Annotated in this window: 55 protein-coding genes (2 of these 55 cut by a window edge); 31 read left to right on the top strand and 24 right to left on the bottom strand. The window is 51.8% G+C overall.

The window, feature by feature from the left end:
- A protein-coding gene (locus ACP15Y_RS05740; RefSeq protein WP_424982039.1) for a carbohydrate kinase family protein crosses the window boundary here: on the top strand, positions 1–657 show its 3' portion. It extends 258 nt beyond the left edge of the window; the window shows 657 of its 915 coding nt (coding positions 259–915); its start codon lies off the left edge, out of view; it ends in the stop codon at positions 655–657.
- 59 nt (positions 658–716) lie between these two features.
- Here the strand turns inward: ACP15Y_RS05740 and ACP15Y_RS05735 are convergent, their stop codons facing one another.
- The gene (locus ACP15Y_RS05735) at positions 717–3,008 is read right to left on the bottom strand and encodes a S8 family peptidase (protein ID WP_424982038.1); all 2,292 of its coding nucleotides are present in this window, start codon (positions 3,006–3,008) and stop codon (positions 717–719) included.
- 475 nt (positions 3,009–3,483) lie between these two features.
- Here ACP15Y_RS05735 and nagA point away from each other — a divergent pair, with 475 nt between their 5' ends.
- The 8 genes from nagA (at position 3,484) to ACP15Y_RS05695 (ending at position 11,864) form a co-directional block, all read left to right on the top strand.
- Positions 3,484–4,635: an N-acetylglucosamine-6-phosphate deacetylase gene (nagA, locus tag ACP15Y_RS05730; protein ID WP_424982037.1), complete on the top strand. Its 1,152-nt coding sequence runs from the start codon at positions 3,484–3,486 to the stop codon at positions 4,633–4,635.
- A complete protein-coding gene (locus tag ACP15Y_RS05725) occupies positions 4,635–5,555 on the top strand; it encodes an ROK family protein (protein ID WP_424982036.1) in 921 nt (306 codons plus the stop codon). The genes nagA and ACP15Y_RS05725 overlap by 1 nt, the downstream gene beginning before the upstream one ends.
- Positions 5,555–6,298: a copper homeostasis protein CutC gene (locus ACP15Y_RS05720; RefSeq protein WP_424982035.1), complete on the top strand. Its 744-nt coding sequence runs from the start codon at positions 5,555–5,557 to the stop codon at positions 6,296–6,298. Before ACP15Y_RS05725 ends, ACP15Y_RS05720 begins: the two co-directional genes overlap by 1 nt.
- Before the next feature lie 177 nt (positions 6,299–6,475).
- Positions 6,476–7,675 carry a Gfo/Idh/MocA family protein gene (locus ACP15Y_RS05715; RefSeq protein WP_424982034.1) on the top strand — a complete coding sequence of 400 codons (1,200 nt, stop codon included), beginning with the start codon at positions 6,476–6,478 and terminating at the stop codon, positions 7,673–7,675.
- A gap of 9 nt (positions 7,676–7,684) precedes the next feature.
- Entirely contained in the window at positions 7,685–8,572 is an 888-nt protein-coding gene (locus ACP15Y_RS05710; RefSeq protein WP_424982469.1) for a carbohydrate ABC transporter permease, read from the top strand.
- Positions 8,562–9,404: a carbohydrate ABC transporter permease gene (locus ACP15Y_RS05705; protein ID WP_424982033.1), complete on the top strand. Its 843-nt coding sequence runs from the start codon at positions 8,562–8,564 to the stop codon at positions 9,402–9,404. The genes ACP15Y_RS05710 and ACP15Y_RS05705 overlap by 11 nt, the downstream gene beginning before the upstream one ends.
- A gap of 39 nt (positions 9,405–9,443) precedes the next feature.
- Positions 9,444–10,661, top strand: a complete 1,218-nt coding sequence (locus ACP15Y_RS05700; RefSeq protein WP_424982032.1) for an ABC transporter substrate-binding protein — start codon at positions 9,444–9,446, stop codon at positions 10,659–10,661.
- A 72-nt stretch (positions 10,662–10,733) separates the two neighbouring features.
- Complete coding sequence (locus ACP15Y_RS05695; RefSeq protein ID WP_424982031.1) at positions 10,734–11,864, top strand: ABC transporter ATP-binding protein; 1,131 nt, start codon at positions 10,734–10,736, stop codon at positions 11,862–11,864.
- A 109-nt stretch (positions 11,865–11,973) separates the two neighbouring features.
- Here ACP15Y_RS05695 and ACP15Y_RS05690 read toward each other — a convergent pair whose 3' ends face one another.
- From ACP15Y_RS05690 to ACP15Y_RS05675, 4 genes are all read right to left on the bottom strand, one after another.
- Positions 11,974–12,369: a nuclear transport factor 2 family protein gene (locus ACP15Y_RS05690; RefSeq protein ID WP_424982030.1), complete on the bottom strand. Its 396-nt coding sequence runs from the start codon at positions 12,367–12,369 to the stop codon at positions 11,974–11,976.
- Between the two features lie 122 nt (positions 12,370–12,491).
- Positions 12,492–13,559, bottom strand: a complete 1,068-nt coding sequence (locus tag ACP15Y_RS05685; RefSeq protein ID WP_424982029.1) for a D-TA family PLP-dependent enzyme — start codon at positions 13,557–13,559, stop codon at positions 12,492–12,494.
- Between the two features lie 31 nt (positions 13,560–13,590).
- Positions 13,591–15,072, bottom strand: coding sequence for a M81 family metallopeptidase (locus ACP15Y_RS05680; protein ID WP_424982028.1), 1,482 nt, complete (start codon positions 15,070–15,072; stop codon positions 13,591–13,593).
- A gap of 5 nt (positions 15,073–15,077) precedes the next feature.
- Positions 15,078–15,587, bottom strand: coding sequence for a hypothetical protein (locus ACP15Y_RS05675; protein ID WP_424982468.1), 510 nt, complete (start codon positions 15,585–15,587; stop codon positions 15,078–15,080).
- Between the two features lie 122 nt (positions 15,588–15,709).
- Between ACP15Y_RS05675 and ACP15Y_RS05670 the strand changes: the two genes are divergently transcribed.
- The 11 genes from ACP15Y_RS05670 (at position 15,710) to ACP15Y_RS05620 (ending at position 24,756) form a co-directional block, all read left to right on the top strand.
- Positions 15,710–16,099 carry a RidA family protein gene (locus ACP15Y_RS05670; RefSeq protein WP_424982027.1) on the top strand — a complete coding sequence of 130 codons (390 nt, stop codon included), beginning with the start codon at positions 15,710–15,712 and terminating at the stop codon, positions 16,097–16,099.
- A gap of 25 nt (positions 16,100–16,124) precedes the next feature.
- Positions 16,125–16,991 carry a MurR/RpiR family transcriptional regulator gene (locus ACP15Y_RS05665; protein WP_424982026.1) on the top strand — a complete coding sequence of 289 codons (867 nt, stop codon included), beginning with the start codon at positions 16,125–16,127 and terminating at the stop codon, positions 16,989–16,991.
- 3 nt (positions 16,992–16,994) lie between these two features.
- On the top strand, positions 16,995–17,786 hold the full coding sequence (locus ACP15Y_RS05660) for an SDR family oxidoreductase (RefSeq protein ID WP_424982025.1): 792 nt from the start codon (positions 16,995–16,997) through the stop codon (positions 17,784–17,786).
- 47 nt (positions 17,787–17,833) lie between these two features.
- Entirely contained in the window at positions 17,834–19,756 is a 1,923-nt protein-coding gene (locus ACP15Y_RS05655; protein WP_424982024.1) for a beta-N-acetylhexosaminidase, read from the top strand.
- A 42-nt stretch (positions 19,757–19,798) separates the two neighbouring features.
- Complete coding sequence (locus ACP15Y_RS05650) at positions 19,799–21,232, top strand: M81 family metallopeptidase (protein ID WP_424982023.1); 1,434 nt, start codon at positions 19,799–19,801, stop codon at positions 21,230–21,232.
- 155 nt (positions 21,233–21,387) lie between these two features.
- Positions 21,388–22,320, top strand: coding sequence for an AEC family transporter (locus tag ACP15Y_RS05645; RefSeq protein ID WP_424982022.1), 933 nt, complete (start codon positions 21,388–21,390; stop codon positions 22,318–22,320).
- Complete coding sequence (locus tag ACP15Y_RS05640) at positions 22,317–23,243, top strand: 2-hydroxyacid dehydrogenase (RefSeq protein ID WP_424982021.1); 927 nt, start codon at positions 22,317–22,319, stop codon at positions 23,241–23,243. Before ACP15Y_RS05645 ends, ACP15Y_RS05640 begins: the two co-directional genes overlap by 4 nt.
- Positions 23,240–23,737, top strand: a complete 498-nt coding sequence (locus ACP15Y_RS05635) for a hypothetical protein (protein ID WP_424982020.1) — start codon at positions 23,240–23,242, stop codon at positions 23,735–23,737. Before ACP15Y_RS05640 ends, ACP15Y_RS05635 begins: the two co-directional genes overlap by 4 nt.
- Before the next feature lie 58 nt (positions 23,738–23,795).
- Positions 23,796–24,128 (top strand): ArsR/SmtB family transcription factor, encoded by a 333-nt coding sequence (locus tag ACP15Y_RS05630; RefSeq protein WP_424982019.1) that lies wholly within the window; start codon positions 23,796–23,798, stop codon positions 24,126–24,128.
- On the top strand, positions 24,125–24,538 hold the full coding sequence (locus ACP15Y_RS05625; RefSeq protein WP_424982018.1) for an SRPBCC family protein: 414 nt from the start codon (positions 24,125–24,127) through the stop codon (positions 24,536–24,538). Before ACP15Y_RS05630 ends, ACP15Y_RS05625 begins: the two co-directional genes overlap by 4 nt.
- Positions 24,535–24,756, top strand: coding sequence for a hypothetical protein (locus tag ACP15Y_RS05620; RefSeq protein ID WP_424982017.1), 222 nt, complete (start codon positions 24,535–24,537; stop codon positions 24,754–24,756). The genes ACP15Y_RS05625 and ACP15Y_RS05620 overlap by 4 nt, the downstream gene beginning before the upstream one ends.
- A 28-nt stretch (positions 24,757–24,784) precedes the next feature.
- On the opposite strand, the gene ACP15Y_RS05615 is transcribed toward ACP15Y_RS05620, so the two are convergent.
- Together ACP15Y_RS05615 and ACP15Y_RS05610 are read right to left on the bottom strand one after the other, a co-directional pair.
- Entirely contained in the window at positions 24,785–25,954 is a 1,170-nt protein-coding gene (locus tag ACP15Y_RS05615) for a M20 aminoacylase family protein (RefSeq protein ID WP_424982016.1), read from the bottom strand.
- 113 nt (positions 25,955–26,067) lie between these two features.
- Complete coding sequence (locus ACP15Y_RS05610; RefSeq protein WP_424982015.1) at positions 26,068–26,895, bottom strand: FG-GAP repeat domain-containing protein; 828 nt, start codon at positions 26,893–26,895, stop codon at positions 26,068–26,070.
- Positions 26,896–27,037: 142 nt separating this feature from the next.
- Here ACP15Y_RS05610 and ACP15Y_RS05605 point away from each other — a divergent pair, with 142 nt between their 5' ends.
- Positions 27,038–28,228, top strand: coding sequence for an aromatic amino acid transaminase (locus ACP15Y_RS05605; RefSeq protein ID WP_424982014.1), 1,191 nt, complete (start codon positions 27,038–27,040; stop codon positions 28,226–28,228).
- A gap of 45 nt (positions 28,229–28,273) precedes the next feature.
- Here the strand turns inward: ACP15Y_RS05605 and ACP15Y_RS05600 are convergent, their stop codons facing one another.
- The 4 genes from ACP15Y_RS05600 to ACP15Y_RS05585 form a co-directional block, all read right to left on the bottom strand.
- Entirely contained in the window at positions 28,274–28,942 is a 669-nt protein-coding gene (locus tag ACP15Y_RS05600) for an MBL fold metallo-hydrolase (protein ID WP_424982013.1), read from the bottom strand.
- An 8-nt stretch (positions 28,943–28,950) separates the two neighbouring features.
- Positions 28,951–29,919, bottom strand: a complete 969-nt coding sequence (locus tag ACP15Y_RS05595) for an MBL fold metallo-hydrolase (RefSeq protein ID WP_424982012.1) — start codon at positions 29,917–29,919, stop codon at positions 28,951–28,953.
- A 10-nt stretch (positions 29,920–29,929) separates the two neighbouring features.
- A complete protein-coding gene (locus ACP15Y_RS05590; protein WP_424982011.1) occupies positions 29,930–30,526 on the bottom strand; it encodes a TetR/AcrR family transcriptional regulator in 597 nt (198 codons plus the stop codon).
- 147 nt (positions 30,527–30,673) lie between these two features.
- The gene (locus ACP15Y_RS05585) at positions 30,674–31,198 is read right to left on the bottom strand and encodes a hypothetical protein (protein ID WP_424982010.1); all 525 of its coding nucleotides are present in this window, start codon (positions 31,196–31,198) and stop codon (positions 30,674–30,676) included.
- A gap of 177 nt (positions 31,199–31,375) precedes the next feature.
- On the opposite strand from ACP15Y_RS05585, the gene fsa reads away from it, so the two are divergent.
- Positions 31,376–32,029 (top strand): fructose-6-phosphate aldolase, encoded by a 654-nt coding sequence (gene fsa / locus ACP15Y_RS05580; RefSeq protein WP_133570792.1) that lies wholly within the window; start codon positions 31,376–31,378, stop codon positions 32,027–32,029.
- 18 nt (positions 32,030–32,047) lie between these two features.
- Positions 32,048–33,097, top strand: a complete 1,050-nt coding sequence (locus tag ACP15Y_RS05575) for a P-loop NTPase (RefSeq protein WP_424982009.1) — start codon at positions 32,048–32,050, stop codon at positions 33,095–33,097.
- Between the two features lie 121 nt (positions 33,098–33,218).
- On the opposite strand, the gene ACP15Y_RS05570 is transcribed toward ACP15Y_RS05575, so the two are convergent.
- Positions 33,219–34,331: an ATP-dependent DNA helicase gene (locus tag ACP15Y_RS05570; RefSeq protein ID WP_424982008.1), complete on the bottom strand. Its 1,113-nt coding sequence runs from the start codon at positions 34,329–34,331 to the stop codon at positions 33,219–33,221.
- A gap of 449 nt (positions 34,332–34,780) precedes the next feature.
- On the opposite strand from ACP15Y_RS05570, the gene ACP15Y_RS05565 reads away from it, so the two are divergent.
- The 3 genes from ACP15Y_RS05565 to ACP15Y_RS05555 all read left to right on the top strand — a co-directional run bounded on the left by ACP15Y_RS05565 (position 34,781) and on the right by ACP15Y_RS05555 (position 38,307).
- Positions 34,781–36,085 (top strand): ABC transporter substrate-binding protein, encoded by a 1,305-nt coding sequence (locus ACP15Y_RS05565; RefSeq protein WP_424982007.1) that lies wholly within the window; start codon positions 34,781–34,783, stop codon positions 36,083–36,085.
- Between the two features lie 81 nt (positions 36,086–36,166).
- Positions 36,167–37,165, top strand: coding sequence for a carbohydrate ABC transporter permease (locus ACP15Y_RS05560; protein ID WP_424982006.1), 999 nt, complete (start codon positions 36,167–36,169; stop codon positions 37,163–37,165).
- The gene (locus tag ACP15Y_RS05555) at positions 37,165–38,307 is read left to right on the top strand and encodes a carbohydrate ABC transporter permease (RefSeq protein ID WP_424982005.1); all 1,143 of its coding nucleotides are present in this window, start codon (positions 37,165–37,167) and stop codon (positions 38,305–38,307) included. The genes ACP15Y_RS05560 and ACP15Y_RS05555 overlap by 1 nt, the downstream gene beginning before the upstream one ends.
- Before the next feature lie 37 nt (positions 38,308–38,344).
- Here the strand turns inward: ACP15Y_RS05555 and ACP15Y_RS05550 are convergent, their stop codons facing one another.
- The 3 genes from ACP15Y_RS05550 to ACP15Y_RS05540 all read right to left on the bottom strand — a co-directional run bounded on the left by ACP15Y_RS05550 (position 38,345) and on the right by ACP15Y_RS05540 (position 41,739).
- Positions 38,345–39,256 (bottom strand): DMT family transporter, encoded by a 912-nt coding sequence (locus tag ACP15Y_RS05550; RefSeq protein WP_424982004.1) that lies wholly within the window; start codon positions 39,254–39,256, stop codon positions 38,345–38,347.
- Between the two features lie 224 nt (positions 39,257–39,480).
- The gene (locus ACP15Y_RS05545; RefSeq protein WP_424982003.1) at positions 39,481–40,530 is read right to left on the bottom strand and encodes an SH3 domain-containing protein; all 1,050 of its coding nucleotides are present in this window, start codon (positions 40,528–40,530) and stop codon (positions 39,481–39,483) included.
- A 135-nt stretch (positions 40,531–40,665) separates the two neighbouring features.
- The gene (locus ACP15Y_RS05540; protein ID WP_424982002.1) at positions 40,666–41,739 is read right to left on the bottom strand and encodes a LacI family DNA-binding transcriptional regulator; all 1,074 of its coding nucleotides are present in this window, start codon (positions 41,737–41,739) and stop codon (positions 40,666–40,668) included.
- A 214-nt stretch (positions 41,740–41,953) separates the two neighbouring features.
- Between ACP15Y_RS05540 and ACP15Y_RS05535 the strand changes: the two genes are divergently transcribed.
- A complete protein-coding gene (locus tag ACP15Y_RS05535; protein WP_424982001.1) occupies positions 41,954–43,609 on the top strand; it encodes an alpha-glucosidase family protein in 1,656 nt (551 codons plus the stop codon).
- A gap of 20 nt (positions 43,610–43,629) precedes the next feature.
- Complete coding sequence (locus tag ACP15Y_RS05530; protein WP_424982000.1) at positions 43,630–44,631, top strand: ABC transporter ATP-binding protein; 1,002 nt, start codon at positions 43,630–43,632, stop codon at positions 44,629–44,631.
- Positions 44,632–44,691: 60 nt separating this feature from the next.
- On the opposite strand, the gene ACP15Y_RS05525 is transcribed toward ACP15Y_RS05530, so the two are convergent.
- Positions 44,692–45,441, bottom strand: coding sequence for a hypothetical protein (locus tag ACP15Y_RS05525; protein ID WP_424981999.1), 750 nt, complete (start codon positions 45,439–45,441; stop codon positions 44,692–44,694).
- Positions 45,442–45,526: 85 nt separating this feature from the next.
- Between ACP15Y_RS05525 and ACP15Y_RS05520 the strand changes: the two genes are divergently transcribed.
- The 3 genes from ACP15Y_RS05520 to arsC all read left to right on the top strand — a co-directional run bounded on the left by ACP15Y_RS05520 (position 45,527) and on the right by arsC (position 47,300).
- Positions 45,527–46,081 (top strand): MarR family winged helix-turn-helix transcriptional regulator, encoded by a 555-nt coding sequence (locus ACP15Y_RS05520; protein WP_424981998.1) that lies wholly within the window; start codon positions 45,527–45,529, stop codon positions 46,079–46,081.
- A 10-nt stretch (positions 46,082–46,091) separates the two neighbouring features.
- On the top strand, positions 46,092–46,814 hold the full coding sequence (locus ACP15Y_RS05515; RefSeq protein WP_424981997.1) for an MOSC domain-containing protein: 723 nt from the start codon (positions 46,092–46,094) through the stop codon (positions 46,812–46,814).
- 81 nt (positions 46,815–46,895) lie between these two features.
- A complete protein-coding gene (arsC, locus tag ACP15Y_RS05510; protein WP_424981996.1) occupies positions 46,896–47,300 on the top strand; it encodes an arsenate reductase (glutaredoxin) in 405 nt (134 codons plus the stop codon).
- Positions 47,301–47,310: 10 nt separating this feature from the next.
- Here the strand turns inward: arsC and ACP15Y_RS05505 are convergent, their stop codons facing one another.
- From ACP15Y_RS05505 to ACP15Y_RS05470, 8 genes are all read right to left on the bottom strand, one after another.
- Entirely contained in the window at positions 47,311–47,871 is a 561-nt protein-coding gene (locus tag ACP15Y_RS05505) for a hemerythrin domain-containing protein (protein ID WP_424981995.1), read from the bottom strand.
- Between the two features lie 80 nt (positions 47,872–47,951).
- On the bottom strand, positions 47,952–49,532 hold the full coding sequence (locus tag ACP15Y_RS05500; RefSeq protein WP_424981994.1) for a dipeptide ABC transporter ATP-binding protein: 1,581 nt from the start codon (positions 49,530–49,532) through the stop codon (positions 47,952–47,954).
- Complete coding sequence (locus tag ACP15Y_RS05495; RefSeq protein WP_424981993.1) at positions 49,519–50,379, bottom strand: ABC transporter permease; 861 nt, start codon at positions 50,377–50,379, stop codon at positions 49,519–49,521. Before ACP15Y_RS05495 ends, ACP15Y_RS05500 begins: the two co-directional genes overlap by 14 nt.
- Entirely contained in the window at positions 50,379–51,332 is a 954-nt protein-coding gene (locus tag ACP15Y_RS05490; protein ID WP_424981992.1) for an ABC transporter permease, read from the bottom strand. The genes ACP15Y_RS05495 and ACP15Y_RS05490 overlap by 1 nt, the downstream gene beginning before the upstream one ends.
- A 56-nt stretch (positions 51,333–51,388) precedes the next feature.
- The gene (locus ACP15Y_RS05485) at positions 51,389–52,831 is read right to left on the bottom strand and encodes an ABC transporter substrate-binding protein (RefSeq protein ID WP_424982467.1); all 1,443 of its coding nucleotides are present in this window, start codon (positions 52,829–52,831) and stop codon (positions 51,389–51,391) included.
- 141 nt (positions 52,832–52,972) lie between these two features.
- Positions 52,973–54,595 (bottom strand): ABC transporter permease, encoded by a 1,623-nt coding sequence (locus tag ACP15Y_RS05480; RefSeq protein ID WP_424981991.1) that lies wholly within the window; start codon positions 54,593–54,595, stop codon positions 52,973–52,975.
- A 45-nt stretch (positions 54,596–54,640) separates the two neighbouring features.
- The gene (locus ACP15Y_RS05475) at positions 54,641–55,672 is read right to left on the bottom strand and encodes an extracellular solute-binding protein (RefSeq protein WP_424982466.1); all 1,032 of its coding nucleotides are present in this window, start codon (positions 55,670–55,672) and stop codon (positions 54,641–54,643) included.
- A 212-nt stretch (positions 55,673–55,884) separates the two neighbouring features.
- Positions 55,885–57,531: the 3' portion of a PAS domain-containing protein gene (locus tag ACP15Y_RS05470; protein WP_424981990.1), read on the bottom strand. Its footprint extends 1,272 nt past the window's final position; only the last 1,647 of its 2,919 coding nucleotides appear in the window; its start codon lies beyond the right edge, outside the window; its stop codon occupies positions 55,885–55,887.

The following is a 57,531-nucleotide window of genomic DNA, read 5'->3' as shown; positions in this document are numbered from 1 at the left end:
ATTCCCACCGCAACCACTGTATCGGTGAATATGCTGCATGATTGCGGTAATGTTGTTGTGTTCAACTCCAAGGGGCATTTGCAGGACGTAACGCTCGATACAATGATCGATGCGATTCCCCCGGCCACATCAAAATCTTCATTTGCACTGGTGACGGGCGCACATTTGATGCCATCTGTCACCGCCGGGCTGTCTCAGCTTTTGATGATGCTATCCACCATGGGGTGGACCACTGCGCTCAGCCACGATCGGCCTTTTGAAGGGTGGACAGAGGATACGCGCGCCGTGTTCTTAAGCTGGGTGCGCGCAACTGATTGTATCTTGATGCGTGAGCATGAGCTTTGCGCCGTGATGGAAGAAGACGATGTGGAAGAAGCCGAAAAGGCGCTGGTGAAAACGCTGGCAGATCACCAAGTGTTGGTGGTGCAGCGTGGACGCACGCGCGCAGATGGCTTTTACCAAGGCCAAATGGTCACGGCTTCAATCGATGAATTTGAAAGCAGTGATCCCGTTGGATATTCGGATATTTTCAATGCCGCATTCATTTCGTCCTATATGGCAGGTGAGGGCCTGCAAATGGCGCTCGAATCTGGGCTAACCGTGGCCTCAATCGCGGTGACCACATCGCCGCGGATTTATGGCGTGTTTGTCGATTAGACCTGCAAACAAAAAAGGGGTCGTTGCCGACCCCTTTATAAAATCAATTTCAATTTGACCTAGTTTAGATCTCGCTGGAAGCTCGCGCCAACGCCATAAGAGCGCTCGCCCGCCACATGACCTGAATCGAGTGCATACATCACATCAAATTGGAGGCTGCTGAACGCGTCTGGCTGCATAAAGTAGCTCGCCGCGATATCAATCTCGCGCCCAGATGGGGAGAGGTTGCCCGATACTTGGTCGTAAATAATGTTGCCGTTCTTGTCGCGACCCACAGGCAAATTCATGGTGATAGTGCCCGCATCGGCGCGAATAGGTTGCGCCAGTGAAAGCGTCACCCGGTCACCCTTTTGCAGCAGGTCGGCCTTGGCCACGCCAACATGGAAGCCAGAAAAGCTCGCGCCATCAAAGTTTGTCACAAAGCCATCGCCGCTGGCTTGACCAACAGCACGCCCCAGTTCAGCGCCGCCAAAAACGCTAAAGCCTTGGGCCAAGTCAGAATCAAAGCTCAAATTCGCGCTTTGGGCATTGGCAAGCGTTGGCGTGTTAAATGTGTCATTCCCCACCATGCCGAGGAAGGCGCCGCTTTCAACCATTTGATTGAAGCCGAGACGCAACGAGGAGTTGCCCAGATTAAACTGAGCGATGGCCCCCGCACCAGAAAGCGAGCCATTCACATTTTCGCTGTGCTGTGCGCTAAAGCCGTAAAAGCCATAATGGCCAAAGGCCGTCTCATGGCTTTGGTAAATCGCTGTCGCTGTATCAGCAAATGACAGCACAGAAACATTCGGTGCTAGATTGTTGGCCAATCCGAGGTCAGTTTGCAATTGAGCAAGGCCATCTTGCGCACCGAAATAGAGCACATTGTTCACATTGCTCGATTCGTCGCCCAAGGAAAGCGAGGTACGCGCCTGGCCTTTGTCCTGCAAACGATCAATTGATGCAGAGCGATAGCTATTTTGATCTTGCTGTACAAAATAGTCGCCCCGGATTTTAAAATCGCCATTGAGCGCATCAAAAACAGCCATTTCCTGATCCCGCAACATGCGGGCCAGTCCGTCGCCAAAACCGGCGCTTGTGGTAACTGTTGTGCTGCCTAGGCTTTCTCGTGTGCCGCTGGCCAAATCTGCACCACGCACCACGCTCACCTCACCAATCGGTTGTAGCGCGGCGGAGATGTTCATCACGCCATGCCCAAACACATCGGAATAGCCATGGGTCACGCCGCCACCGAAATCGGTTGTGCCATCAATGGCGCTGGAGAAGAATGTGTTGTTCGCAGATGCCAACAACCGATCACGCCACTCACCGGGCTGAAGGGTTGGAAAAGCTTCAGCCAATAAGGCTACTGCACCTGAAACCTGCGGTGCTGTATAGGATGTGCCGAGGCCATCCTCATATGCATCATTTGCGTTATCTGAAGCGCCCAAAGTTTGGCCGTCACCCACAAGGCAAAACTCAGCTGCTTGGCCACAAGGTGTAGAAATCAGCGTAGCGCCGGTAATGTTATAATTGGCGTCGACTGAGAAGACGGCTTCTGAAACTGAGATCCACGCTTCAGCCAGCTCCGGCGCGAGTAGCGGGAGTCCGGCAATAACATCTACATCGCCGAGATTAGTATTGGCATTCGCAAATACGATCACACCGCCAGCTTGAAACGTGTCAAATGCATCAATGTAATCCTGCCAATTGGTGGCACCGCCGCCAACAACATTGTGCATTGCCTCAGCTGCGGTCGCGCCACCGGACATTGCGGCTTGCGCATCGGTAATGCTGTAGTCCCAACCCCAGCTGTTGTTTTGCACAACAGCACCTTTTGATGCCGCATCTTCCGTAGCATCAGCTAGGTCGCCAATAGTGCTTCGGCTGTACGCTGTTAAATGCAAATCGGCTTGTGGCGCGACCCCCATAACATCGCCCGTCCCCTGATTGCCTGTAGCAATTGAGGCGACATGCGTTCCATGGTTTGACCCTCCATCGGGGGATACATCGCCAAATTCGTGAATGATTTTGCCATCAAACTCTTCGTGTGTGGTTAGAAAGCCATCATCCACAATGGCAACAAGCTGGCCATGGCCAGAAATTCCTGTTGAAAGAGCATTGTGTGTTTTCGTCAGCAAGTATGGATGGGGGTTTGAACCAGCGCGTGTAACCAAGTCCACATCCACATTTTGAAACTCGGATGAGTTTGCAATTGTTGTTGCGGTTGCGTTGTCCTCAGTGCCGCCACTGCCGAGCGCCCAAGGTGCTGTGATGCTTGAGGATGTCGTGCCGCCAGAAGCGCCGCCACCACCGCTCGCCCCCGGCCCGCAACCTGTAAGAAGAAGAACGCCAATACATGCGGTGCACATAAGTGCTTTTTGATGACTAGTGCTGACCGTATTCATATGTAAACCAACCCCAAGGTGTCCCAAGTCTGAACAAATATTAATAGATAAAGTATCAAGCTTCGTTAACCGCCAATGCAACAAAAAGTCAAATTTTTAAATGAACCTATAGAATACCAATAGATATGAAAGATTCGTATCTGCGTTAAAAAGCGGCCTAGCCAAATGTAGTTTCACTTGTAATTTACATTTGAAGTGTCGTGAATATGCTCAAGATAGATGCAATAATTCATTATAGATCATAATGTTATGTCATATTCCAACGTTGAAATATGGGATATGTACTTTTTGTGATTTTTTGGTTGCAAAATGGTATTAAATTGGATTTAATAACCTGTGGAGCAACAAACAGATGTCTTAAGCTATTAAGTGTGCTGGTTTGTTGAGGTGAGAAGAAAACGATGCGCCAGACTTAAAGTGCGCACGGGAGGCGAGATTCATGGCGATTCTACTCAAAAATGCCACTTTGTTTGATGGTGAGCGTTTTTTGAACGGCCAGTCCGTTGAGGTCGCCAATGGAAAAATTTCTCGCATTTTTGCTGCTGACAACAACCTAGCTTCAGACTATGAGCAGATTGTCGACCTCTCTGGCCAAATTTTGGCCCCCGGTTTTATTGATGTGCAAGTCAATGGCGGTGGCGGGGTTATGTTTAATGATCAGCGCACAGTTGAAGGTTTGACCGAAATTGTTCGTGGTCATCGTCAATATGGTTCGACCACATTGATGCCGACATTGATTACAGACTCATTTGAGGTGATGCGCGAAGCAGCCGATGCCATCAGCGCCGCCATTAAAGCCGACGTGCCGGGCGTTCGCGGCGTGCATTTCGAAGGCCCTTATCTCAGCTTGAAGCGTCGCGGTGTCCATGCGCCTGAATTCTTGCGCGATGTTGATGATGAGGCGCTTGATCTATTTACGCGTGGCGACCTTGGTGAAGTGATCGTTACGGTTGCGCCGGAATGTGTGCCGAAGCCATTTATCGCATCATTAAGCGAAAAAGGAGTGCATGTTTGTGCGGGCCATAGCGCGGCCACCTATGAACAGGTTGGCGAAGCGCTGGATGTTGGCTTGCGCGGCTTTACGCACCTGTTTAACGCCATGCCGCCTTTAGCCAATCGCGAGCCGAGCGTTGTTGGTGCAGGTCTTGATGATCCCAACAGTTGGTGCGGCCTGATCGTTGATGGCTACCATTTGCATTTCGCCAGCGCGCGCATTGTTGTGCGGGCGAAAAAGCAGGGTAAAATAATGCTTGTGTCTGATGCGATGGCGACAGTTGGCGCGAAGGAGAAGCATTTCAACCTATACGGTGAAACTATTCACGCCGTGGATGGGCGTTGCGCATTGGAAGATGGCACATTGGCTGGTTCCGATTTAGATATGATGCGCGCGGTTGAGCTCGCCCACAAAGAGTTGGGCGTGGAGCTTGGTGAAGCCTTGCGCATGGCATCGCTTTATCCTGCACAATTCTTGCGCTTGGATGATCAGATTGGTCGCATCGCCCCAGGCTATGATGCCGATCTCGTGGCCTTTGGCAAAGACGATATGAAAGTCACCCGGACTTGGATTAAAGGCCAAGGGGAGTCGCACTAATGCCCGTCTGCTTTGACATTGGTGGTACCAATATTCGATCTGGCTGGCCAGATCAGGATGGCATTGTGCAGATTGCTGGCAAGCGACCAACGCCGGGCGATTCTCTGGATGGCTTTTTGACCGCGATGGTTGAAATGATGCAAGAAGCGCCTGCGGCGCAGCGGGATTATGTTGCCATTTCAATCGCAGGGTTTGCCGATCCCAAAACGGGCGCGCTCACTATTGCCAACATTCCTTGCCTAAAAGGAGAGAACCTTTCAGGCTTACTTGAAGCACGAGTTGGTGTGCCGGTGATTGTGGCAAATGATGCCGATTGTCTTGCTCTTGCCGAGGCCTATGCGGGCGCGGCGAAGGGCGCGCAAAACGTGTTTGCCATTGTGCTGGGCACCGGCGTTGGCGGTGGCATGGTCATCAATGGCGATATTGTCACCGGCTTTGGCGGCATTTCAGGTGAATGGGGCCATGGCCCTGTCGTTGACCCAACGGCTGGCGGCATGGTCGAGCATATGGGTTATTTCCAATGCGGCTGCGGCCAAAAAGGCTGTTTGGATACAGTCGGCGGCGCGCGCGGCATGGAAAATGTCCATAAGGCGCTGCATCAAGTTGAACTTGGTGCAGAAGATATTCTGAATGCTTGGCGCAACGGCAATGATGCCGCGACGCGCACCATTGAAGTGTGCAGCGAAATGGTGGCGCGGGTGCTCAGCACGTTTGTCAATACGCTCGGCCCTGAATCTGTGCCTGTTGGTGGCGGCTTGGCCCATGCCAATGATCTAATTGCAGAAATTGATCGCCGCGTGCGCACCATGGTGCTGAACACATATGAGCAGCCCTTAGTTGTGCCTGCACACCATGTGAAAAATGCGGGCCTGGTCGGCGCAGCCTATTTGCGCCCCAACCAAATGCGTGGGGTGGCCTAATGTCAAAAATCACCCTTGAAATTTGCATTGATACCCCAGCCGCATTGATAGCAGCTCAAAAGGGTGGTGCTGACCGTGTGGAGCTTTGTTCGGCACTTGTTGCAGGTGGTTTGACGCCAAGCCGCGGCTTTATGCGCTTTGCAGCAGCGCAGAAGATGCGCGCGCATGTGATGATCCGCCCGCGTGAAGGCGATTTCTGCTTTGACCAGCATGAAATGCAATTGATGTTGGACGATATCGCCCTAGCGCAAAATGAAAATATGCAAGGTGTGGTGCTCGGGGCGACCCAGCAAGACGGCCAACTCGATATGGCAATGCTGAACGAGCTGGTGGCGGCGGCCAACGGCATGGATATCACCCTGCACCGTGCATTTGACGTGACACCTGACCCGTTTGAAGCGTTGGAGCAAGCAATTGAACTTGGCTTTAACCGCATCCTCACCAGTGGGCAGAAAACGAACGCCAGCGCGGGCATTGATTTGATCGCGAAATTGGTTGAGCGCGCGGCGGGCCGAATTGAAATTATGCCAGGGTCTGGCGTTGGTGTCGCCAGCGCAAAAGATTTGCTGGCGATCGACGGCATTACGAGCTTGCATTCCTCCTGTTCTGCGCCCTTGGCTCAATCGCCAAATGCGGCGCAGGACCTTGGATTTGCCGCTGAAGATGGGCGGCGTGAAACGGTTCAATACCGTGTCGAAGAGCTGGTCCAAGCTTTGGCAAAATTGGAGGGCGTCGCATCGTGACTACATTTGCTTTCCACATGAATTTGCTGAAATTTGAATTTAAGATTCAAGAACTTACAGCATTCTATGAAATTGATTTTCATAAATTGGGGGCAAAATTACGAATCTCGCTTGAGAATTTGCAAATTTTGGTCCAAAGTACGAAAATTAATTTCATACAAGATCGGGAGGGATCGTATGACCTTTAAAATCGGTGTCGTTGGACTGGGATATCGTATTGGTTATTTGATGCAGGTCATCGGCCAAACTCAAAAGGACATTGAGTTTGTTGGCTATGTTGACCCAAATCCGGCTGGCTTAGGTTTGGTGAATGGGGAAGGAGTGCCTGGCATTTCTGTTGATCCATCAGCGCTTAAGTCCTTCAATCCGGGCAAACCTTTTGACAGCTTGGAAGAGCTGCTTGAGAAAAATGACCTCGATTTGTTGATGGTCGGTTCGCCAAACCATATGCACCTCGAACATTTGCGGATTGCAATCAAAGCTGGCGTTAAAACATTTGCTGAGAAGCCAGTTGTGACCACAGAGGCACAGACATTTGAGTTGCTTGAGCTGTTGCAAGAAGCCGGCAATGTTGATCAAGTGATGATTGGCTTGGTTTTGCGTTACGCGCCGCTTTACCGCGATTTGATTGCGGCACGCGACAACGGCAAATTGGGCAACATCGCATCTATTGAAGCTTCAGAGCATATTGCGCCTTATCACGGCGCATTTTTTATGCGCGATTGGCGTCGTAATTCAGAATTTTCTGGCGGCTTTATGCTGGAAAAATGCTGCCACGATCTAGACCTTTATCAAGGTCTTGTGGGCAAGCGCCCAAAACGTGTCGCCAGCTTTGGTGGTCGTCGTTCTTTCGTGCCGGAAAACAAGCCGGACGAATTGGCCAATGTTTACCAATATAAGCCAAGCGGCTGGAATGGCAGTGATAAGGTTTTTGATAGTGAAGGCGATATCATCGACTATCAAACCGCTCTGATTGAATATCAGGATGGTGAAAACCTCTGCTTCCACACCAATATGAACGTGCCAGATGAGTTCCGCCGCTTTGCGGTGATCGGCTCCAAAGGCATGGCGGAAGGCGATTTTATTCGCAATTTCTTCAAGCTGACTGCGGCTGAGAATTCCGAGACTTTGGTCGACAAATCATATGAATCCTCAAGCCTTTCTGCTCACTACGGGGCTGATGAGCAAATGATCGAGGATATTTTCAATCACTTGCGGAATGGCGCAAAACTTCCAGTATCCATCTTGGATGGTTTGGAAGCGGGCCTAACCGCGATTAAACTAGACGAAGCACGCTTGTCGCATTCTGTCATTGACCTCACTGAGACGTGGGCGAAGTTCGACAGCTACAAGCTTGCAAAGGAGGAGGTTGCTTAAATGCAAGCAATGGGGGGACGTCCAAATCTGTTTCCGTATTTGCTGCTCTTGCCAGCGTTGTTTATCACGCTTGCAATTGTTGCATGGCCGCTGTTGGAAACAGTTCGGCTATCGTTTACGGATGCATCGCTAAAGCCGACTGAAGAGTTCATCGGCTTGGCAAACTATGAGAAGATTTTCTCTCGCCGTTTTCCAGAAGTTATCGGCCGTACATTCTATTGGATGGCAATTTCTGTAACATTGAAAATGGTGGTCGGCGTTCTGGGCGCTATGTTGCTCAACTCCGCTGTGCCAGGTCGTAGCTTTATGCGCGTACTGGTGATGCCCCCCTGGATTGTGCCAATCGCGATTGGCGTATTTATGTGGCGCTGGATGTATAACGGCCAATTCGGCATGATTTCCGGTGTTGCTCAGCATTTGGGTATTTTGGCAGGGCCATACGAATTCTTGGGCGACCGTACAGGCGCATTCTATTCAACCATCGTCACCGACGTTTGGGTGGGTACGCCATTGGTCACCATCTATTTGTTGGCCGCTATGCAATCAATCTCGCCTGACTTGCACGAAGCTGCTTGGGTGGATGGCGCCAGCCGCATGTATCGGTTCCGCCGCATCACATTGCCGTTGATTATGCCAGCGGTGGCGACGATGGGCCTCCTGAGTGCCATTTGGACCTTCAACTCCTTCGACATCATCTGGATTTTGACCGAAGGTGGGCCACGTGGATCGACCACAACCATGATTATCGACACCTACAAGACTGCGATTTCGCGCAATCGATATGGTGAAGGTGCAGCACGCGCTGTGATGATTGTGATCTTCCTGTCCTCGTTCGCAGGGTTCTACTTCTACATGCTGTCACGCATGGCAAAACGGAGCTTGAGCAATGATAAATAAGTACCGTTGGTGGGAAATTGTCGGCATCTATTTGGGTATCGGCGTCTTTCTATTGTTCCTTTTGGCGCCGTTTTTGGAAGCCTTCTTGGTCTCCCTGCGTCCGCTAAACCGGATCAACTCCATTCCGTATAAAATCATTACGGAAAATATGAGCTTCGATGCATATTTCACCATGTGGGAAAATGTGCCGCGCTTAGGGCTTTATATTTGGAACAGCTTCTTCATTGCGACCTGTGTGACAGTCATTGTGTTGATCGCGGTGATCCCCGCTGCTTGGGCCTTCGCTCGGTTCGAATTTAAAGGCCGGGATGCGATGTTGGCTGCTTTCCTTGCCATTAACATGGTGGGTGGCGCTGTGTTGATCATTCCATTGTTCCAATTGATGCGGAATGTGGGTTTGCTGAATACTTATTTGGCCATGATCATTCCAGGCGCAGCCTTCTTGATCCCAACAGCGATTTGGTTGTTGCGCTCCTATCTGATGAAAATCCCGCGCGAGCTTGAAGAAGCCGCTTGGGTAGATGGCGCCAGCCGCCCCTATATCCTCTGGAAAGTGATCTTGCCGATCGCCATGCCCGGGATTGTTGTGGTGGCAATTGCAACCTTTATTGGGGCCTATGCGCAACAATTCTTGTTCGCGTTAACATTCAATTCAAATTCTGACCTGCATCCTCTGCCGGTTGGTATTTACCAGTTCTTTGGTCGTCAAACCGTCGTTTGGAACGAAGTGATGGCCGCGAGTTTGGTCGGCATTTTGCCAGTGCTGATCATTTACATCTTCTTGCAGCGATACATCATCGCTGGCCTGACTGCTGGCGCAGTTAAGGAATAGGAAGCACTGTACTAATTGGCAGAAAAAAGGGAGTTCAAGATGAAACTGACTAAAATTATGCTTGGTGGCGCTTTGCTACTTAGCTCTGCATCTTTCGCAGTTGCACAAGACCAACAAGCGATCCAGGTTATCCTGTGTGGCGATGACACATTTGGCGGTGAAGTAAACGCCAAGCACATCGGCGAATGGGAAGCGAACAATCCTGGTTTTGACGTTCAAATCGAATATGTGCCTTGGGGCCAGTGTCAAGAAAAAGCAACAACACTTGCTGCTGCTGGCACACCGGCTGCGGTTGCTTACATGGGTTCTCGTACCCTTAAGCAGTTGGCGCAAAACGATCTGATCTTGTCTCACGACTTGTCAGATGAAGAGTTGGCAACTTGGGCAGAGCCAATTTTGGCGACTGTAACTGCGAACGGCAAAGTGTGGGGCCTACCACGCGCGTTCTCAACAAAAGCATTGTACTGGAACAAAGACCTGTTTGAAGCTGCTGGTCTTGACCCAGAAACTCCTCCTAAAACTTGGGATGAGATGTATGACGCTGCGAAAGCCATTAAAGACAACACCGACGCTGATGGCTTCGGTTTGGCTGCCGCTTCATTCGACAACACAATGCACCAGTTCATGAACTATGTGTACACAAACGGTGGTGAAGTGATCAACGCTGACGGCGAGATCGTATTCAACTCACCAAACAACGTTGAAGCACTTGCGTTCTATGGCAAGATGGCTGAAGTTTCTCAGCCAGGTCCAGTTGCTTATGACCGTGCGAAATTGCGTCCATTGTTCGTGGAAAGCAAAATCGGCATGTTCATTTCTGGTCCATGGGAGCGTGGCGCTGTTGCTGACGCTGTAAATTGGGGCGTTGCACCAATTCCAGTAGGCCCAATGGGTACACCAGGTACATTGTTGATCACTGACTCATATGCAGTGTTCAAAGGTTCAGGCGTTGAAGAAGCTGCTTTGGACTTTGCTAAGTACATGACAAGCCCAGACAAGCAAATGGAATTTGACATTGCTGCAGGCTTGACACCATTGCGTCCTAACCACCCAAGTGTGGCGAAAATCGTGGAAGAAGACCCAACCTGGGGTGCTTTCCTTGACGCCATCGAAACTGGTGGTCCAGAGCCTTTCGTAACTGACTATGTTGGTCTGCAAGACGTGATCAACGAAGCTGTTCAAGGCGTTGTTTTGGGCGAAGTTGAAGCTGCTGAAGCTGTTGAAATCGCAGCTGAAGACTTGGAAGACTACAAGTAAGCTTTTGCAAAAACGTGGGGTCCGCCATCGGCGGGCCCCGCAACGAAAACCGCAAATTAGGGGGGGATGACCGTGGGTCAACTCAAACTCGATAACGTTAAAAAAAGCTACGGCGACGTTGAGGTCATTCAGGGCGTTTCACTTGACGTAAAACATGGTGAGTTCATCGTGTTCGTCGGACCATCAGGTTGCGGCAAGTCAACTTTGTTGCGCATGATTGCCGGCCTAGAAGAAATTACAGCTGGTGATGTTGTGATTGATGACAAGATCGTCAACACATTGCCACCAGTTAAACGGGGCATCGCGATGGTGTTCCAATCTTATGCGCTATATCCACATATGAGCGTGTATGAAAATATCGCTTTCCCTCTGCGTGTTGAGAAAAAATCAAACGAAGAGGTTGATCAAAAAGTACGTAAGGCTGCAGAAATTCTGCATTTGACACCACGCCTTGATCACCGTCCGGGTGAATTGTCTGGTGGTCAGCGCCAACGTGTGGCAATTGGCCGTGCGATTGTGCGGGAGCCGAGCGTATTCTTGTTTGACGAACCGTTGTCAAACCTAGATGCGGCGCTGCGGGCCACCATGCGTGTTGAGCTGACAAAGCTTCACCATGATCTCGATGCCACAATGATTTACGTGACACACGACCAAGTGGAAGCCATGACCATGGCTGACCGGATCGTAGTGTTGGATGGTGGGCACATTGCGCAAGTGGGCACACCGCTTGAGCTATATCACAAGCCAGATAATTTGTTCGTGGCAGGCTTTATCGGCAACCCTAAGATGAACTTCATTGAAGCCGTCGGTAAGGGCGCGGATAAAGATGGTGTGCGGGTCGAAATTCCAGATGCCGGCGAATTTGTGTTGCCTGTTCATCCCCATGATGAAGATAAAATTGCGGGCCAAAAGCTCACACTTGGCATTCGTCCAGAGCACACTGACCTCGAAAACGGTGAGATCACACTTGATTTGACCGCCAATGTGGTTGAGCGCTTGGGCATCCACACTGTGGGCTATGCCAACCGCAAGGGTGTAGACGAAGTGTTCTGCACAGTTCAAAGCGGTTCCGCACCACTTAAAGCTGGCCAAGACTTCAAGCTGCGCTTCAACGCAAAAGATTGCCATTTGTTCGATGCAGATGGCCGCGTTTATGAGCGTAAAATCGAGTTCAAGGATCTGAGCTTGCCAGATATGAAATAGATTGGGTCAGTTACCCAATTACGAAAATCTCATATGAGACTTTCTTGGCTCCTCCCCACGGGCCGGAACCCCATCCTTGGATGGGGTTCTTTTTTTCGGGGCTCGTGATTTAGGCGGGGATCACTTCCAGCTCGCACGCACCTTCCAAATGCCAAATCTTCGCAACGATTTGCCAACCCCTTTGCTCATCCCACACAAAGTTCAAATGGTCCACAAAGATGCTGGTGCGGGAATGCAACCGCAGCTTCACTGTGGTGCTCAATGGCGACAGCCAATCAATGGTGATGATTTGATCATATCGTTTTTGGTTGAAACTGGCAGGCGAGGGGCGGCTGGCCACGTCAGCGCGAAAGCTTGCAATGGGGTCGACAAATATCTCACCATTATCCGCATCAAACAAAGTGGAAGAGGGGTGAAACACCGCATCCAGTTTTTCGACATCGCAATAATAGATGGCGTCAAGATAGGTGGAGATGGCGGTGAATAAAAGTTCTGTCCGAGACATGTAAAACTCCAATGTAGTTACGGTGTAATTTCTTGGAGTTTTCTAAAATTTTAGCGCAAATTCCAGTGGCGGAAATGACGATATGCGTTAAATTCCCGCCAAAGGATATTCTTTGAGTGCAATTACCAAACTCGACCGCGCGCAGCCACATCCACCATTTCGATGAACTGCCCGTCACGGTGCAACGCAACTTGATCCATCAAATTGCTCACCACGCAAGTGTGGTTTGGGATGATGCGGACTTTATCGCCAACCTTCGGCTTTTCCTTGCAGGCGGAAAGGTCCACAACAGCATGTTCTTCAGAGAGGCCGCTGATCACCGCTTGCGGATAATCGACAATGTAGCCGAAGTCTGTAAACCCAAGCAGGTCCGAGGTGAGGGCCTTTGAACCCGCGTCCAGCACAGCCCGATCGGCAGTTGGCCGCGACACAACAGTGGCCAAAATGGTCATGGCGCAATCGTCAAATGTGCAATGGCCTGCACGCACCAACGATCGGTCGTTGTAGATATACGTCCCTGCACGATGTTCGGTGGCTGACTTGGCCTTCTCGGCCGAATAAAGGCTAGGCGACCCGCCGCTCGACAGCACGGGGCAGGCAATGCCCGCTTCATCGAGCAAGGCCTTGGTGTCATTGAAAAATTGGTCCACCGCATCTTCGCCATTGGGCGACGGGTAGGTCATCAGCCCACCAAATGTGAGACCGGATGCGGCATCGATTTTCCGCGCCAACTCAAGCGCTTCGTCGGGCGATTGAACGCCGCAGCGTCCGCCACCTGTGTCGCATTCCACAAGTACGGTCAAAGGCTTGTGGTCATCAAAAGCAGTGGCGAGACCCTCAATTGTTGTGGTGCTGTCAGCAACCACAGACAAGGTCACCTGCTCATTCAGATTGCGCAGTGGTTCCATCTTCTCAGCGCCAACAATGTTGAAGGTCAACATAATGTCTTTGATGCCTGCATCCGCAAACACTTGCGCCTCGGAGACCTTTTGGCAGGTAATACCGATGGCACCAGCATCAAGCTGCTTTTGCGCAAAGCGTGGGATCTTGTGGGTTTTGATATGCGGGCGCGACTTTTTGCCCGCCTGATCCAGATAGGATTGTACCCGCTTGATATTCGCATCCACGATGGTCTCATCGATCAGCACAACAGGCGTACTCAGATTATAAATCGAGTTGTTTTCAGTCATTATGATTTCCCGCTTGGCGCGTTTGATTTGGTTAGCCCAGATTATGCGGATCAGCGACTTTGGGCCAAATGTTTTTTGGCGCTTTTTGATAATCCGTTGTTGCTGGATCATTAGGGTAAGGCCGTCCGGCAGAACAATAAATGATCTTTTCGGCGATTGGCGCAAATGAATCATAGAAATGATTGGTCGATTTGATCAGCAAAATATCCTTTGCCGCCCAATCCACACCGCCTACGTCAAATAGGCTTTTGCCAAAGCTCTGGCAGCGCGTTGAATTGAGGATCACCTCAATGCCATCAAAGCTGATGGTGGCAATATCGCCCATGGGCACATAGCTATCGCCAAAACGATGCTCGGCATTACTGACCAGCTTTTCAACTTTCACCCGTTTGTCCACTGGATTGCCAGTAAAAGGAGCCGATTTTGCGCCAAAGCGCAGCGGAATTTCTGCGCCTTCGCCCGCTGCAAAGCAGATCTGCACCGCAATGGGGTCCCAAATGGTGCCGACAGCAACATTGGTCGCGCCGTGTTCGATCAATTCTTCCAAAATTACGGTCGCATCACCTGCGGTGCCGCCACCAGGATTGTCCCACATATCAGTGAGAACAACTGGCTTTTGTGCGCCCTTGGCTGTGGCCAGCGCGTCAGCGACTGCTTGCACTTCGTCCGGTTGTTCCGGCATGCTCTTGCCCCGCATGGCAAACACATCGAGCCCAAGCTCGCGCGCAAGTTGATCGCCCTTTTGCTTTTTATTGTCTGTGACCACCACCATTTTCGTGCCCATCTCAGGCACGTCAGAAGCCATGAAACCGTGGATAAGCGATAGGGACAAAATATCTGCATCGCTCTTTTCCAAGGCAATCATCTTGTCCACAAAGCTGCGCATGGGCTGCCTCGAAGTGGGGAACACATCGATCATCTTACAATCAAATACGCTCACTTCGGGTTTTACCTCGCCCGCGAGGGTGGCATCCAAAATGCGGTACAAATCATCTGCACGATCTACAAAATCAATGTGCGGAAACTCTTTGAACGCAATAAAGAAATCGAGTTGATCAACCCGTTTTTGCGTGAGTTGGCTGTGGGGATCAAAGGTGGCGCAGATCACGCAATCTTCCCCCACAATTTCACGAACGCGCGCCAATAAATCGCCTTCTGGATCATCATAGCCTGCGGCAACCATCGCCCCATGCAATCCCAACGCAACCGCATCAAGCGGCATCGCTTGCTGGATTTGATCCAAAATCTCATCGCGCAAGCTTTCAAATGCGCGTTGATTAATGATGCCGGCGGGGTCTGCCCATGCAGCAGTGCCTTCAATGAAGGTCCACTGCTTCTCCTTTGCCCATTTGCGCCCTAATGGGAGGACAGCAGAGCAAAGGGTCGGGGTCTCAGGGTGGGTGCCTGGACGGGCGTAAAGAGATGCCTCAAAACCCCGCCGATCAATTGCGATCGGCGAAAAAGTATTGGATTCGGTAGCCAATGCCGCCGAGAAAACGCGCTTATTTGCCATAGTGCTTAAGCTCTTTCACCACCCATTGGGTTCGGCAAATAGCCTGTGAAGCCGGTAATTTTCCAGCTGCCACCAACATTGGCGCAATAATAAACGGTCTGCCACAACATACGATCACTTGTGCCATCCGCGCGCGGAATGCGACCATCAAATTTCTTATGCACAATGGCTTTGTCGCCGTTAATTTCAATGTCCCGCAACACAGTTGCATTGAAAATTGCGTCCATTGGGTCGCCTGCAAAGGCGCCAGCTTGCGATTCTTTTTGGAAATCATGGGCCTGACGCAACCACTCATCCGCATAATCTTTGAGGCTTGGGAACGCCAAGCGCCAATGATCAGGATTAGAGGCATTGTGGCCATGAACTCCCATAAAGCCTTGTTCTACAAAGTCATTTTCGACCATAGACCAATCGGCAGCGATGAAAGCTTTGATGTCACGATCCACCAACATTTCCCAAATTTGGTGGCGTGCAGTGTCTGATTCTACGAAAGGATTCTGTCTTGATGTCACGATACTTTACTCGGCAAAAAATTTTCATTTTTGTTAAAATTCCTATAGAAAAACTGGATGATTTCTGCTCATATGTCAATCGATAAGAAAATAATTTACATCGCTGAATAATTTGGAGACGATCAATGACGATTAAGCGTTATGGGGCGGAAAAATCTGGTGCGGGCGGTCAAAATCTGCCATTTGCGCGCGCTGTTGAAGCCGATGGCTGGCTGCATGTTTCTGGCCAAGTGGCCATGAAAGACGGCGAAATCGTCGGTGGCAATATTGTTGAGCAAACCCATGTGGCGATCAAGAACCTAATCGCGATTTTGGAAGAAGCTGGTTACGGCATGGAACATGTTGTGCGCGTTGGCGTATGGCTGGATGATCCACGTGACTTTTGGTCGTTCAATGGCGTTTACAAATCTTACTTTGGCGAACATCCACCTGCACGCGCCTGTGTACAATCGAGCTTAATGGTCGATTGTAAGGTTGAAGTGGATTGCATTGCCTTTGATCCAAGCCGTAAATAGGGTCTGGTAACAAAAAGGCGGATCGATGGCGGATATCATTGCCACATTGCAAAAGCAGCTTTCAGAGCTTTCCCGCTCTGAGCAGCGCATTGCAGAAATTGTTTTCGAAGACAAACAATTTGCAGTGAATGCCTCCATTATCGAATTGGCGGCGCGCGCGGACGTGTCGCCGCCAACCGTTACCCGCTTTTGCCGTCGCTTGGGGTGCAACTCTTTTTCAGAGTTTAAAGTGCGGCTCGCACAGTCTGCTTTTATCGGCACGCGTTATCTGGAGCCTGAAATCAAGGTCACCAGCACGCAAGAGGTGATCGATACAGTGATGGGTCGTGCGCAATCCACCCTCAATGTGTTGCACGAAAATGTAAACGCTGAGGTGGTGGAGGAATTTGCGGCGCAAATTCTAAACGCCAAAATGATCTATGCCTTCGGGTCAGGCGGCAATTCATCATTGTTTGCTCATGAGGTGCAAAACCGACTGTTCCGGTTGGGCTTGCGCGTCACCGCATCGGAAGACCATTCCATGCAATTGATGACAGCCTCAACCTTGGGCGAAGATGATATGGTGATCGGGCTTTCCATTTCTGGCCGCAACCGAGAATTGGCACGGGCGCTTGAAGTGGCCGCTGGCTACGGCGCATACACAGCAAGTATCACCAAAGGTGAGAGCATTGTGGCGCAATCCAGCAATCTTAGTCTGGCCGTGGATTTGCCAGAGGGCACAGATGTGTTGCGCCCATCATCGGCGCGATATGCCTTTTTGGCCGCAATCGACATGATCGCCTTTTTGGTGGCGATCAGACGCAAAGATAGCGCGATTGAACCGCTGCGCCGCATTAAGCGGCAATTGGTGACCTATCGCGATGAGGACGATACACAAGTACTTGGAGATTAGATCGTGTCTGATCAAACACAACAAAAGACAGCCATCGTCACAGGCGCTGGCGGCGACATTGGTCGCGCCATTTGTGTGGAGCTAGCGAAAGATGGCTTTGCGGTTTTGGCACTCGATATTGCGCAAGAACCTAATGATGAAACCATCCGCCAAGTGCGCGAAGCCGGCGGCAAGGGCGAATCCCTGATTTGCGATATTTTGGACGCGGATGACCGCGCCAAAATGGTGGAAGCCGGGCGGGCGCTGGGCGCAATTTCATTGTTGGTGAACAATGTGGGCGCCATCACAGCAGAGAGCTTGCAGCAGGCTACTGTCGAGAATTTTCAACAAGATTTTAAAATCAATCAGCTGGGTGCCTTTGCATGTTTCAAAGCCATCGAGCAGGATTTGATCGCCAATAAGGGCGTGTTGACCAATATTGCATCGGTCAATGGTTTGGGCGTTTTCGGACACCCAGGCTATAGCGCCGCGAAGGCAAGCCTTATTCACTTCACCCGTTTGGTGGCAGTTGAATATGGCAAATATGGCATTCGCGCCAATGCGATTGCCCCTGGCACCGTGCGCACCCAAGCATGGGACGAACGGGCCAAGAAAAATCCTCAAGTATTTGAGGATGCAAAACGCTGGTATCCCTTGCAGCGTGTTGCCGACCCTGTCGACATCGCAAATGTGGTGAGCTTTATTTCGTCTCCAGCTGCGGCTGCAATTTCAGGCGCCTGTCTGCCTGTGGATTGCGGGCTAACTGCAGGGCAGGCGGAATTGGCCGGCACCTTTGCACAATCAGAAGACTATTAGAGGAAATCCTGTCGATTTCCGTCCCTAAGATTTAAGAGGAACATATTATGTCAACGCCAAAATTCCGTCTTGAGGCCACATGGGTGGACCGCGGGGAGGAGCCAGCGAAGATGAAGCTGGCGCTGACGAACCTTTCTGGCGCAGACCTGAAAAATTTTCGATTGTCCTACACAGGTTTGATGCGTGTAAAAGCTGACGTTGAAGTGGAAAATGCCACTTTTGTGAAACGCTTTGCCAATTTCCACCAGTTTGATCCGCTCGACAATATTGTTGTGGCTGATGGCGAGACTTGGGAATTCACCGTTCAAAACCTGACCAGCAATGCCCAACACCGTATGGACGGGCCAAAATCTGGTTATGTGACCCTTGAGGACGGGTCGCATGTGGATGTGGACGCAGGCGATTTGCAAATTGAAGGTCGCCCAAGTGAGTTTGCCGGCAATCTTGTCCCAGAAGGTAAATTGACTGACCCAATTGCTGTGGTGCCATGGCCAAACCATGTTGCCGTCAGTGATTTTGATACGCCACCAGTGGTGCTGTGCGCTGCCGAAGGCACAAGCGCTGACGAGAAGCGCGCGATCAACAACGTGGCTGCATTGGCCAAGCGCCTGAAGCACGAATTGCCAGACCGTTTGCGCCTGACAAATGTGCCCGGCGGTCGCAAATTGACTTTGGTGAACAACGCCGCTTTGGCCAGCGAAGCCTATGAGCTTTCGTTTGCCAAAGACGAAGTTGTTTTGACCTATGGTGACAAAGCTGGTTTGAACTATGGTTTGATCACCCTGTCGCACATGATGGACGGGGCAAAAGCTGAGCCGACCAAGTTCAAATTCCCAACATCAGGCGAAATCAAAGATGCCCCACGCTATGAATGGCGCGGGTCTCATTTGGACGTGTCTCGTCAATTCTACCCAACAGATGCAGTTGAACGTTTCATCGACATTTTGGCGTGGAACAAGCTGAACAAATTCCACTGGCACTTGTCTGACGATGAAGGCTGGCGCGTGGAAATTAAAGGCTATCCAAACCTCACCAAAGATGGGGCTGTGATGGGCGAAGGCCACGCCATGCCCGCACAATTGGGTGCAGGTCATGAATCAACAGGCGGCTTCTACACCCAGGAAGAAATCAAGGAATTGATCATTCACGGGCAGGCGCTCAATGTTGAGATTATGCCAGAATTGGATATTCCGGGTCACTGTAACGCCGTGTTGGCAGCTTATCCTGAGTTGCGCGACCCTGAAGAGCCAGATGACAATTACCGCTCGATCCAAGGCTACCCAAACAATGCCATCAACCCGGGCATTCCAGCCACGTACAAATTCATCGAAACAGTGATGGAAGAAATTTCAGACCTGTTCCCGTCCAAATATATCCATGTGGGCGGCGATGAAGTGGATGAGAACTCTTGGCTGCAATCACCGGCTGCAGAAAAGGTGATGAACGAAGAGCGCTTGAATGGCACGATGCAATTGCAGGCGCACTTCCTCGGCAAGGTACAAAAAACCATCCGCAAAAAAGGCAAAATTGTCGGCGGTTGGGATGAAGTATCTCACGGCGGCGGTATCGACAAAGAAGGCGGTACTTTGTTGTTCGCATGGCAAAAGCCAGAGGTTGGCTTGGAGCTTGCCGAGCAGGGCTATGACGTGGTGATGACACCCGGCCAAGCCTATTATCTCGACATGGCACAATCGCCAGTTTGGCAGGAATCAGGTGCATTTTGGGCGGGCTATGCCTCACCAGAAAAAACTTACACCTATGAAGCTGCTGGTGAATTCCCAGACCATTTGAAAGGTCGTTTGAAGGGCGTTCAAGCTTGTATCTGGTCAGAGCATTTGATTTCGCGTCAAGTGTTCAACCATCAAGTTTTCCCCCGCTTAAATGCAATTGCTGAAGCAGGGTGGACGGAAAAGGAGAATAAGGACTGGCCACGTTTTGCTGCACAATGCAAAATGCTGCCACGTCTATAATCCTCCCCAATTAAAACCCTTCAAGAGAATAGGGACATCATAATGAGAATTGCCGTTGCAGGCTTGCACACAGAGTGCAGCACATACACCAGTGTGGAACAGACCAAAGAGAACTTTAACATCATGCTCGGCGCCGATGTGCTCAAGCATGAACTGTTCAAATTTCTGGACCATGAAGGCGTGGACATTGCGCCCTTGTTTTACGCGCGGGCAACGCCCGGCGGGCCTGTGGCGGCGAAAACTTATGATGAATTTAAAGCACAAACCTTGGCCGCGCTGGACGCGGCCTTGGCTGAAGGCCCCCTAGATGGGGTCTATCTCGCCATGCATGGCGCGGTGCACGTGACTGGCATGGAAGATGCGGAAGGTGATTTTCTCGAAGCGATCCGCCAGCGGGTGGGCGACGAGGTGATCATTTCCTCAAGCTATGATTTGCATGGCAATGTGACCCAGAAAGTGATCGATCAACTCGACATTTTCACCGCATTCCGCCACGCGCCACATATCGATACCTATGAGACCTTTGAACGTGCATTCCTTTATTTGGTCGATGCGTTGAAAACGGGCAAACGTCCGAAAGTCTGCTGGGCACCAATCCCTGTTTTGTTGCCGGGCGAAAAGACCAGCACGGTCGATGAGCCAGCGAAATCGCTCTACGCCCAATTGTGGGAAATCGACAAACGCAAAGGCGTTTTGGACGCATCTTTGATGGTTGGCTATGTGTGGGCCGATGTGGCCCGCGGCACCGCCGCAGCCGTTGTGTGCGGCTATGACGATGCGGCAATCAAAAAAGCGGCGGAAGATATTGCCCAATCCTATTTCGATGCACGGGAAGACTTTGCGTTTGGCGTGCCAGCGGCTCCGTTGGCAGAAACATTGGACGCGGCATCAAAAATCGAAACTGGCCCGATTGTGATTTGCGACAGCGGTGACAATCCCGGTGGCGGTGGCGTCGGCGACCGTGTGGATGTGTTGAAAGAAGCCATCTCTCGCGAGATGAAAGATTTGCTGGTGATCGGCATTTGCGCGCCAAAAGCGGTGGCCCAAGCCTTTGACGCGGATTTGGATGCGAAAGTGCATATGAGCATTGGTGCCGAGTTAGACACGCTAAACTCCCCAACCATTGAGGGGGATGCCACAATTTTGCGGCGGGCAGAACTGGCCAATGGCCAGCGATTGGCGCTGGTGGAAATTGGCGGCGTGCGCGCGGTATTGAACGAAAAACGGCAAACATTCCATGAGCCATCTGATGTGGCGGCGCTTGGTTTGGACGTGGCAGAAGAAAAGATGATCGCCATTAAATGCGGCTATATCTCAGCCGATATGTCAAAAATTGCCAACCCAAATCTGATGGCCTTGACCGATGGCGCGGTGAACCAAGACATTGAGCGTTTGGTCAATAAACATCGCCAAAGCCCATGCTATCCGTTTCAAAAGGACTTTGCCTACACAGCAAAGGCGCGAATGGCCGAATAGCGCCAGACGCTATTTACAGCAACCAGAATCGGTGGATAAGCTAACGCAATCAAATGGCGGCGCGCCAATGCGTTGCTTTTCCCCGTGCGGGGCAAGGCAAGCAGGGGGCATTTCTTGCACATAAGCGCCGCGCTCCAATAGATGCGGATTGCTTTATGCTGTTTATCTTTAATGTCATCGCCCCGGTTTTTTGCCTTGTGGGCTTGGGCTACTTCGCCACATGGTTCAAAGCCTTTCCGCAAGATGGCATCAAAGGTCTAATCGCATTCACCAACAATTTCGCCGCGCCATTCTTGCTGTTCCGCGCCATGCTGACGATTGATTTTTCTTCAGCGCTCAACCCCAACCTGATCCTGCCCTTTTACATCGCAGCGCTAACGGGCTTTGTGGTGGGCATCATCTTGGCGCGCACGCAGTTTGGTGCGCGGCCCGGTGTTTCCGTGGCGATCGGCTTTTCCGCGCTGTTCACCAACACAGTTTTGCTAGGCATTCCCATTATTCAACGCGCTTATGGCGATGAAGCGCTGCCAACGATCTATATGATCATCGGCTTCCACGCGCCCACTTTGATGAGCGTGGGCATGTTGACCATGGAAATGTCACGCCGGGATGGCCGTCCGATCAGCCATGCATTGCGAGACGCCCTGAAGCGCATCGCCACCAACCCGCTTTTGATCGGCATCGCGTCTGGCGTGGCGCTCAATCTTTCTGGCTTGAAGTTGCCTTTGTTTCTCGACGACGCGACAAAATTGCTGGTTAGCGCGGTGCTGCCAACGGCTTTGTTTGGCCTAGGCGCAGCGCTGACGCAATATCGACTTTCCGCAAGCTGGGGGCCGGCGCTGGCCATGGCGCTGATCAAAAATATACTGCACCCGGCGCTTGCGTATTTGATGTTGGTGCCGCTGTTGGGCGTGCCGCTGGAGATTGCGCGGATTGTGGTGTTGCTGGCGGCAATGCCCACAGGCATCAACGCCTATATCTTTTCCACCTACTTCAATCGCGGCACAGACGTGGCCGCCACAACAGTTTTGATAGGCACGTTGCTAAGTGTCTTCACCATTTCATTTTGGCTATGGGTGCTCTCATGAAAAATATTCTGATCGCGGGCGGGTTGCCGCAAGATTGCTTGCAATTGATGGAACAGCATTTCAACTTGTTCCGCATGGACCAAGCGGACGATAAAGATGCGTTTTTGGCCAAACATGCGACTGAAATTGACGGGGTAAGTGGCGGTGCCATCGGTGCGGAATTGATGGATAAACTGCCGAATCTGACGATCATCGCCAATTTCGGCGTTGGCTACGACAATATTGACGTTGCTGCCGCTAAGGCGCGTAATATCATTGTCACCAACACGCCAAACCGACTGAACGCTGCAGTGGCGGAACTCACGCTCGGTTTGATGATCGCCTTGGCCCGCCGTATCCCCAAAAATCACGAAATGGTGCGTAATGGCCATTGGCCAAGCGTGAAGCGAGCGCCATTGACCGGGCAGCTGGCCGGAGCAAAATTGGGCATTTTAGGGCTAGGCCGGATCGGCAAAGCCATCGCCAAACGGGCCGAAGCTTGCGATATGGATATTAGTTATTTCGGCCGTACGGACCAACATAATCTCTACCGATATTTTGACGATCTCACAGAAATGGCCAACCATGTGGATTGGCTGGTGATCATCGCCCCCGGTGGCGCGGATACGGATAAGTTGGTCAATGCTGATGTGATCGACGCGCTGGGGCCCGAAGGTTTTCTCGTCAATATCGCCAGGGGCAGCATTGTTGACGAAGCAGCATTGATCACGGCGCTTGAACAAGGCAAACTGGGTGGCGCAGCATTGGACGTATTTGAAAACGAACCACATGTGCCAGACACCTTGCGCAATTTGCCAAACGTAGTGCTTTCCCCCCACGCAGGCAGCGCCACCCACGTGACGCGCCAGCAGATGGGCGCGCAAGTGGTGGACAATCTGATCGCCTATTTTGATACGGGCGAGCCGCTTGATCCCGTGACATGAAAATCCATGTCACAGGCAACTCCGGCTCGGGCAAAACGACATTTGCAAAAGAGCTAGGCGACACGCTCAGTTTGCCGGTGTTTGGACTGGATAAAGTGGTTTGGCGGGCGGGTTGGCAAAAAACACCACCTGATCAACGCGTTCGGTTGGAAAGAGAGCTGATGAAGCAGCCTGCCTGGATCATCGAAGGCGTTTCGGCGCAAGTGCGACAGGCCGCGGACATCATTGTTTTTCTCGATGTTGCTCGCCCTGTTGCCTATGCTCGCGCGTTAAAGCGCAATCTGCCTTATCTATTTAAAAGCCGTCCGGAATTGCCCGAAGATTGTCCTGAGTACAAACTGGCGCTGCGTCATTTGAAACTGGTTTGGAACTTTAAGGGCCAAATCCGCCCCAACATCATGCGCGATATGCATCTCCATCCTGAGAAATTTCTAGTGGTGAAAACCACGGCGGACCGGGCCGCCGCGATAAGCAAACTCCAACTTCAAAAATAATTTGACAATTCATAACTACGTAGTTATGAATTAAAACATAACTGGAGAGTTATGAATTATGACCCAAACCCAACCAAATCATGATGTGCTGTTCAAAACATTGGCAGACCCAACCCGTCGCGCGATTTTTGAGCAATTGTGCCAAAAGGGCGATCAGACGGTGGTGGACCTCACCAAGCGAGCAGGGGTGTCACAGCCAGCTGTGTCGAAACATCTCGGCGTGTTGAAACAGGCCGGGCTGGTGGAGGGGCGAGTGGATGGGCGGCAAACCCATTATACGCCCAAGCTGGAAGCACTGTCGCCGCTTGCCGATTGGACGCAGCAAATGACCCAATTCTGGCAGAGCCGCTTTGATGATTTGGATGCGTTGCTAACAAGGATGGATCAATGAGTGATGTGCGTACCGTTGTGGTGGAGCGAGAAATGGCCCACGCGCCGGAGAAAATTTGGCGGGCACTGACCCAGCCTCATCTCATTCAAGAATGGCTTATGCAGTCTGACTTCGCGCCAGATCTTGGCCACAAATTCCAGTTTAAGGCCGAGTGGGGCGCGGTGGAATGCAAAGTGCTGGAAGTGGAGCCCAAAAAGCGACTTGCATATAGCTGGGAAGCCTATGGGCTGGAAAGCGTCGTGACGTGGACCTTGGAGCCAACAGCAAACGGCACGCTTTTGCGCATGGAGCAAAAAGGCTTTAAGCCAGATCAAAACCAAGCCTTTCATGGTGCTCGCCACGGTTGGCAAAACTTCTTCAATCAATTGGAAAATGTGTTGGCACAGCCAAAGCAGGAGGAGGCTCAATGAAACTGAACCGCTTTATCCGAACATCTCATCGCTGGATTTCACTGGCATTCACCCTAATTGTTGGGGGAATATTTCTTACCCTCGGCCTAGGTCAAGAACCCGCACAATGGGTCTATTATCTGCCGCTATTGCCTTTGGCGCTTTTGCTGATCAGCGGATTATATCTGTTCGCTTTGCCCTATTTTTCAAAAGGACGTACTGCCGCACCGGCAAAATAAAAAAGCCCCGCAATTGCGGGGCTTTCTTTTAGCTGTTTGGCATTGCCGTTTCCACGAGCTGCGCCCAATAGGAGCAGCCATAGGGAATGACATCATCATTAAAATCATATTGGTCTTGGTGCAGACCAGCTGTGTCGCCATTGCCGACAAAGATAAAGGCACCCGGGCGCGCATTGGACATAAAGGAGAAATCTTCCCCGCCAAGGCTTGGTTCGGTGTTGGCATCCACGCGTTCATCGCCCACTAGATTTTTGGCCACGTCGGTGGCGAAGGCGGTTTGGTCTGGTGCGTTCATGGTGACGGGGTAGCCATCGCGATAATCGACTTCTGCTTTGGCACCAAAGCCAGCAGCCACGGTTTCGGCAATTGAAATCAAACGAGATTTCACCTGCAATCGCACCTCTGGATCAAGTGCACGAACTGTGCCCGCCAATTCCACATTCATTGGGATGATGTTGTGGGCCGAACCGCCTTTAATGATGGTGGTGGATACCACGGCAGATTGAACCGGGTCCACATTGCGGGCGACGATGCTTTGCAGCGCCAGAACGATATGTGATGCAACTACAATCGGATCGATTGATTTATGCGGCATAGCGGCATGGGAATCGACACCAGTGACCTTGATGTTCCACATATCCGCAGCAGCCATAATGCCGCCTTCACGGATGGCGAATTCGCCCACCGGAATGCCGGGGAAATTATGCATGCCGAACACTTCTTGAATGCCGAAACGGTCCATCATGCCATCATCAACCATGGCTTTGCCACCAGCGCCGCCTTCTTCCGCAGGTTGGAAAATCACCGCTACTGTGCCGTCAAAGTTGCGGGTTTCGGCCAAATATTTCGCCGCACCCAACAACATAGCAGTGTGCCCATCATGGCCGCATGCATGCATTTTGCCCGGAGTTTTAGAGGCGTAAGGCTTGTCGGTTTGCTCATGAATAGGTAGCGCATCCATATCGGCACGTAAGCCGATCACTTTGCCAGAGCTATCCTTATTACCTTTGATAATGCCGACAACGCCGGTTCTGCCGATACCCGACACAACTTCGTCGCAGCCGAAACTTTTGAGCAATTCTTCAACTTTGCCCGCAGTGCGGTGCACATCATACAAAAGCTCTGGATGTTCGTGAAAGTCGCGTCGCCACGCGGTAATCTCATCATGAAATTCTGCGATACGATTGATAATCGGCACGTTGTGTCTCCCTAGATATTTTGGTTTTGCGCGCCATGGCGCGAAATTGGATGCGGCATAGTGCAACAATTCAATTGGTTTGACCAGAGGCCAGTATAACCATCAACAAGGACTCAAAAAATCTGCAAAATCTCGGTATTGCCGGAGCGGAGAGGGACACGCAACTCGCCGCCGTTTATTGTCACGGGGCCTGCAATTTCACCCGCAAGTTCAACGGTGTGCAACACCTGAAATCCATTTGCAAAGCTGATCATGTGCAAACTTTTGCGGTTTGTGCCGGGCACAATTAAATCAGTAATCCCGTCGGCATTTATATCAGCCTGTGCGGAAAGCTGTTGCTCACGAGAGCCAAGGCGATGGTTGGAAAAGCCCACATGTGTCGAAACCAGTGAGAGCTTGCCTTTGGTATAGCGCCAAAGCTGCAACTCTTTGGCCAAGTGCGGTTTTGAGACCAAAGCGATCTCTACCCGCCCATCACCGTCAAAATCGGCAATATCCGCTGGATTCAGCCACCGATTGGGCTGGCCGATATAGGGCGTTTGCGCTAACAGGGAAACATTGCCCGGTGCAAGATTATAGATCGCGAGTGACGCACCTTTTTGGATATGGCTTTGCACCACAATCAGTTCTTCAACGCCATCGCCTGTAAGATCCATAAGACGCGGAATGCGGTCTTCAAAAACCTCGGTCGCAGGCAAGTTGAATGTCGCCTTTGTGCCATCGCGATAACTGACCTGAAATCCTGCCGCTTCAAATTGATCACCCAACACAAAATGCTGATAACGCTGGGTTGCGTTGATCAGCTCGACAGAGCGCACGAATTGGCCACCCTTTGCGGTTTGGCTGTGCGGTATTTTTTGAGCCCATGCGTTGGAGATGGATAGCAAACTGGCGAGGGCGATAAGGGCGAGATTTTGAATGAGGCGGTGAACTGGTCGCAAAATGATGGGTCCTATGCGTCGAATGGATAAGGAATCTATCTTGCCAAACGGGTGAAATCGCGTGCAAATCACTTGCACGTGAAACGATAAGCGCCTACCAAAGTGCGGCGAACAAAGCGAACCCACAAAAGTTGGAAAGACAATGTTTGAAACTTTAAAACCCGCCCCGCAAGATAAAATTATTGCCTTGATTGCTGAATACGCAGCTGATGAGCGCGACAGCAAGATTGACCTTGGCGTGGGCGTTTATAAAGACGCAACAGGCAACACCCCGATCATGACCGCTGTCGCCAAAGCGGAAGATCGTCGGGTGAAAGAGCAAACCACCAAAACCTATGTTGGCATGGCTGGCAATGTTGGCTTCAACGATGCCATGATCGATCTCGTCTTGGGTGACTCAATTTCCCGCGATCGCGTGCGCGGCGCACAAGCACCCGGCGGTACGGGTGCTCTGCGCCTGATCGCCGATTTGCTCGACGTAGCAAAGCCGGGCGCGACCGTTTATCTGTCAGACCCGACATGGCCAAACCACGTGCCATTGATGAGCGCAGCTGGTTTGAAAACAGCGACATATCCGTATTTCGATGCCGAAACCGGTAAAGTGAAATTTGACGAGCTTTGCGCCGCGCTGGAAAAAATGACAGCCGACGACATTGTGTTGCTGCATGGCTGCTGCCACAACCCAACGGGCGCCAACCTGACCAATGAACAATGGGACAAGGTGACCGAAATCGTCGCAAAAACCGGCACCTTTGTGTTGGTTGATATTGCATATCTCGGCTTCGGCGATGGCCTGGAAACAGATGCTTATGGCGTGAGCAAATTGGCGAGCACCTTGCCAGAGATGGCCGTTGCTGCATCTTGCTCGAAAAACTTCGGGCTATACCGCGAGCGTGTAGGCTGTGCGATGATTATCGGCGCGAATGAAGAGGTGGCGAACATCACCTTCTCACAATTGCTCAGCGCCGCCCGCGCCAACTACTCCATGCCGCCTGATCACGGTGCAGAAATCGTGCGGATCATCTTGAATGATGACGCCTTGCGCGAAGAGTGGGAAGACGAGCTGACCCAAGTGCGCAACCACATGGTGACCATCCGCGAAAAGCTGGCCGAAGCCATGCGCCAGCGTTCCAACAGCGCCGACTTCGACTTCTTAGCCGAACACCGCGGCATGTTCTCCTTGCTCGGCATTTCACAAGACAAGGTTGAACAGCTCAAAAAAGACTTCGGTGTTTATATGGTGGGCAATTCCCGCATGAACATTGCGGGTCTTGGCGTCGATAAAATTGAGCAATTTGCCGATGCGTTGGTGAAAGTCACCCGCGAGGGCTAAGCTCTGCCTAAACTGAATGATTGAGGGCGCCAATGGCGCCCTTTTTTATGGCAACTTATGGACGAAAGCGTCGAACTTACCCATATCGCGCAGCACGGGGCCGTGGCCGAAACAAATGATTTTCGGGCTAAGAGCGTGTAGCTTTTTGATGGATTGAATATTCTGCTGCTGATCTGTGGTAAAGGCGGCTGGGGGAAGGCCCAATCCGACTTTGGTTGTCAGCAAATTCATATTGACCAACGCATCACCCGCGATCAAAACGCCATCATGCCGGCGGAAAAATGAGATGTGACCAGGCGCGTGGCCGGGCGTGTCTATCACCTCGAAGCTGCCGACCATGTCGCCTTCCTTCAGCGTTTGGTCGACTGAATGACCGGGCCCCGCCCAGAATTTTTGCTGAAATTTCGCAATTAACCCGTCACGATCCGGATAATTGCGCGTGGCAAATCCGCTCTCGGCATTCTCGCGTTCAATTTCTGAGGAAAGCAGGGGGACGCCAAGGCGCATGCAGATTTCTTTGCTGGCACCTTGATGGTCAGCGTGCGCATGGGTCAGCACATGTTTGCTGATTTGATGCCCTTCTATTGCCTTAAGGATCTTTTGGCCTGAGCTTTTGATGCCAGCATCCACCAGTACATCGTCAATGAGATAGCAATTTATGCTGTTGCGCGGCATGAGCGGAATTCGAAATACGTTTTCTGCAACTTGTTTCATGAATTCACCTATTCAAATGCCGGATAAGCGCTGATCTGCTTCACCACATTGCCATCATGTGTTGGCACGACCATCAGGTCTGGATTGGCCTTCATGATTTGCTGCAATAACCAAAGCTGGTCGTGCACCATCGGCACATCATGGTCGACAATGTTCTCGGCGAATGGCAAGCGTGGATGTGCCTTTTCAATTGCTTCGATTGACCAGCTTGTGTCGCCGATAAAGAAGTAGCGTTTGCCGCTTGCGGCTGTCACAACAAAGCCCATGCTGCCTGCCGTGTGCCCTTCCATCGGCACGGCAATCACCGATTGATCCCCAAACATATCCTTGGATTTATCAAACGGGCCATAAGGGCCATCAGTGAATTCCAAGAATTCCCACTCGGTTTCCGGATTAATCAGATATTCTTGGAAATAGGATTGGTTCTCCAACGCTTTTTCCCGCGCCACCTCCAGTTCATTTTCCGTCACTAAGATTGGAGTGTCTAAAAAGTCAGGGATGATGGCCGCGTGGTCCCAATGCAAATGGGTGAGGGCAATAAAATCGACGTCGCTTTGGCTTTTCCCGTTCGCCGCCAACAATTCTTTGGCGGTTTCCGTCGCAGTGTAGGCGAACAGGTTTTCATAGAAGAAATCAAAATTTTCGGCATGTTCGCGCGCAATATTGGTGCCAATGCCGCCTTCTAATATAAACGTGGATTGCGGATGTTCGACCACGAAACCGGAATAAACGCTCTGGTGCTGTTCGAAGAAATTGCCGCCGGTATAAATCAGCGCCTCTGGCGAAATATTATGGCCGGTGGAAAATTGCGATATGCGAATTTCACTGTTCTGCGGGGCAGGTGGAAATTCTAAAATCAACTCCATCGGCTCGCGCGGCCCTTCAATGGTGCGGGGCCAGGTTTGATAGGTGATCAAGCTGCCAATGATCAGCACAATTGCCCCGGCGGCGAGCGCCGAGATATATCTCTTCTTCATGGGATACGCCTTACTTTACATAGTTACTCAAATGGTGCTGCACCCGTTCCAGTGGTTGCAGCGATTTTTGCGTACGCGCCAAAATCAACGCGCCTTCAAGGGCGCAAAAACTAAATTGCGCCAATTCGTTAGCCTTCTGCTCGTCTATGCCGAACGCGATAAATCGGTCTGCCGCCAGACTCTGCCAATGGGTATAACAAGCGGAAATAGCCGCACCGATCTCAGCTTCCTGCGCGCTCAACTCCAACGCCAAAGTGGAAACGGGGCACCCTTTTTCATAATCTGACTGCACCAGATTCTTCGCAAAGCCTTGCACCAACGCAGCGATGAAGCTGTCCAGACTGTCACTCGCAGTGCCAGCTTGCCGAATGCCTTCGCCAATTTCCTGCTTCGCCTGTTCAACCACAGCAATTGCAATATCGTTCTTGCCCTTAGGGAAGTGATAATAAATTGAACCCTTCGGCAGATCACCTGCGCTGCAAAGCTCATTTAAACCCACAGCCACAAAGCCTTTGCGCTGGAATAAATCCATCGCAATTGCGGTCAGTTTCGATTTTGTCGTTTCGCCTTTGCGCTTGCGGCGCGTCGCATTCTTTTTTGTGTTCATATTATTTTATATAGACCGGTCGTCATAAAAATCAAGAATATTTTTGAAATAGGAGGTCTTGCGCTTAAAAGCGAAGCTATTTTAGGGGGGTAGCTTAGGAGTCGTTGGGATGCGCTCGCCTGAGCGTGCGTGGAGGCACGCAATTTGTTATCGCCCAAGCGCCTCAGGTGAAACCTCTTGCCGCAAACTGCTGAGGAATTGCTCAACCCTTCGGCGCAATTGATCAAGGGGAAGTTGCTTGAGGTCTCCCGGTGCGATGGAGAGCGATTCAAGTTCATGTTGATGCGCGGCGCGTTTTTGCTCTAGCGAGTCTGGAAGATTGAGCCTTTTAGCAGCTTCAAGCATAGAGATAAGGCCGTGCAGTTTTTCGACTTTGGAAAAAGCATCAAACATCTCTTGAGCCAATTCCGGATGGTCGCGCCAGGATTTGCCTGCGTAAATCTCCTGTGTTACGCGCTGCCCGGCGCCAAAACAATTATAGCGCACGCAACCTGAAAACCCTTTTTGATCCAATTGCGCATGGATGCGGCAATAATGATCGGGCAATAGGTGAGGGCAGCCAACGCCAGCTGCCTTATCAAAATCAAAATGGTCGCCCTGATCAAAAGCGAAGGCCACGCAGCAAAATGCCACGCAGTTTTTGCAATCTGGATGTAACGAAAATGCCGCCATGTTTCTGTGCTATCGGGGAGCGAGGACACAAACAAGCATTTATTTTTGATCATTTGGTAAAAATAATTTAGGGTTCGCGACATATTGGCCGATTGCGCGGCTTTAGCCCTTGCGAATAGCTAAACAAGTGTGAGACAAGGCCCATCAACAATGTTCCTAACGTCGATCAGGTGACCTATGAAATTTTTTGTCGATACAGCCGAAGTTGCTGACATTAAAGAACTCAATGAATCTGGCCTGTTGGATGGTGTGACCACCAACCCAAGCCTTATTGCCAAATCTGGCCGTGACTTTATTGAAGTGGTGAAAGAAATCTGTGACCTGATTGAAGGTCCAGTTTCGGCCGAAGTGGCCGCCACAGATTATGATGGCATGGTGAAAGAAGGCGATTACCTTGCGTCTTTGGCTGACAATGTGGTGATCAAACTGCCTTTGACCATGGAAGGCCTGAAAGCCTGCCGCTATTTCACCAATAAAGGCGTTAAAACCAACGTGACCTTGTGCTTCTCCGTGAACCAAGCGCTGTTGGCCGCCAAAGCCGGCGCAACTTATGTGTCGCCATTTATTGGTCGTTTGGACGACATCAATCTTGATGGCATGCAGCTGATCGAAGATATCCGCACCGTTTATGACAATTACGGCTTTGAAACCGAAATTCTCGCGGCTTCTATCCGCTCTGCAAACCATGTGAGCGACAGTGCATTGGCGGGTGCTGATGTGGCGACCATTCCACCCGCGGTGATCCGCAAATTGGCTGAGCATCCATTGACTGACAAAGGCTTGGACGCGTTCGTCAAAGATTGGAAATCAACAGGACAATCAATCCTTTAAGGATCGAAGGAATATATTATGTCAGATAAGGCGCTGGAACAATCAGTGCGCAATGCACTGGGCAACATCAATGTGCCAGGCGGGGGCGTGCTCTCGCAATATCCGGGCCTTTCTGACATAATCGTAACGCAAAGTGCGGTGGCCTTCGCGATCACCGTGCAACCCGGCATGGAAGCGGCGTTTAAGCCGATTGTTGATGCCGCGAAAGAAGCCGTGGCCAGTGTCGCGGGCGATAAAAAAGCTATGGTGTCGCTCACTAGCGACAAGGCCGCCGCGCAAAAGGCGCAAAGTGCCGGACAACCAAAACCTACTGTTCAAAAAGAGCCCGTTAAAGGCGTAAAAACCGTGATCGCAGTTGCCTCAGGCAAGGGCGGCGTGGGTAAATCCACCACGGCAGTCAATCTGGCTTTGGCCTTTGCTCATGAGGGCAAAAAGGTCGGCATCTTGGATGCGGATATTTATGGCCCATCCATCCCTAAGCTATTGGGTTTGCAAGGCAAACCAGCGGTGCGCGAAGATGGAATTTTCGCTCCGCACGAAGCTTATGGGTTGAAGGTTATGTCCATCGGGTCGATGCTGGAAGGCGATCAGGCGGTGATGTGGCGCGGCCCAATGGCCAGCTCAGCACTCAAGCAATTGCTACGCGAAACCGATTGGGGCGAATTGGACCTTTTGGTGATCGACTTGCCGCCTGGCACAGGCGATGTGCACATCTCCTTGGTGCAGCAAGTCGAATTGACTGGCGCCGTAGTCGTGTCAACGCCACAAGATTTGGCGCTGATCGATGCCCGCAAAGCGATCGACATGTTCGCCCGCACTCAAACCCGGATTTTGGGTCTGATCGAAAATATGAGCTATTTCGAATGCCCCAAATGCGGCAGTCAGCATCATATTTTCGGTGATCATGGCGCCGAGAACACGGCCAGCGAATTGGGCTTGAAATTCTTGGGTGGTATTCCGCTACAAATGGCCATTCGGGAAAACTCTGACAGCGGTAACCCTGTTGTTGCAACGATGCCGGACAGCATCGAAGCTAAAGCTTATTTGGATATTGCGAAAAAGCTTTAGGGCTGTTGCCACTCTATCATCTTCGGGCATGACCCGGGGATCCAGTTCATCCGACGCCAAAGCTGAAATTGCAAACAATGTGCTTTTTCGAGAGTCCAGCCTGGACCCGCGTCCCGAATACCTACCGCACAATCGTAATCCGTTCTGCTGCGCGCGTGATTGCGGTGTAAAGATGCCGGGCGCGGTCTTCACGGAAGGCGTAGCTTTCATCGAACAGATAAACATTGTCCCATTGGCTGCCCTGCGCTTTGTGCACGGTGAGGGCATAGCCGAAGTAGAATTGGTCTAATTCGCGTTTTACGGGCCAACTCAGCTCATCTTCGCGGCCTTCGAAGAACTTTTCGTGAGTCTTGATTTTGGCGCGCGTGCGTCGGTCACCTGCATCGTCAGGCGAAAGCTCCATTTTGATGATGCCCTTTTTCTTTTCCACCATTTCCTCAATGCGCCAAAGCTGGCCGTTGAGCAGTTTTTTCTGGTGATTATTGCGCAAGCAAATCAGCTTGTCGCCGACGACAGGAATCTGCGCCGGAAGGTGCTTCAACTCGCGCACACGGTCATTATAGGTGAGGCGGGTGGCATTGGTGCCGCAAAGAATTTGATCGGCTGCCAACACCTCATCGCGATCCACGTCGCGCTTCGAAATCACTTTGCTTTCGCCGTAAAGTCCATGCTCCAATTGTTCACCATTGCGAATGGCCATGGAGAGCTGAATAATCGGGTTATCCGCTGCCTGACGGTGAATTTCGGTGAGCATAATATCTGGCTCAGCATCGGTGAAAAAGCCCGTATCGTGGATAGGCGGCAGCTGGAACGGATCGCCTAAGACCAGAATCTTTTTGCCGAACGACATCAAGTCGCGTGCGAGGCCTTCGCCCACCATGGAGACTTCGTCAATCACAACCAAATCAACTTTTTTCACTTCGCTGTCGCGGTTCAATTTGAACTCAGGCGAGCCGCCTTGCGCATCGTCCTCATCTTTACTGTCCACATAGCGATAAATCAGCGAATGGATCGTGCTGGCGTCAGTGCAGCCGCGCCGCCGCATCACCATGGCAGCTTTGCCGGTGAAGGCCGCAAAAACGACTTTATCAACGCCTTCCGCCAAATGAACCGCCAGAGTAGATTTGCCTGTGCCCGCCCAGCCAAAGAGGCGAAAAATTTGCGGCGCATCCTTATCGGCGAGCCACTTCTCAACGGCGAGAAGTGCTTCTTGTTGCTGCGAAGACCATTGCATATTTTAGCGCCAAAACTGGTGAAACAAAGCGTGAAAATGGCAGCATAAACGAGTCGAGTTGGAGTGGCCATATCTCACCCAATTCCATTTTTCTTTGGTGCAATTTAGTGCGCATTTTAACGAGCTCATTTTTTGCGACGAAAATCTAAATTTTGGAGCGAGCGCGTTGTTTGAAATGATTTGACAATTTTGATTCTAATTGGGTGAAGATGGGTTAACATATTGAAATTAAATAAAATTAGTCGATTTTCACTCCGCAAATTTCCCTACTTGGCAACCACTAACTTTTGTGTAAATCTAAGAAGGCAGGCTTTTTGGGCACTATTTCGCCTTGTTTCCAAAACGTTTTGGAAGTGGGTGGCGAAAACAGATTGGGACGCGGCAATGATGTGTGAACCGATCAGCCCAAAGGAAAATATTATTTTGATGCACCGTAATGGGAGGAATGCATGCAAAGAATTTTGATTTCAGGGGTTTCGGCACTGGCACTTAGCCTTGGTATGGGGGGCGCTGCGTTGGCGGACAACCATTCCATGGATTTGTCAGGTGAAACCATCAGCGTTTTTGGCCCTTGGTTGGGAGTAGACAAAGAGCATATTGAAGCCGTTTTGGCGCCATTTGTCGAAAAGACCGGTGCAAACGTTGAATATTCAGGGTCAGACAGCTTTGAACAGCAAATTGTGATTGATGTTCAAGCCGGCTCAGCGCCAAACATTGCCATTTTCCCACAGCCAGGCTTGGCCGCGGATTTGGCGTCTAAAGGTGGTTTGGCACCGCTTGAAGCCGACACCACAGAGTGGGTGAAGGAAAATTATGCTGCAGGTCAATCTTGGGTTGATCTCGGCTCATATGCTGGACCTGACGGCAACAAAAACCATTATGGCTTCTTCTATAAAGTCGATGTGAAAAGCTTGGTCTGGTATTCACCGGATAACTTCGCCGACATGGGCTATGAAGTTCCTGAAACCATGGAAGAACTGCTCGCCCTGTCTGATCAAATCGTGGCAGACGGCGGCACACCATGGTGCATTGGTCTGGGTTCTGGCGGCGCAACGGGCTGGCCTGCGACCGACTGGGTGGAAGACATTATGCTCCGCACCCAGTCGCCGGAAGTGTATGACCAATGGGTATCAAACGAAATCCCATTTGATGATCCGCGCGTTGTGGAAGCCATCGAGACATTCGGTACATTTGCCCGCAATGATGATTGGGTAGATGGCGGCAGCGCAGCTGTTTCCGCAACCGACTTCCGAGACAGCCCAAAAGGTCTGTTTGAAGTGCCGCCTAAGTGCTACATGCACCGCCAGGCTTCATTCATTCCGTCCTTCTTCCCAGAAGGAACCGAATTGGGCACTGATGCGGACTTCTTCTATTTCCCTGCCTTTGAAAGCAAAGATTTGGGCAAGCCCGTGCTAGGTGCTGGTACTCTGTTCGGGATCACCAATGATTCAAAAGGCGCACGCGCGTTGATTGATTATTTGCAAACAACAGAGGCACACGAAATTTGGATGGCACGTGCAGGCTTCCTCACCCCGCACAAAGGTGTTGATACATCCAAATATGCCAATGACACGCTTCGCGGTCAGGGCGACATCTTGCTCAACGCAACTACATTCCGGTTTGATGGTTCTGACCTGATGCCGGGTGCTGTCGGCGCCGGTTCTTTCTGGACTGGTATGGTGGACTATGCCGGTGGCAAACCAGCAGAAGAAGTTGCCGCAGAAATCCAGTCAAGCTGGGATGCGATCAAGTAACCTTGATCAGCTAGAGAAGACGCTGCCCTTGTGCAGCGTCTTCTTCTCATATGTTCGTTTTGCTATTGAGGGAGGAGCAAAATGATTGCGCAAATTCTAAGCGCGGCCCAAACCGTAATTCTGGGTGTTGCCGCTTGCGTTATCTATTTTTGGGGAACAAATTGGGTCTTGGACCGATTGCTGGGCGGCGCAAACGCTACACCAGCAGATGAAAGCAGACGCGCTGCAGTGCGACCTTGGATATTTCTTGCACCAGCACTTTTCTTTCTCTCCCTATATCTTGTCTATCCTGTGTTTGCCACGCTTTGGCTCAGCTTCTTCGATGCTGGAGGCACAGAATTTGTAGGTTTCTCAAACTTCTTATGGGCTTTGGGCGATCCCAATTTCCAACAATCCGTATTCAATAATCTTCTGTGGCTGATTGTTGTGCCTTTCTGCGCCACCGCCTTTGGCTTGGTGATCGCAGTGATGGCCGACAAATTATGGTGGGGCAATATCGCCAAAAGCCTGATTTTCATGCCCATGGCGATCTCCTTCATCGGCGCATCCGTGATCTGGAAATTTGTCTATGACTATCGCAGTGGCGATAGCGAGCAAATCGGCATCCTGAATGCGGTGATCCAAGGCTTAGGCTTTGAGCCGCAAGTGTGGATACAAATACCGTTCTGGAACAATTTCTTCTTGATGGCGATCTTGGTTTGGATTCAAACCGGTTTTGCCATGGTAATCCTGTCGGCAGCCTTGCGCGGCATTCCCGAAGAAACGCTGGAAGCAGCGCGCATTGATGGCGCGAATGATGTGCAGATCTTTTTCAACATTATGGTGCCGCAAATTTTCCCAACGATTTTAGTGGTGTGGACCACCATCACCATTTTGGTGCTGAAAGTGTTCGACATTGTATTGGCCATGACCAACGGCCAATGGGACACGCAAGTGTTGGCCAATTTGATGTTTGACTGGATGGTGCGCGGTGTCGACTTCGGCCGCTCCTCAACCATTGCGCTGGTGATCATGATCGCGGTGCTGCCGATTATGATTTGGAACATTCGCCAAGCCAACCAAGAAGAGGGGACACGCTAATGCGTATGGATTTGTCACGCATCTTCACACACATCATTTTGCTGATTTTGGTTGTGCTTTGGACATTGCCCACGCTTGGTTTGCTGGTGTCTTCAGTCCGCGACAAAGATCAACTCTCTGTCTCTGGCTGGTGGTCGGCTTTGACCACCACGGAGCGCACAGACCAAGCCCGAACCGGCACAGCAGAGCTGCAAGTTCAGGAAAACGGCAAATATGTCATCGCGGGTGATCTGTTCGACGGTGACGCCGCCGGGCGGCAAATTCAGTTCTTTGGTGTGACCAACAACACCTATAAAGACAATGCCGCTGGCGACACGATCACTTTGCGCGACGGTACTGCGCTAACGGTGAACGCAGACGGGTCATACCGTTGGGAATCCGACGAGCAGTTTGATAACAGCCGTGGTCAACGCGTGCTCTATATCGCAGCGACGCCGCCGCGCTTCACCATGGAAAACTATGAAGAAGTGATGGAAAGTGAGGGCATTGGCCGCTCGTTCATCAACTCTTTTACCGTGACCATTCCGGCCACGATCATCCCGATCCTGATTGCCGCCTTCGCAGCTTATGCATTGGCATGGATGCAGTTTCCGGGGCGGGGCGTGTTGGTGGCTGTAGTGGTTGGCCTGTTGGTCGTGCCGCTGCAAATGTCGCTAATCCCGATCCTGCGGCTCTATAATGGCGTGATGCCTCTGTTTGGTGCCGAGAGTAAATCCTATCTCGGCATTTGGCTGGCGCACACTGGCTTTGGCCTGCCATTGGCGATCTATTTGCTGCGCAATTATATGGCCAGCTTGCCAAAAGAAATCATGGAAAGTGCGCGTATGGATGGCGCGTCACACTTCCATATCTTCACCACCATGGTGCTGCCTTTGTCTTTCCCGGCGCTGGCATCTTTCGCAATCTTCCAGTTCCTTTGGGTGTGGAATGACTTGCTGGTGGCCACAGTGTTCTTGGGCAATAACGATCGGCAACTGGTGTTGACCGGGCGTTTGCGCGAATTGATCGGCTCACGCGGGGACAATTGGGAAATTCTCACCTCTGGCGCGTTTATCTCGATCATCGTGCCGTTGGTCGTGTTCTTTGCGTTGCAACGCTACTTTGTGCGCGGCCTACTGGCGGGGTCTGTCAAAGGCGGATAGAAACAAATATCTCTGGAAAGAGGAAACGGCTCGGCGTTCAGCGCCGGGCCGTTTTATATTGTTGCAAAACAAATCGCGTGGCGGGCAATCCAATGCCACAGGCCATCAAGCCAAGGGCCACAATTTCCAACACTATGGGGAACTCACCCAGCGCAACTGCGCCCAAAAACGCGGTCGTGATGGGAATGCCCACAAGGAATAAGGATGCGGTTTGAGATCCCAAATGTCGCGCGGCAAATGTGGTCAAAAACAGTGCGATGGCCCCGGCAAGAACACCTTGAATGATGGCTTGCGAGAGGATTTCGCTTGGCGCGGCGACAAACAAATTGCTCGGCATAGCGAAAAACATGGGCACCATGAGCGGCCACGAGCACCAAATGATGCCCGCAGTTACGGCGAGCGGGTCAATCTCCAAATCACGCACCGTTAAACTGAAAAAGGCAAATCCAGCACCAACGGCGAACAGGATCAAATCGCCCGGCAATGCCCACGGGTCGAAAATGAGATCGTAACACACGAAAAGCGCCATGCCGCTACTGATCAAAACCAAGCTGATGCTGCTATAGCGCGATATTGGCGCCTTGAACGCGATCAAGCCCAGTATAGCTGAAAACAAAACCACAGATGACGGTAAAATGGCCGCAGCATGGGCGGCTGGGGTGAAGCCCAGCCCGATATTGATCAAGAACGGGTAGGGCGCGCCAGCCAAAGCCGTGAGCAGTGCGATACGCTTCCACCCCAAATTTAGAAAGGCCCGCACATGCCGTCGGCGCAAAAAGGGCACGAAAAATAGTCCCGAAGCGATGATTCGCAAAATGGTGAGGTCCGTCGAGGTTAAGCGTGCCAATTCGCCTTGCGTGGTCAAACTAAATCGTGCGCCCACAAATTGCAGGGCATAAATGCCGATGGTGCTTAACCCGGCCAAAATGGCAAGAACACGGATATTCATATGTACCTAAATCGCTGAGATGGCGGAAGCCAATTATGACGGGGAGTAGGCGCCAGAAACAGCGCCATATCTGCCAACTATGGATGAAAAACTGCCGAATGCAAGCAAGTTGCGCGCAAGGGAGGCATCATTCTTGGCGATTATTTGTCATCACATGAAGCAGATATTGCATAAAAAAGCCCGGCCAAAAGGCCGGGCAGGTGAGAATGGAGGTATCCGTATTACTATTTCCAGGTGGTGTATCCCAATTTCATGGTGGTGCCGGCATAGCCGTTCAACCGGAATTGTGAGATGCGTCCCTTGTTGGTTTTAACGCAGACATAGGAACCAACTGGCATTGCCCAGATTGAGATTGGGTTGCTGGAGAAGCTTTCAGTTTTACAGCCAGCATAGCCACGGTTCGATTTGTCACCCAGCGCCAATTTTGCGCCATTGCGAGGTTCAATATATTTCTCAACAGGGTTCACAGCATGGTACCAAATGTCCGCGCCAGCGCTGCCCACATTGCCATTGTCGAGGTTCGCCATGAAGCTAGACTTCAGATTAATCGGGCCAGTTGAATGTGTAACTGGGGCAACAGGCAATGGCACTGGAATGAAGCCGGTGAACACACGCAATGAAGATGCTTTGTTGCGGATGGCAACTGGCAAATTCGACTTGCTGCTTGTGTAGTTTTTACACAGTCCACCAAGGTTTGCATTGCGGCACAAACGTACTTTGGCGCTGCCATAAAGCTTCAATGAAGCGATATTGTCGTTAAAGGTGCCATCCAGCGTATTCAGCACCGCGGGGCCGTGACAGAACTCACTTCCGGTGAAGTTTGCTCCTGTGTAGAAACAAGCCACATTGCCTGAAGGTGGTGCTGGATCTGGATCCGGCGCTGGTGCGGGATCAGGATCTGCGGGGGCACCGCCGCCATCACCACAATTGATGTTTAGGCTTGGGCCACCAGAACCGATATTGAACGAAAAGCTGCAATCTTCACCTGAAGAGCCGCCTGAACCGCCGCCACTTACAGGCTGCAGATAGTTTGAACTAACCCAGCCATCAGGGCCTTCATGCTCAATATAGCACCAGCCATTTTCAGCACATTCATTGATCTCGACATTTTCGCCGGGGGTTAGCGTGTCGACCACGCTGAATGAGGTGCCAGGACCGGTACGCACATTCAGTGCGGCGGTTGATTGTGCAGACGTCGCGAAGGCGGCTGCAGTTGACACGATAAATGTTGATGCAGCAAACCCTGCTGCCACTGTGAGTTGTTTAAAGGTCATTTTCTCTCTCCCGTTTCCAAAGCTGCCAGCTATGACAGTAACCTTGGATCACAAGAAAGCAAAATCCGCATGAATGTTTCCTGAACGCAGATGTCGGGAAAAGTTTAGGCGCAATTTTAAATAAATGAGCAGAACTTACTCGACGATGAATTGATCGGGCACCAATTCAGCAGGAAGGTTCGGGCGAAGTTTAAACCGCCCCGGGATCAATTCGCCTGTTGGCGCGGATTTATTTTGGACGCGTTTCATCAATTGGCGCACCAGCGCATGGCCACTATCATTAAGCGGTGCCCGCACAAAACTAATCCGACCTTCAAGCTGAGTAAGGTCCACATGGCGCAGCTCATCGTCCATGGTGGCGATTTCTAAATCATCGCCAACAGTGCGGTTAGAGGCTTCAATCGCCGCCTGTCCCTCAACCGCCATCACTGCAGACGAATAAATGATGGCAGTAATGTCTGGATTTTCAAGTGCTTTCTGGGTGAGCTGAAAACCGGCATGGACCATCGGGTGCACCGCATTGTAGGTGGTGAGGCCGGACGACAAGCCCATTTGTTGAAAAGCAGCTTCCGCACCGCGGCGACGTTCCACAGCAAATGAATAATGCTCGTCACCATTGATAAAGGCGATTTGCTTGTGCCCAGCGCCCAGCAGCACACGCGTGAGGGTTTCGAACAATCCGAAATTATCAATGTCCACCCACGCATATTGATCAGAACGCCCCTCACGCCCGTGCACAACAAATGGCAATCCAGTGCTGAGCAGATAATCGATGCGTGCATCGTTGGGTTGGGGCAGCTCTACAATAAATCCATCAACGCTTTGGTCATTCACATAGCGCTGATAGAGCGAAACAACTTCCTTTTCTGCACCTGATGCGAAAACCACATCATAATCATATTGCTTAACTTCGCGCAAAACCCCGGCGAACACTTCCACAAAGTGAGGATCAACAAAATGCTGCGACCCATCGCCTTTAATCCAGCCAATGGAATGTGATTTTTGCGTCACGAGCCGTTGCGCATTGCGGTTGGGCGTGTAGCCCATCTCCAAGGCAGTTTGCTGAACACGCTCACGTGTTTTAGCGCTCACGTCTGAATATCCATTCAGCGCACGCGAGATTGTCGTAATCGATAAACCGAGCGCGGCGGAGAGGTCTTTGATCGTGACCTGTTCGCGCTCACGTCCTATTGGGCCATCTTCTTGCATTAAATCTTCGCTTCCCGGCCTGTATTGTTCACATCAACCTGAATTTTCCAGACCGAACTTTCAACAATCGGTTGACGAGGGCAATATTAACCCGTTAAAAATAGTCTACCAAAACGTTTTGGAAAAGGAAATACCAACAGTTTTGAACCTGAAACGCGCCAAACACGCGACTCGGGCAAAAGAATTAAGCGACGACAAAAACAAAAGGTATTTGATGAGCACCTTCGCCTTGCAAAATAACGCCAAAGAAAAATGGCAGAAACACAAAGATTGGTGGCGTGGCGCTGTCATCTACCAAATTTATCCACGATCCTTTCAGGATGCCAACGGGGACGGCATTGGCGATTTGCGCGGGATCACGGATCGGCTCGATTATGTGGCCGATTTGGGTGTAGATGCTATCTGGCTATCTCCTTTTTTCACCTCTCCAATGAAAGATTTTGGCTATGATGTGTCCAACTATCGGGATGTTGATCCCATCTTTGGCACATTGGCAGACTTTGACCAGCTTCTGGAAAAAGCGCACAAGCTCGGCTTGAAAGTAATGATCGACCAGGTCATCAGCCACACATCGGACTTGCATGACTGGTTTGAACAAAGCCGTCAGGACAAAACCAACGAAAAGGCCGACTGGTATGTATGGGCAGATGCGAAGCCGGATGGCTCGCCGCCCAACAATTGGCTATCCATTTTCGGCGGCTCAGCTTGGACATGGGATCCGCGTCGCTGCCAATATTATCTGCATAACTTCTTGGCGTCGCAGCCCGACCTGAACTTCCACAATCCCGATGTGCGTAAGGCGCTACTGAGCGAAGTGCGCTTCTGGCTAGACCGCGGCGTGGATGGGTTTCGGTTGGACACAGTCAATTTCTATGTTCATGACAAATCATTGCAGGACAATCCGGCCCTGCCGAAGGACCAGATCAATTCGACCATCGCGCCTTCAGTAAATCCCTATAACTGGCAAAATCACCAATTCGACAAAAGCCAACCGGAAAATGTGGATTTCTTGATCGATTTGCGCGCGGTGCTGGATGAATATGACCATATCACCACAGTTGGTGAAATCGGCGATGCCCAGCGCCAGCTTGAATTAATGGCCGAATATACTTCGGGCGGCGACAAGCTGCACATGGCCTATACTTTCGACTTTTTGGGCGGCGAGTTTGAAGCGCCATATTTTGCCGCGCGCATCAAAGAACTTGAAGACATTGTGACCGATGGTTGGCCCTGTTGGGCGTTCTCTAACCATGATGTGGTGCGCCATGTGAGCCGGTGGGCCAATGAGCGGAATCGCGAAGCATTGGCGAAACTGAGTGCCATGTTGTTGCTCTGCTTGCGCGGGTCAGTCTGCGTCTATCAGGGGGAGGAACTAGCGCTCCCCGAAGCGGACATTGCGTTTGAAGATTTGGTCGATCCTTATGGGATCGAGTTTTGGCCCAATTTTAAGGGCCGCGATGGCTGCCGCACGCCAATGCCGTGGCAAAAGAATGGGCCGAATGCAGGCTTTAGCGTGGCCAATAAAACTTGGCTGCCCGTGCCGCGTGCGCACAAAGAATTGGCTGTGGACCAGCAAGAGGGACGCAGCACGCTTGCGCTCTATCGCGACTTCTTGCGCTTTCGCCAGCAACATGGTGCGCTGCGCATGGGTGACATCGAGCAGATACGCGCGATTGATAAGATTTTGTATTTTGAACGTGCAGATGCAGAACAGCGTTTCGTGTGCATTTTCAACATGTCTAACCAGGCCGCTGAAGTTGAGCTGGATTTGGACAAGGTGCAGGATAGCGATTGGCCACATGAAGCTGTCCGCACCCAAAACGGGCTAAAGTTACCGCCATTTGGCGCTTATATTGGAGTAAAAGGTTAAACCTTTGGGAGGAGGGAACCATGGCTGACATTACCATCTCGGGATTGAATAAATCCTATGGGCCAGTGCATGTTTTGAAAGATATCGATTTGGACATCAAAACCGGTGAATTCATCGTTTTTGTTGGGCCATCGGGCTGTGGTAAATCCACGCTATTGCGCACCATTTCTGGGCTTGAATCCATCAGTTCTGGTGAACTTAAGATCGATGGCAAAATAGTGAATGATGTTGCGCCTTCCAAGCGCGGCATCGCCATGGTGTTCCAATCCTATGCGCTATATCCGCATATGAACGTGTTCAACAATATGGCCTATTCACTGAAACTTTTGAAACTGCCAAAGGCGGAAATCAAAGAGAAGGTCGAATCCGCGGCGGCAAAGCTGCAACTCACCGATTATCTGGATCGGCTGCCCAAGCAGCTTTCCGGCGGTCAACGCCAACGTGTGGCCATCGGCCGCGCCATCGTGCGTGACCCGAAGGTGTTCCTATTTGATGAACCGCTCTCCAACCTTGATGCGGCCTTGCGGGTGCAGATGCGCATGGAGATTGCTGGCCTTAAAAACAGCCTACCCAACACCACCATGATTTATGTGACCCACGACCAAGTGGAAGCCATGACTATGGCGGATCGGATCGTGGTGTTGAAAGATGGTGTGGTGCAACAGGTGGGCACACCAATGGAGCTTTATGAAAAGCCCAACAGCTTGTTTGTGGCAGGCTTTATCGGCTCGCCGAAAATGAACTTCATCAAAGGCGATCAGGCCAAACCTTTCAACGCCCACACTGTTGGCGCCCGGGCGGAACATTTGGACATTGTCGATGCCGATGGAGACTTTAGCGGCACCGTGATGCACACGGAAATTCTCGGGTCTGACACCTATATTTACATCAATATTGGTGAAGAGGAGCCGCTTGTGGTGCGCCGCGATGGCAATGCGCCAATTGGCTTTGGCGAGAAAGTGCAAATCAAAACGAGACCGGCCTATGTTCATCGCTTTGATGAAAAAGGCCAGCCTCTCTAAGATATCCTCCCCGCTCACCTTGTGAGCGAACTCAGAGCCCGGTGAATGCCGGGTTCTTTTTTATTGGAGAATGCCGGGTAGGGATAGGTCGCCCGAAGCAACGTCGAACACGTCCGTGACGCACAAGAGGGGCGCATGGATGTTGGCGTTGACCTTCAGGGCGGCTGTCACCCCGTCATAATTGACACCACTCAAATCCACATCTTGATCAAACGGCACGGTTACCCGAACTTCGGTGGCTTCGAATTGCGGGCTATAGCCTGGGCTATCGATAAAGATCGGCAATCCGGGCCAAGTTTTAGGCAGTTTGGGCGACGTGCCCTCGGGAATGTCTCGCACAGCCAATGCGCCTTCGCCACAGCTTTGCGTTGGGGTGAGCACCACCCAATGGGAGTGCCACAGATCACCGTCATTATCTAATTTGCCATCATTATTTTCATCGTATAGCGGCGTGTCATCAAAATCGGGATGCACCGTTGCGGCCAACGCCAAGATGCCCGTTTCGCCTTCAAAACCAACAGCTGAAGGATCAAGTGAGGTTGGCCACACATAGGCATAAACGCCCGCGCCGCCCAACTCACCTATTGTCTCAGGACTTTCTTTGCCGGCATCGCCCACAGTGCTGAGGTGAAAGGTTACCACTTGCCCATTGCGATGGGCATGCGCGGCCAAAAGGTCAAAACTTGCGTTGATCAGTGCATTTTGCGGGGAGGTCACCGCGTCTTGCATATCTTTGGCGTGGTTGCCGTCTGCCAAGGCAGTGCCTGCAAGGCTGGTTAAAAGGGCAGTTCCTAGAATGATATTTTTCATTTTCGCTTCTCCTGTTGTGGAAAGGCCCTTTTAATAGTGAGTCGAAACTATTGCAATAGTAATTTTGACTCGCTATTAATTGCCTATGAGCGAATCTGAACAAAAATCGATTTTGGAAATGTTGGAACGCATTGGGCGGCTTACGCAGGCTGAACAATGGACCAATGATTTGAACCCCACCCAGCTGGCGGCGCTGAAATATTTGGCGCGAGCCAACCGTTTTTCACGCGCCCCCTCGCACGTTGCCGACTATCTTGGCACCACGCGGGGCACCGTGTCGCAAACGCTAAAGGCATTGGTGCGTAAAGGGCTGATAGAGGAAGTGCGGTCTGACGCTGACCGGCGATCTATCCGCTATGATTTATGCGCGGGGCATGATCAAGCGCTGGATGTGGAGACCTCGATTGCCAGTGCAGTAGCACAAATGGGGGCCGATGAACTGCGTCCCCTTTCTGAAGGGCTGCGCAACCTGCTCACCACAACATTGGAAATGCGAGGAAACCGCACATTTGGCATGTGCAATAGCTGCAAACATCATCAAAAACAGGTAGATGGCAAAGCCTATTGTGCCTTGCTGAAGGTGGATTTGGAACCGCACCAAACATCCCAAATCTGCCATGAACATAGCCGCGCCGCGTAAGGATTTTTAAATGCAACTCACGTCAGAAATCTCCGGTCTTTTTGTGGGCAAACCTCAACAAAGATGGGAGGGCAAGCCGCCGAGCGCCATCAGCAAAAAGCAGGTGGACGCGCCACTTGAACTCACAAAAACTGGGTTCACAACGGACGAGCAGGCAGACAAGAAAGTGCATGGCGGTCCCGAAAAAGCGGTGCACCATTATCCAGCTGAACATTATGAGTTTTGGCGTGCGCAAGGCTTTGATACGCATTTTGAATTTACACCCGGCGCATTTGGCGAGAACATCTCAACCAGCGGCCTAACCGAAGAACTTGTGTGCATTGGCGACATTTTCCAATTGGGCACCGCACGTGTGCAGATCAACCAAGGGCGGCAGCCCTGTTGGAAATTGAACATGCATACGGACTTCAAAATGATGGCGCTGGAATTGCAAAAGTCGGGTCGGACAGGCTGGTACTATCGCGTGCTGACACCGGGCACCGTGGCCATGGGTGACGAGCTGCGCTTGGTTGCGCGTTTGCATGAAGATTGGCCCTTGGCCAAAGTGATTGCCGCGCGATTTGACAAAAATCTATCTGCGGAAACCGCCACTCAACTGGCGGCGATTGAAGCAATGGCCGAAGGCTGGCGCAAATATTTCGCCAAAAAAGCAGGTGGCGATTTTGTAGAGGATCAAACCTCTCGCCTTATTGGACCCACAGGTGACGCTGATCGGAAAACCGAGCCTGCATAGCCGGACAAATCATTGCTGATTGTCGTGTAGCTGTCATCTGTTCATGCAAGCCTTAGCTGGTGTCAGCATAAGGAGGCACAAATGACTGTTACGATCTATCATAATCCCAATTGTGGCACCTCGCGCAATGTGCTGGAAATGATCCGCCGTTCCGGCGAAGAACCAACTATTGTCCATTATCTGGAAACCCCGCCCACCCGGGAAGAACTGGAAATGCTGTTGGTGCAAATGAAAATCTCAGCTCGAAAATTGCTGCGCCAAAAGGGCACGCCATTCGCCGAGTTGGGCCTTGCTGATGAAACATTGACCGAAGATCAATTGATCGATGCGATGATGATGCATCCGATTTTGATCAATCGCCCCATCGTGGTGACAGATAAAGGCGCTGCTTTATGTCGTCCATCAGAAGTGGTGCTGACCTTGCTGAACACGCCATTGGCAGGCGCGTTCACCAAAGAAGATGGGCAAGTGGTGCGGGCGGGATAAAAGCGCTGCGCTAAACCATCAAATTATAATGGCCGAGGGCGGGGCCAACCTCGTCCTCTTCATAGCCAAAATGCGACAGCAGCAATTTTTCCAGCTTCTCATGTTCCTCAACGGTGCGTTCAAACTGTTCGTCGCTCGGATCATCAATCAGCTTTGCAGCCTCATCCGACAATTGCACCAGCAGCGCATGAACCACTTCATGCTCCTCACGTAACCGCTTCACCACCTTATCAAGCGCCGCCATGCGTCCCTCTAATGCGGGGAACATATGCATATCTTCAATCTGGTGATGGCCATTGACCATCTGGCAGTGTTGGCCACACAGATTGCCGAAAATCTGATAATTTTGGAAAATCGGATTGTCTTTAATCTGCGCATGAAATTCAGAGGCGCTGGTGTCACCCTTGCGCACGCCCTCAAGCAGAGTGCGCATCATGCGCATATTGCGGCGATGATGCTCGTGAATGGCGCGCAGATGCCGCATTGGCTGCTTTTCATGCTCAGAAAGCGGGCCGAAATCAGGAGCCTTGGGGCGGGTCGAATCGTCGGGAATGATAATTTCTTTGTCCATGGGCGCGTTATACCAAACTGGCACATGATTTAGAGCGCATCGTGTGGGGAAGATCGTTTAGCTTATTCGAACAATCGCAGCTAGATTGTCAATCTGGCATCCAGCAATCTGTTGGTGATCTCCGCCTGTGGATGATCAAACACATCGTCCACCTTGCCATGCTCAACAATTTTGCCGTGATCCATCACCATCACTCGATCCGTCACCGCGCGGACGACATCCAAATCGTGGCTGATGAACAAATAAGCCATGCCAAACTTTTCCTGCAAATCATGCAGCAAGGCCAACACGTCCCCACGGATGGACACATCAAGGGCGGAAACCGGTTCGTCCAAAATCATCAATTTCGGCTTCAGCACCATGGCGCGGGCGATGGCTAACCGCTGGCGTTGACCACCGGAAAAGGCGTGCGGATAGCGATGCAACATGTCGATGGACAAGCCAACCCGCTGTGCCGCCTCATGCACGCGCTCTTGTTTTTGCGCAGCGGTCAATTCTGGCATCAAATGCAACGGCTCCAGTAAAGCATCCTGCATCCGCATGCGCGGGTCAAAGCTACCGAAGGGGTCTTGAAACACCATGGAGATTTCGCGCCGGGCTGCTGTTGGAATGGGGCCTACGCCTTGACCAAAGCGGTGCCCGTCAAACTGCACGCTACCACCTTGCGCCGGGTCCAGCCCCGCCACCATGCGCGATAGTGAAGTTTTGCCGCAACCGGATGGCCCCACCAGCCCCAGCGTTTCGCCGCTGTGCAGGGCGAAACTGACCTGATCGACGGCCGTTGTGATGTCTGGGGACTGCCAGAAATAGCGCTTTTGCTTGAACTGCCGGGTCAGCCCGTCAATCTCAAGCAATGGCACGCGTTGCGCCGGGCGTTTGAATTCGGGCCGCTTTGTCGGCCTTGCCGCAGCAACAAGGCGCTGCGTGTATGGCTGTTGCGGATTTTTCAAAATGGCTTGGCTGCCGCCATGCTCCACCAACTTGCCTTTTTCCAGCACATAGATCTGATCGCACAGCGCGGCCACGGCGCCGAGATCGTGGCTGATAAACAACAGGCCCATTTGCCGGGCGCTGGCGATCCGCTTGATCAAATCAATCACCCCGCGCTGGGTGATCATATCCAGGGCTGAAGTCGGCTCGTCAGCGATCAATAGCTCTGGTTCGCCAGCAAGCGCCATTGCCAACCCGACCCGTTGCCGCTGACCACCGGAAAGCTCGTGCGGATAGCGCCGATGCATATCTGCGTGCAAATCCACTTCTTCCAGCAATTGGTAAATATGAGTTTTCGTGTTGAGAGCGGGGCGATGCAGCGCCAGCACTTCACCGATCTGATCGCCAATGCGCATCAGCGGGTTCAGCGCGGTCATGGGTTCCTGGAACACCATGCCAATCTGTGCCCCGCGATAGGGGAATGGCAAATCTTCACCCAACTGCGTTGCATCGATCTTCGCAGGTTGGCCAAAATTCAAATGGATTGTGCCAGAGGCTTCAGCGCTTTCGGGCAGCAAATTCATCAGGCTGAGCGCGGTAAGGCTTTTGCCTGAACCGCTTTCCCCCACAAGCCCGACACGCGCCCCGGCCTCAATCTGCACATTGATGTTGGACAATACCTCCCGGTCGCCAAAGCGAATGGAGAGGTTTTCAAGACTAGCCAGCGACATTGATGCCTCCGGCTTTGCTCAATTTCGGGTCCATCTGGTCGCGCAAGCCGTCGCCCATCAAATTGAGCGCCATCACAAAGATGATGATGGTGAGACCCGGCCAAATGGCCTGCATCGGATAAGCCAAGAAAAAGCTCTGCGCCTCCTTTAGCATTAGGCCAAGGCTGGTTTCCGGCGGTTGGGTGCCCAAACCGATGTAGGAAAGTCCCGCTTCAGCCAGAATGCCCAAAGACAATTGGATGGTCGCCTGCACGATCAACAGGCTCAGAATGTTGGGCAACACATGCCGCACTGAAATTTGCCAGACTTTCAGGCCCGACAGGCGCGCCGCATCCACATAGTCCAGCGTCCAGATGGACAAGGCGCCCCCGCGCGCCACCCGCGCAAATACGGGGATATTGAAAATCCCAATGGCGATCATTGCATTGATGGCGCTGGGGCCAAAAAGGGTGGTTATGATGATGGCGGTGATGATGGCCGGGAAGGCGAACACGAAATCGTTAAACCGCAGGATCAATCGCTCCAACCATCCGCCATGGCCCGCGGCCAACAGGCCGAGCGGCACGCCAACCACCATGCCAATGCCTACCGCCAAAACCGCCACCCGCAAACTGGTCAGCGCCCCCGCCATCAACATGGAGAAAATGTCCCGCCCGAAAAAGTCGGTGCCCAAGATATGCTGGCCGGAGGGCGAAGCGAACCGCTCGGCAATGTTCACATTGTCGGTCGGATGTGGGGTCCACACTAGCGAGATGAGAGCCAGCACGATCAGCACAGCGCTCAGCACAAAACCGATGGCAAAGCTGGGATGTCGGAAATTGCTGGCAAATTGCTTGAGGATACGCATCAGTTGCCCGCTCGCTTTTTCAAACGCGGGTCCACCAGCGCATAGAGCAAATCCACCAAAAACATGATGATGACGACCAAGCCGACCAGCACCAGCAAGGCACTGCGCACCACAAACAGATCGCGGGCGGAAATGGCGGTGAAAATCAACCGGCCAAGGCCCGGCAGGTAAAACACATTTTCCACAATGATGGTGCCAGCAATCAAAAAGGCGAATTGCAGGCCCATAATGGTCATCACCGGCAAGAGCGCATTGCGCACCCCATGCCGCCACAGGGCCTGATTTTTGCTTAAGCCCTTGGCGCGGGCAGTGCGGATAAAATCCTGCCGCGCCACATCCACCAGCGAAGTGCGCATCACCCGCGCCAAAATCGCCGCTTGCGGCAAGGCAAGGGCAATGGTGGGCAGGATCAAGGCGCGGAAGGCAGCGGCCGGGTTTTCAGCCCAAGGCACAAACCCGCCGGGCGGTAGCCATTTGAGCGTCACTGCAAACACAACCACCAACAGCATAGCAAACCAGAAATTGGGGATTGCGATGCCAATCTGCGCAAGTCCCATCAGGCCCGCATCGCCAATTTTGCCTTGATTCTGTGCGGCAAAGATGCCCAAGGGCAGGCCAATCAAAGTGGATAGCACCAGCGCCCCAAAGGCCAGTGGCAGGCTAAGCTGCATACGCTCAAGGACCAGTTCAGCGATAGGCGCGCGTTGGCTAGCGCTGATGCCCAAATCGCCAGTGAACAGTCCCATAAGCCATTGGCCAAAGCGCACAAGCGCAGGCTGGTCCAGCCCCAATTGCTGGCGCAGGGCGTTCAACGCTTCGTCGGACGCATTGATGCCCAGCATGAACCGAGCGGGATCACCGGGCAGCACATCCAGCAGAAAAAAAATGAGCGCCGCAGCGACCAGCAAGGTCAGTGCGACACCCAATAATCTTTGTATCAAATAGCCAACCATGGGCGTATCGGGCTGATTTTGCCCAGCTTTGTCAAGCGCAACTTATCCGGTGGGGATCAGTTCGACCATTTCACTTGGGTTAGATCATTGCCTTCAACTGGTGAGTTTGGCCACATGCCGGAAAGGCGGGCGTCCCACACCCCGGTTTTGGCAAGCTGGAACATATAGCCATTCACCGCATCTTCCGCCAAAATCGTCTCTGCCGCCGCCGCGAGGGCTTTGCGATCATCCTCATCATTGGTGAGGTTGAGTTTCTCGATCAGGGCTTGGAACACCACATTGTCATATTGGAAATAATAGTCAGGATTTGCGTATATCCCGATATCAAACGGCTCCACATGGCTGACGATGGTCAGGTCATAATCCTTCTTGGTGAACACATCTTCCAGCCATTGTGCCCATTCCACATTGATCAATTCAAGTTCAATGCCGATTTCGCGCAATTGTGCTGCCAAAATCTGGCCGCCGCGACGCGCATAAGTTGGCGGGGGCAATTTTAACGTGGCCTTAAAGCCATTCTCATAGCCCGCAGCCGCCAGCAACTCTTTCGCTTTCGCTACATCATGCGGATAAGTGTTGAGCAAATCCACATAATAAGGATGGTGCGGCGCGAAATGGGTGCCGATTGGCGTGCCATAACCAAACATCGCGCCATCAATGATCGCTTTACGATCAATCACATGGGCGATGGCTTGACGTACGCGCAAATCGTTGAACGGTTCGGCCTTATTGTTGGTGGCCAAGATGGTCTCACCCTCAGTAGAGCCAACCACCACATTAAAGCGCGGGTCAGCTTCAAAAATCTCTAATGTTTCTGGCGCCGGGAAGTTGGCAAAACCATCAAGCTCGCCTGCGAGCATGGCATTTTGTGCCGCGTTCGGGTCTGAAATGAAGGTGAAGATGGCACGGTCCAGATAGACATCATCGCCGACATAATCCGGATTCTTTTCCAGGATCACTTTTGAACCTTGCTGCCAATCCACAAATTTGAACGGTCCAGTGCCAACCGGGTTGGTCTGGTTGGTCTCAGCGCTTTCAGGCGCCACAATCACCGCATCTCCGCGACCAAGATTGAACAGAAAGTCACCTTGTGGATTCGCGATTTTGATTGCGATTTTGTTGGGGGCCAAAACTTCAACATTGGTAATCGGCGCAAAGATGCCCTTTTGCGCGTTCACGCTGTCTTCAGCGCGGGCACGATCTAGGCTGAACTTTACATCTTCCGCATCAAAGCCGGTGCCATCGTGGAAGGTTACACCTTCTTTCAGGGTGAACTCGTAGCGCGTGCCATCGTCCGAAATGCTCCAGTCGGTCGCCAAAGAGGGCAACACGGCACCATTCTGGTCAATGCGGGTGAGGCCTTCAAACAAATTGGCGTAGACCACTTCGTCAATCGCGGCAGCAGCGCCTGCTGTCGGATCAAGATGGGGTGGCTCAAGAACCATCCCAAGGCGAAGTTCATCAGCTAATGCAGTTGAAGAAAACAAGGTTGCGGCCATCAAGCCCGCAAGGTGAAGCGCAGAATTTTTCACGGATATTCGCTCCCAATGATTTTTTTCTCTTTTATAGGAGAACAAGGCGCAATGAAAAGGGAGCAAAAGAAGAATTATTTGACCGTTCGGTGAATTGATGAACGGTGATCAGCTATGATTGCCTTGCAACCGACCGCCCAAAATCGCCGGAACGAGGGCGATTGCAACGATCAACAGTGCGGGCACAGCCGCCGCTTCAAAGTTCTCAAGGCTGGCCTCGGCATAAACGAAAGTTGATAGGGTTTCCAAGCCAATTGGGCGCAACAGCAAGGTGGCGGGCAGCTCCTTGATGCATTCCACAAACACGAGCGTCATCGCCGCCACAAGCGCAGGACGCAATGTCGGCAGGTCAATTTCTATCAGAGTGCGCCACTTGCTTGCGCCCAATATATGGCTGGCATCCATCAAATTCAGCCCGCGCTTTTTCATCGCCGCTTCGATATTATTATGGCTGACGGTCAGGAAGCGCACGGTATAGGCATAGAGAATAGCGATGGGAGAACCCGACAGGATCAGCCCAACGGTTACACCCCAAATGGCGCGGGTGCCATCATTGATCAACCCATCCAAAAAGCCCAACGGCACCAAAATGCCGATGGCCAAAATGGTGCCTGGCACCGCATAACCGAAAGTGGCGAGGAACGACCAGCCGCCGCGGCCATCGCGATTGATCATTTTGCGGGCGGTGAAATAGCCGATGGACACACACAACAATGCGCCGCCTGCAGCAAGCATAATGGTGTTGATAAAGGCTGGCCAAATGGCGGGACGCAGCGCGCCGCGCATCACGCGATTGATGGAAGTGGACAGCAGTTCCAATACCGGAACGCCAAACCCAAGGAACACAATCCCCGCACAAAAAGCAGTGATCAGCAGGCCAACAGGCAAGCTGAGTTTGATAAGGGAGGGGGGCACGCGGGAATCGCGACGGGTTAGATAATCACGGCGGCGGCGGGCATATTGCTCAAGCCAAATTAGCGTGCCGATCAGCAAAATGGCGGTTAGCGCCAATTGCGCCGCGCCGGGCAAATTGGAGCGGTTTAGCCAAGTCGTATAGACAATCTTTGTGATGGAATTGACGCCGAAAAACTCTACCGCGCCCACATCATTGAGCACTTCCATAAGTGCCAAGGTGACACCGACAATTAGGGCCGGGCGGGAGAGTGGCAAAATGATCGAAAAGAAAGTGCGCCACGCATTGGCACCAAGTGCCCGACTGGCGGCTACCAAGGCACCAGATTGCATCAAGAAGAAGGCGCGACAGCTCAAATAGACGTATGGGTAGAGCACCAAGCTCATCACAATCGCAGCGCCCTCGAGCGAGCGAATGTCTGGGAACCAATATTCGCGGATCGTTTTGGCCCCGGTGGCCGCGCGGATTGCCGTTTGAATGGGGCCAGTGAATTCCATAACTTCCACCCAGGCATAGGCAGAAATATAGGTGGGAACGGCCAAGGGCAGAATGAAAGCCCATTGGAAAAATTTGCGTCCGGGAAACTCAAAGGACGAAACCAGCCATGCGCTGACCAGACCAACGATGGCGGTGAACACGCCCACAAAAAGTAGCAAAAGGCCCGTTTCGGTGAGCGCGACAGGCAACATGCGCGAGAAAAGGCCGCCTTCTAAACTGAAGCGACCAAGCGCCAGAAATGCAAGGGCAAGCACAGGCAGCGCCATCAAAAAGATGATCACCAACTGAACGAAAGAAAGGCGCGAAAACGCGCCTTTCAATAAACTCGAACTTTGGTTGTCGATACCTTTAATAGGTCAACCCCATTAGTTTTGCGGACCTTCGTCAAATTTGACTTCGTCCACCAATTTGCTTGCTTCATCGCGTTTATCCGCAATTTCAGCCAGTGGCAAGGAATCCGCTTTCAGTTCGCCCCAGCTTTGCACCAGATCAGAAGCTTCAACACCTGGCATAATTGGGAATTCGAAGTTTGTTTCAGCATAGATAGCCTGCGCTTCGTCTGAAAGCAAAAATTCGATGAACTGTTTCGCTGCTTCTTCATGCGGCGCGTTTTTGGCCAACACAACACCTGAAACATTCACGTGGGTTTTGCTCTGCTCCGCATCTGGGTACACCAAACGCACAGAAGCTGCCCATTCTTTTTGCTCAGGCTCTGCATCATTGGTCAGCATTTTGCCCATATAATAGGTGTTGCCGATCGCCAGATCACACTCGCCAGAATAAATGGCCTGAACCTGCGCCCGGTCATTGCCTGTTGGCTTGCGTGCAAGATTGTCGCGAACACCTTCGAGCCATTCTTTTGTTGCTTCTTCGCCTTTATGGGCGATTTGGCTGGCCACAAGGCCGATTGAATATGAGTGTTGGCCTGAACGGGTGCAAATGCGGCCAGCCCATTCGTCGGACGCCAAGTCAGCGTAAGACAAGTTTTCCGCTTCAACCCGGTCTTTAGACACATAGAAAATGCGCGCGCGGGCGGTGAGCGCCACCCAAGCGCCTTCAGGATCTACGAAATTGGCGGGCACATTCGCCGCAACGTCTTGTGGAATAGGCTGCCAGATGCCAGCTTTTTTCGCTGCGTCCAAACGGCCAATATCAACGGTCATCACCACATCAGCAGGTGAGTTTTCGCCTTCGGAAGCCACGCGGTCAATCGCGCCATCTTTCACAAACAGCACATTGGTTTTGATACCAGTCTTTTCTTCAAAGGCGGCTGTCAGTGGCGCCAACAATTCTGGCTGCCGTAGGCTGTAAATGTTGATTTCATCAGCTTGCACATTCGTTGCGCAAAATGTTGTCGCGCCAAGCGTGGCGAGAAGAAGTGTTTTTTTCATTTTTATCGCTCCTGTTTTCCCGGGGTTAAGGCCCGTCGGTTGCGTTGGTTGTGATTAAATCACATGTGAAAGTCAATTGAGCCATAGGCCCTTAAATCGTCGAAAAATGGGCGTGATTTACAACCATTCTAAACTGGCGTGAAAAACTCTACATTTTCCGCAATTATTGGCTCGGCGTTGCTGGTGTGGCATGTGGCGGTATGTCGCACACTCAATAATCAGCTGCTCGCTTTTTGAACGCGATGGCCGGGGATGCGTAAGGCCATCATCATGCCATTTTCCCCCATCGGGTCGAACGAAAGGCCAAATGCATTTGCGCGCGCCAATGATCGGGTAAGCGAAAGGCCAACCGCTGAACTGGCCGTGCTGCCCACATCTTTGCCGTTTTCGCCAGCGTGATGATAAACCGCAAACTTCTCGCCGCGATCGACCTGATTGCTGCCATTGTCGCGCACGTGAACCGACACGTCGCCATTATCTTCGCGAATAGCGCTGATGATCACATTGCCGCCCGGTGGGCTTAATGTAACGGCACTGGCGAGCAAATTCATGATGGTTTGGCTGAGCAATTTTTGGTCAGCCTCCACCAAATATTGCGCATCAGGGATGGCGCTACGCACAAACACCTGCTGGGCGTTTGCCTGATTGCGTATTTTCATGATGCATTGAGTGAGCAAGTCGCCCAAATCAATTTGATCGCTGGCCAATTCATAAGTGCCATCGCGATAGCGGCTTAGATCATCGAGTTCACCGATCACACGCTCCAACCGCTGCGTCGCCAGCTGAATATCTTTGATATATTCTTTGTAGCGATCATTGCCGATGGGGCCATAGGCTTCATCATGCATCAGGCTGTTGAACCCAGAAATTGTGGCCAGCGGCCGACGCACTTCGCGGCTAATCAGCGGCAGAAGTTCATTCTCTGGGCTTTGCTCATCCTGCACAGATTTCAATTCAGCTTCCCCAGCCGCTTTGTCTGAGACAAGACCGATCAATTGAAAATCATCGCCTGTTTCCAGCGGGTGTCGCAAAAAGTGAATTGCGCAATGCGCCGCACCCGCGAACAGATAGACCTCTGCTTCCTGCTTTGTGCCTGCCAGTAATCCGAAATAGGCCGACCGACTTTCCGCGTCGATATATTCCATCAATGTGCGGTCGAGCATCAATTCGCGTCGTGGGCCGATCAATCTCTCTGCTTCTGCGGAAGCATCAGTCACATGGCCACGATTGTCCAACACCAACAAGCCTTGATTTTGCGCCTCAGCAATACGTTGCAGCAATTCAAAATCGAGGTCTGGCTTTGGCGCGTCCTCAGCCATGAAAGGTGGATTGTCTATGTCCTCATTGCTGGTCAGATCAGCAGGTGGCATGACGATAGGTTCGTTACGCTCATCTTCGCGCGCGGTCAGCATATAAGCTGATTTGCCTTGCCACGTTGTAGTTTGTAGTCGCGCGACCACGGCAATATCGCTACCATCTTTGCGCAAGAGTTTCGTAACGGGCCCAACAGCGCCGTCGCTTTCATCCGCCCGTGGGAAGATCTGGTCAAAGCCTGCTTGGCGCAGCTCGGTGCTGGTTTGATACCCCGCCAATTCGGCCATTGCGCGGTTGGCGAACAGAAGCTCTTGGTCGCGGAACAGCAAAATGCCTAAAGGCAAGCGATTGAGCACCAATGTCTCGTCACTCAAAGCCACCAACGCGCCGGAAACGGATGGATCAGATTCGGCCTTGGGCGGCTCAACCTTTTCAGCCTTTACCTTGCGTTCGCCAGTGGACTTACGCCCAGGATTTGCAGGCGCATCCATTGCATTCTCAGGAATGCCTTTGGCATTCAGTTGCGCGGCCGCTTCGCGCTCGCTCGCAGG

Source organism: Maritalea sp. S77, from assembly GCF_049801075.1.
In the GTDB taxonomy this organism is placed as follows: Bacteria; Pseudomonadota; Alphaproteobacteria; order Rhizobiales; family Devosiaceae; genus Maritalea.
The sequence above is the reverse complement of the archived record's forward strand: the minus strand, read 5'-3'. Positions and strand labels throughout refer to the sequence as shown.

Bases quoted from the DNA above. Each gene is read 5' to 3' on its own strand.
- ACP15Y_RS05735 (WP_424982038.1), bottom strand. From the start codon at position 3,008: ATGTGCACCGCATGTATTGGCGTTCTTCTTCTTACAGGTTGCGGGCCG.
- ACP15Y_RS05630 (WP_424982019.1), top strand. From the start codon at position 23,796: ATGACCCAAACCCAACCAAATCATGATGTGCTGTTCAAAACATTGGCA.
- ACP15Y_RS05585 (WP_424982010.1), bottom strand. From the start codon at position 31,198: ATGGCGGCATTTTCGTTACATCCAGATTGCAAAAACTGCGTGGCATTT.
- ACP15Y_RS05570 (WP_424982008.1), bottom strand. From the start codon at position 34,331: ATGCAATGGTCTTCGCAGCAACAAGAAGCACTTCTCGCCGTTGAGAAG.
- ACP15Y_RS05710 (WP_424982469.1), top strand. From the start codon at position 7,685: ATGGGGGGACGTCCAAATCTGTTTCCGTATTTGCTGCTCTTGCCAGCG.
- ACP15Y_RS05535 (WP_424982001.1), top strand. From the start codon at position 41,954: ATGAGCACCTTCGCCTTGCAAAATAACGCCAAAGAAAAATGGCAGAAA.
- ACP15Y_RS05690 (WP_424982030.1), bottom strand. From the start codon at position 12,369: ATGTCTCGGACAGAACTTTTATTCACCGCCATCTCCACCTATCTTGAC.
- ACP15Y_RS05605 (WP_424982014.1), top strand. From the start codon at position 27,038: ATGTTTGAAACTTTAAAACCCGCCCCGCAAGATAAAATTATTGCCTTG.
- ACP15Y_RS05680 (WP_424982028.1), bottom strand. From the start codon at position 15,072: ATGGCAAATAAGCGCGTTTTCTCGGCGGCATTGGCTACCGAATCCAAT.
- ACP15Y_RS05600 (WP_424982013.1), bottom strand. From the start codon at position 28,942: ATGAAACAAGTTGCAGAAAACGTATTTCGAATTCCGCTCATGCCGCGC.
- ACP15Y_RS05560 (WP_424982006.1), top strand. From the start codon at position 36,167: ATGATTGCGCAAATTCTAAGCGCGGCCCAAACCGTAATTCTGGGTGTT.
- ACP15Y_RS05515 (WP_424981997.1), top strand. From the start codon at position 46,092: ATGCAACTCACGTCAGAAATCTCCGGTCTTTTTGTGGGCAAACCTCAA.
- ACP15Y_RS05645 (WP_424982022.1), top strand. From the start codon at position 21,388: ATGCTGTTTATCTTTAATGTCATCGCCCCGGTTTTTTGCCTTGTGGGC.
- ACP15Y_RS05640 (WP_424982021.1), top strand. From the start codon at position 22,317: ATGAAAAATATTCTGATCGCGGGCGGGTTGCCGCAAGATTGCTTGCAA.
- arsC (WP_424981996.1), top strand. From the start codon at position 46,896: ATGACTGTTACGATCTATCATAATCCCAATTGTGGCACCTCGCGCAAT.
- ACP15Y_RS05635 (WP_424982020.1), top strand. From the start codon at position 23,240: ATGAAAATCCATGTCACAGGCAACTCCGGCTCGGGCAAAACGACATTT.
- ACP15Y_RS05590 (WP_424982011.1), bottom strand. From the start codon at position 30,526: ATGAACACAAAAAAGAATGCGACGCGCCGCAAGCGCAAAGGCGAAACG.
- ACP15Y_RS05530 (WP_424982000.1), top strand. From the start codon at position 43,630: ATGGCTGACATTACCATCTCGGGATTGAATAAATCCTATGGGCCAGTG.
- fsa (WP_133570792.1), top strand. From the start codon at position 31,376: ATGAAATTTTTTGTCGATACAGCCGAAGTTGCTGACATTAAAGAACTC.
- ACP15Y_RS05650 (WP_424982023.1), top strand. From the start codon at position 19,799: ATGAGAATTGCCGTTGCAGGCTTGCACACAGAGTGCAGCACATACACC.
- ACP15Y_RS05545 (WP_424982003.1), bottom strand. From the start codon at position 40,530: ATGACCTTTAAACAACTCACAGTGGCAGCAGGGTTTGCTGCATCAACA.
- ACP15Y_RS05540 (WP_424982002.1), bottom strand. From the start codon at position 41,739: ATGCAAGAAGATGGCCCAATAGGACGTGAGCGCGAACAGGTCACGATC.
- ACP15Y_RS05575 (WP_424982009.1), top strand. From the start codon at position 32,048: ATGTCAGATAAGGCGCTGGAACAATCAGTGCGCAATGCACTGGGCAAC.
- ACP15Y_RS05655 (WP_424982024.1), top strand. From the start codon at position 17,834: ATGTCAACGCCAAAATTCCGTCTTGAGGCCACATGGGTGGACCGCGGG.
- ACP15Y_RS05725 (WP_424982036.1), top strand. From the start codon at position 4,635: ATGCCCGTCTGCTTTGACATTGGTGGTACCAATATTCGATCTGGCTGG.
- ACP15Y_RS05595 (WP_424982012.1), bottom strand. From the start codon at position 29,919: ATGAAGAAGAGATATATCTCGGCGCTCGCCGCCGGGGCAATTGTGCTG.
- ACP15Y_RS05485 (WP_424982467.1), bottom strand. From the start codon at position 52,831: ATGGCCGCAACCTTGTTTTCTTCAACTGCATTAGCTGATGAACTTCGC.
- ACP15Y_RS05705 (WP_424982033.1), top strand. From the start codon at position 8,562: ATGATAAATAAGTACCGTTGGTGGGAAATTGTCGGCATCTATTTGGGT.
- ACP15Y_RS05520 (WP_424981998.1), top strand. From the start codon at position 45,527: ATGAGCGAATCTGAACAAAAATCGATTTTGGAAATGTTGGAACGCATT.
- ACP15Y_RS05685 (WP_424982029.1), bottom strand. From the start codon at position 13,559: ATGACTGAAAACAACTCGATTTATAATCTGAGTACGCCTGTTGTGCTG.
- ACP15Y_RS05525 (WP_424981999.1), bottom strand. From the start codon at position 45,441: ATGAAAAATATCATTCTAGGAACTGCCCTTTTAACCAGCCTTGCAGGC.
- ACP15Y_RS05505 (WP_424981995.1), bottom strand. From the start codon at position 47,871: ATGGACAAAGAAATTATCATTCCCGACGATTCGACCCGCCCCAAGGCT.
- ACP15Y_RS05670 (WP_424982027.1), top strand. From the start codon at position 15,710: ATGACGATTAAGCGTTATGGGGCGGAAAAATCTGGTGCGGGCGGTCAA.
- ACP15Y_RS05715 (WP_424982034.1), top strand. From the start codon at position 6,476: ATGACCTTTAAAATCGGTGTCGTTGGACTGGGATATCGTATTGGTTAT.
- ACP15Y_RS05700 (WP_424982032.1), top strand. From the start codon at position 9,444: ATGAAACTGACTAAAATTATGCTTGGTGGCGCTTTGCTACTTAGCTCT.
- ACP15Y_RS05495 (WP_424981993.1), bottom strand. From the start codon at position 50,379: ATGCGTATCCTCAAGCAATTTGCCAGCAATTTCCGACATCCCAGCTTT.
- ACP15Y_RS05625 (WP_424982018.1), top strand. From the start codon at position 24,125: ATGAGTGATGTGCGTACCGTTGTGGTGGAGCGAGAAATGGCCCACGCG.
- ACP15Y_RS05665 (WP_424982026.1), top strand. From the start codon at position 16,125: ATGGCGGATATCATTGCCACATTGCAAAAGCAGCTTTCAGAGCTTTCC.
- ACP15Y_RS05550 (WP_424982004.1), bottom strand. From the start codon at position 39,256: ATGAATATCCGTGTTCTTGCCATTTTGGCCGGGTTAAGCACCATCGGC.
- ACP15Y_RS05500 (WP_424981994.1), bottom strand. From the start codon at position 49,532: ATGTCGCTGGCTAGTCTTGAAAACCTCTCCATTCGCTTTGGCGACCGG.
- nagA (WP_424982037.1), top strand. From the start codon at position 3,484: ATGGCGATTCTACTCAAAAATGCCACTTTGTTTGATGGTGAGCGTTTT.
- ACP15Y_RS05620 (WP_424982017.1), top strand. From the start codon at position 24,535: ATGAAACTGAACCGCTTTATCCGAACATCTCATCGCTGGATTTCACTG.
- ACP15Y_RS05490 (WP_424981992.1), bottom strand. From the start codon at position 51,332: ATGGTTGGCTATTTGATACAAAGATTATTGGGTGTCGCACTGACCTTG.
- ACP15Y_RS05720 (WP_424982035.1), top strand. From the start codon at position 5,555: ATGTCAAAAATCACCCTTGAAATTTGCATTGATACCCCAGCCGCATTG.
- ACP15Y_RS05565 (WP_424982007.1), top strand. From the start codon at position 34,781: ATGCAAAGAATTTTGATTTCAGGGGTTTCGGCACTGGCACTTAGCCTT.
- ACP15Y_RS05555 (WP_424982005.1), top strand. From the start codon at position 37,165: ATGCGTATGGATTTGTCACGCATCTTCACACACATCATTTTGCTGATT.